The following is a 57,671-nucleotide window of genomic DNA, read 5'->3' as shown; positions in this document are numbered from 1 at the left end:
ACGGCCCGCACCAGCCCGGCGGTGAAGAGCTCTTCGACCGTGTGCCGGAACGCCGGCAACATGCCGGCGTGGTGTGCGGCCAGACCCCGCAGCAGTCCCTCCCGCCACTCGTAGTAGCCGAGCACGGCCAGGTCGGCGTCGGCGAGATCGCCGCAGCGGTGCTCGATCACCTCGGCGATCTGCGCGCGCTCCTCCTGAGTGGTCAGCTGCAAGGGCGAACGCAGGCATTGCTGGACGGCGGCGTCACAGCCCGCCCGCGAGAACACGAACGTGATCGCCGGCAGCAGCCCCTCGGAATCCAGGGTCGCGATCACGTCCGGGCGCCCCGGTGTGCGGTAGAAGCGGGGCCGCGACGGCCGTCCCGCGCCTCCCCTTCCCGCCTGCCGGCGGGGACCACGCCAGTCGGTCATGCGGTCCGCCTCGCGGCGGTGCGCAATGTGGCGCAGCAGTTCGGGATTGACCCGCGGTTGACGCTCCGCGGCCGGTTTCTCGTTGTCGTAATCGAACAGATCCAGCAGCCGCTTGCCCACCAGCACGTGTTGCCAGAGCGGCACCGGCCGGTGCTCGTCGACCACGACCGTCGTATCGCCGCGCACGGTCTGGATCCAGCCACCGAACTCCTCGGCGTTGCTCACCGTCGCCGACAGGCTGACCACGCGGACCTCGTCGGGCAGGTGCAGGATCACCTCTTCCCACACCGGGCCCCGCATCCGGTCGGCCAGGAAATGCACTTCGTCCATCACCACGTGTGAAAGTCCCTGCAGCGCAGGCGAATCCGCGTAGAGCATGTTGCGCAGCACTTCGGTCGTCATGACGACGACGGGCGCGTCGGCGTTGACCGACATGTCCCCGGTGAGCAGGCCGATGCGGTCGCGGCCGTAGCGCGCGGTCAGGTCGGTGTGCTTCTGGTTGCTCAGCGCTTTGAGCGGCGTGGTGTAGAAGCACTTGCCGCCGGCCGCCAGCGCCAGGTGCACCGCGAATTCGCCGACCACCGTCTTGCCGGCCCCGGTCGGCGCGCAGACCAGCACGCCGTGGCCGCGTTCGAGCGCCGCACACGCCCGATGCTGAAAGCCGTCGAGCGCGAAGGGCAGTTCCGCGGCGAAGCGGGTGAGCTCGACCAGCTCCGCGACCTCACGGGGCGCCGACGGTTCAGGTGACATCGTCGTGTTGCCCGGCGGTGACCGACGGCTCCGGTATCGCGGTGGGCCGATCGATGACCGACGCTTCGTCGTCCGGGATCTCCGCCTGGGCTTCGCGTTTGGCCTTGCGCTTGTCGTGGATGCGGGCGATCTGGATGGCGAACTCGAGGAGCACGGACAGCGCCAGTCCGAGCGCGGTCATCGAAAACGGGTCGGAGCCGGGCGTGAATATTGCCGCGAACACGAACATCGCGAAGATCAGACCGCGCCGCCACGACTTGAGCCGTTGGTAGGTCAGCAGTCCGACCGTGTTGAGCATGACGATCAGCAGCGGGAATTCGAAGCTGACGCCGAACACCACCAGCAGATTGATCAGGAACCCGAAGTAGCGGTCGCCGGACAGGGCGGTCACCTGCACGTCGCTGCCGACCGTCAGCAGGAACCCCAGCGCCTTGGACAGCACGAAGTAGGCCAGCGCCCCACCCGCGGCGAACAGCACCACCGCCGGGACCACGAACGCGACGGCGAAACGGCGCTCCTTCTGGTAGAGCCCGGGGGTGATGAACGCCCACAGCTGGTAAAACCACACCGGGCAGGCCAGCACCACCCCGGCCGTCAGCCCCACCTTGAGCCGCAGCATGAACTGGTCGAACGGCGCGGTGGCCAGCAGCCGGCATTGCCCGTCGGCGCTGATGTCCGCGCGCGCCGACTGCGGCAGCGAACAGTAGGGATGACGCAACCATTCGCCGAGGCTTTCCAGCCCGAAGATCGGATGCGAGTACCAGATGAACCCGAAAATTGTGGTCAGCACGATCGCGGCCAGGGAGATGAGCAGCCGTGTGCGCAGTTCGGTGAGGTGGTCGACCAGCGACATGGTCGCGTCCGGGTTGGTGCGACTGCGTCTGTTGCGCGGGTTGAGGCGCTTCAGCAGGCCGGATGTGCGCGCTGAAACCTTGAATGCTTTCACGATGCTCGTCTAGGGCTCGGTGAGGGGCGCTCGGGCACCGCGACGATGACGGCGGCTACGCCGGGCGTGCTTCGCTGTGCCCCTGCTCGCTGGGCTTCGGGGCGTCGACCCGCTGCGATTGCACGGGGGTGGGATTCGCCGCAGCGGCGTCGCCTTGGGTCCCCAGAGCCGACGTCTCCGGCTTGTTCTCGCTCTGCATTTCCCGGATCTCGGACTTGAAGATCCGCATCGACTTACCCAACGAACGCGCCGCATCGGGGAGCTTCTTGGCACCGAACAGCAAGATCACCACGACCGCAAGGATCGCCCAGTGCCACGGACTGAGACTGCCCACTTTGATTACCTCCAGACGTTGACCCGATGCTACCGCAGTAGCGCTACGTGGCGGTGGGCCCGCGCCGCGCCGCCCGGGCCACATTGCCTGGACTTTTATGAGCTCAGGGCGTCGTAGGCCGTCACGGCGGCCGCCGCGGCATCCCGGACTCGCTGCGCCAGCGACTCCGGTTCCAGCACCTGCACGGCGGGCCCCAGGCCCAGCACCAGCCGCGTCATCCAATCCTCGGAGGCGTAGGTCATCACGGCCTCGCAGGATCCGTCGGGCAACTCGCGCACGTCGCGCATCGGGTAGTACTCGAACATCCAGGACGCCGCGGGGGCCACCCGTAGCTTGGCGAACGGAAGCGAGGGATCGCCGTCGAACAGCGAGGTGTCGGGTGGCGCGTGCAGCACCGGCTCGGGCGGCGCGGCGGGCTCGTCGAGTTCGCTGGCCTCCACGATCCGGTCGAAGCGGAACAGCCGGACCCCTTCGGCGTCCCGCGACCAGGCCTCCAGGTAGCTGTGGCCGCCGATCAGCAGCACCCGGATGGGGTCGACGACCCGGCTGGTGAGGGTGTCGTGCGAGGCGGAGTAGTAATCGATGGCCAGCGCGTGTTTGGACTGCACGGCCGCGCGCACCGCGGCGGCGGCCCGGCTTTCGACGGGTGCGGGCTCGTCGACGGCGGTCGCCGCGTGGGTGGCCTCGTGGCCGAGCGCCCCGGCGGCATCCTCGATCTTGGCGATCGCGCTGCGCGCGGCTTCGGGGTCGACGACGCCGGGTATGTCGGCCAGCGCCCGCAGCGCCACCAGCAGGCCGGTGGCCTCCGGCGAGGTGAGCTTGAGCGGCCGATCGATGCCCGCGGAGAACGTCACCTCGATGGTGTCCCCGGAGAACTGGAAATCGATGAGGTCACCCGGGAAGTAGCCGGGAAGGCCGCACATCCAGAGCTGGTTGAGGTCCTCCTCCAGCTGCTTGGCCGATACCCCGAGGTCGGCGGCGGCCTTGGCCCGGGTGACCCGCGGGTTGGCCTGAAAGTACGGGACCATGTTCAGCAGCCGGACCAGGCGGGCGGAGATGGGGGTCATGCGGACACGCCCGCATGCGCCCGCAACCGGGCCAGCACCTCGTCGCGCAGCGATTGCGGCTCGAGCACCAGGGCGTCGGCGCCGTAGCCGGCGATGTCACGGGCCAGCTGGTCGGTGGATCGGATGTCGAGTTCGATCACCTCGCCGTCGCGCTCACCGAGTCGCCGTTCGCCGACGGGCCTGCCGGCCCGGCGCAGCGCGGTGGCCCGCCCGCCGGCCACCCATACCCGGGCCAGCCCGCCGGCCGGCGCCGCGGAAATGTCCGTGACCGTCTGGGCCACGATCCTGCGCAGGTCGATGCCCTCCGGCACGGTGACCGCGCCCGTCGGGCCGACCAGCGTGACGTCGGGGCCGATCCGGGAGAGCCGGAAGGTGCGGGTGGCGTCGCGGTCGCGGTCGTGGCCAACCAGATACCACCGGCCCTTCTCGGTGACGACGCCCCAGGGCTCGACGGTGCGGGTGGCGTAGGGCTCGGCCCGCGACGACCGGTGCGGAAACTGGACGACCTGCCGGGAGCCGATGGCGGACAACAGGATTCCGAGAACGTCCTCCGAGCCACGCAGGCCCGGCACCCCGGCCGGCGACGCGATGGCGACCGGCGCGTCCGGATCGACGTCGACGCCGGCCGCGCGCAGCTTGAGGAGCGCGCCCTGGGTGGCGGTGATGAGTTCGGGCGACTCCCACAGCTGGGTCGCGACGGCCACCGCGGCCGCCTCGTCCGGGGTGAGGTCGACCGGCGCGAGCGAATAGGCGTCGCGGTTGATTCGGTAGCCCTCGGTGGGGTCCCAGGCCGACACCCTGCCGACCTCGAGCGGGATGCCGAGGTCGCGCAGCTCGTTCTTGTCGCGCTCGAACATGCGGGAGAACGCCTCGGCGCTGGCGTTGTCCGAATAACCCGCCACGCTCGACCTGATCTTTTCCGCCGTGATGTACCCGCGGGTGGACAGCAGGGCGATGACCAGGTTCACCAGCCGTTCGACTTTTGACGTCGCCATTGGCACCAGATTATTCGATGGTCGCCGCCCGGCGCTTCCAGCCGCGCACCGCGTCGCGCAATTTCGCAGGAGCCGCGTCAGTCCGTGGCAGACGGTGCGCCGACGGCGGCTACATGCTGGCGATCAGCCGCTTGACCCGCTCGTCGACCGCACGGAAGGGGTCTTTGCACAGCACGGTCCGCTGCGCCTGATCGTTGAGCTTGAGATGCACCCAGTCGACGGTGAAGTCGCGGCCGGCCGCCTGGGCGGCGCTGATGAACTCGCCGCGCAGCCGCGCCCGGGTGGTCTGCGGCGGATTGTCGACCGCCTCGGCGATGTCCTCGTCGGTGGTGACGCGGGCCGCGAGTCCCTTGCGCTGCAGCAGATCGAACACGCCGCGCCCGCGCTTGATGTCGTGGTAGGCCAGGTCCAGCTGGGCGATCTTCGGGTCGGACAGCTCCATGCTGTAGCGGTCCTGGTAGCGCTGGAACAGCTTGCGCTTGATCACCCAGTCGATCTCGGTGTCCACCTTGGCGAAGTCCTGGCTCTCGACAGCGTCGAGCTGGCGGCCCCACAGGTCGACGATCTGCTCGATCTGGGCGTTGGGTTCGCGGGTCTGCAGGTGTTCGACCGCGCGGCTGTAGTACTCGCGCTGGATGTCCAGCGCGCTGGCCTGACGCCCGCCCGCCAGCCGCACCGGCCGCCGGCCGGTGACGTCGTGGCTGACCTCGCGGATGGCGCGGATGGGGTTGTCCAGCGAGAAGTCCCGGAACGGCACGCCGGCTTCGATCATCTCCAGCACCAGCGCGGCAGTGCCCACCTTGAGCATGGTGGTGGTCTCGCACATGTTGGAGTCGCCGACGATCACGTGCAGCCGCCGATACTTCTCGGCGTCGGCGTGCGGCTCGTCGCGGGTGTTGATGATCGGCCGGCTGCGGGTGGTGGCCGAGGAGACGCCCTCCCAAATGTGCTCGGCGCGTTGAGAAAGGCAGAACGTGGCGGCCTTCGGGGTCTGCAGCACCTTGCCGGCGCCGCAGATCAGCTGGCGCGTGACCAGGAACGGCAGCAGCACGTCGGAGATCCGGGAAAACTCGCCGGCCCGCACGATCAGGTAGTTCTCGTGGCACCCGTAGGAATTGCCCGCCGAATCGGTGTTGTTCTTGAACAGGTAGATGTCGCCGCCGATGCCCTCGTCCGCGAGCCGCTGCTCGGCGTCGACGAGCAGGTCTTCGAGCACCCATTCCCCGGCGCGGTCGTGGGTGACCAGCTGCACCAGGCTGTCGCATTCGGCGGTGGCGTACTCGGGGTGGCTGCCCACGTCGAGGTAGAGCCGGGCGCCGTTGCGCAGGAAGACGTTGGAGCTGCGACCCCACGACACGACCCGCCGGAACAAGTACCGGGCCACCTCGTCCGGGCTGAGCCGACGGTGGCCGTGGAATGTGCAGGTGACCCCGAACTCGGTCTCGATGCCCATGATTCGCCGCTGCACGTAATCGAGCGTACTGGTTGTCCGAGCGCGACGGTGGGCAAGCCGCGCCTATCGATCCACGAAGTTTGTCGCACGCCCGTTTCCTGGCCACGCCGGGGCGCCTGGGCGATCGACGCCGCGGTGCTGACCAGAGGACTCATCAGCACCTTGAGCACCAGCAGCCACACCAGTACCGGCGGGTGGGAAGCCGCCGGTCGCGCGGTCTACTCCGACGATTCGCCGTTCGAGTCCGGCTCGTCGCCGTCGCCTTCGGCGGACCCGTTCGAATCCATCTCGCGCAGCAAATTTTCCAGGGTGGCGCGGTTGATCCGCCGAAACGCCCGTCGCGGCCGGTTGACATCCAAGATCGCGACCTCCAGGCTCGCCACGTCCAGGGTGGACTGGTCGCCGTTGGAGGATTCACTGCCGGCCCGCAACGCTTTCACGGCGATGCGCGTGGCCTCGCGCAGGTTGGCGTTCTCGGCGTACGAGTCCTTGAGCGCGGTGGTGATCGGCTCGGTGGTGCCACCCATCACGACGAAATGGGGCTCGTCGGCGATCGATCCGTCATAGGTAATGCGGTACAACTCAGGCGGTTTCGTCTCGCCGTAGTGCGCCACCTCAGCGACGCACAATTCCACCTCGTAGGGCTTGGCCTGTTCGGTGAAGATGGTGCCCAGCGTCTGCGCGTAGACGTTGGCCAGCTGTCGGCCGGTGACGTCGCGACGGTCGTAGGCGTAGCCACGGGTATCGGCGAATTGGATTCCGCCCCGGCGCAAATTGTCGAATTCGTTGAACTTGCCCGCGGCGGCGAAGCCCACGCGATCGTAGAGTTCGCTGATCTTCTGCAGCGACCGCGACGGGTTCTCCGCGACGAAGAGCACACCGCCGGCGTAGACCAGGGCGACCACGCTCTTGCCCCGGGCGATGCCCTTGCGCGCGAGCTCGCTGCGCTCGCGCATCGCCTGTTCGGGCGAGATGAAATACGGGAAGCTCACTTTTCACCGCCATCGGGGCCGAAAGTGTCAGCGCGCGAACGGCTTTGGATCACCTCGCGAGCCAGTTCGGCGATGCGACCCTCGGCCACTTCCAGCGCCCCCTCGGCGCCGATCGTGACCGCCGTGGGATAGATGCCGCGGACCAGATCCGGACCGCCGGTCGCGGAGTCGTCGTCGGCCGCGTCGTAGAGCGCCTCGATCGCGACCCGCACCGCCGAATCGGCGTCGGTGACCTGCGAGTACAGCTTCTTCATGGACGACTTGGCGAAAATCGAGCCTGAGCCCACCGACTGGTAGCCCTCCTCCTCCAGGTTCCAACCGCCGGCCGCGTCGAACGACACGATGCGGCCGGCGCCTTCCGGATCGGCCGCGTCGATGTCGTAGCCCACCAGCAGCGGCAACGCCACCAGCCCCTGCATGGCGGCAGCCAGGTTGCCGCGCACCATGATCGCCAGCCGGTTCACCTTGCCGGCAAACGTCAGCGGCACGCCTTCGAGTTTCTCGTAGTGCTCCAGCTCCACCGCGTACAGGCGGGCGAATTCCACGGCGATGGCGGCGGTGCCGGCGATGCCGGTCGCGGTGTAGTCGTCGGTGATGTACACCTTCTTGACGTCGCGCCCGGCGATCATGTTGCCCTGCGTCGAGCGCCGGTCGCCGGCGAGCACCACGCCGCCGGGGTACTTCAGCGCGACGATGGTGGTCCCGTGGGGCAGCTGCGACGCGGCGCCTTCCGACTGGGATGCCCCGAGGCTGGCCGGCAGCAACTCCGGCGCCTGACGGCGCAGGAAGTCGGCGAACGACGAGAGGTCTATGGCGGGGTTTCCCGGAAGTGCGGAGTTGATGGGTAGGCGATCAGAGAACTGCCAGGTCACTGGCCGCCCTTTTGGACGTACGCCCGCACGAAGTCCTCGGCGTTCTCCTCGAGAACGTCATCGATCTCGTCGAGCAAGTCGTCGGTCTCCTCGGCCAGCTTCTCCCGGCGTTCTTGGCCCGCGGCCGTGCTGCCGGCGAAGTCGTCCTCGTCGCCGCCACCGCCGCCACGCTTGGTCTGCTCCTGAGCCATCGCCGCCTCCTGCGTTGTCTGGGCTTGTTGAATGGCTTTTCAATTGTCCAGCCACGCTGCCCGTTGGTCTTTCCTACCCTACCGGTCAACCCCGACGTTCCCCGGCTGAACCGGCGTCTAGCTGGTGAGTTGTTCGACCAGTTCCGCGGCGCTGTTCACCGAGTCCAGCAGCGCCCCCACGTGCGCTTTGCTGCCCCGCAGCGGCTCCAACGTCGGGATGCGAACCAGGGAATCGCCCCCCAGGTCGAAGATCACGGAGTCCCAACTGGCCGCGGCGATGTCGGCGCCGAACCGGCGCAGGCATTCGCCGCGGAAGTACGCGCGGGTGTCCGTCGGCGGACTGTCCACCGCTTCGAGCACCTGGTGCTCGGACACCAGGCGCTTCATCGAGCCCCGCGCGACCAACCGGTTGTACAGGCCCTTGTCCAGCCGGACGTCGGAATATTGCAGGTCGACCAGGTGCAGCCGCGGCGCCGACCAGCTCAGGTTTTCTCGCTGCCGGAACCCTTCGAGCAGGCGCAGTTTCGCGGGCCAGTCCAGCAGCTCCGCGCATTCCATCGGATCGCGCTCCAGTTGATCGAGCACGTGCGCCCACGTTTCGACGATGTCGGCCGCGCGCGGGTCGGGGTCGCGGCTGTCGACCAGCTTCGCCACCCGATCGAGGTAAACCCGTTGCAGCGCAAGCCCGGTCAGCTCTCGACCGTCGGCCAGGGCCACCGCGGTGCGCAGCGACGGGTCGCGGCTGATCGCGTGGACCGCGTGCACCGGCCGCGCCAAAACCAAATCGCTCAGGTCGATTCCGTGGGCGGGGCCCTCTTCGATCAAGTCCAGCACCAGCGACGTGGTGCCCAGCTTGAGATAGGTCGACGTCTCCGCGAGGTTGGCGTCGCCGATGATGACGTGCAGCCGCCGGTACCGGTCGGCGTCGGCGTGCGGCTCGTCGCGCGTGTTGATGATGCCGCGTTTGAGGGTGGTCTCCAGGCCGACCTCGACCTCGATGTAGTCCGAGCGCTGCGACAGCTGAAAGCCGGGCTCGTCACCGGAGGGTCCGATGCCGACGCGTCCGGAGCCGGTGACCACCTGCCGCGAGACCAGGAACGGGGTCAGCCCGGCGATGATCGACGAGAACGGCGTCTGCCGCGACATCAAATAGTTTTCGTGCGACCCGTAGGAGGCGCCCTTGCCGTCGACGTTGTTCTTGTAGAGCTGCAATTTCGCGGCCCCGGGCACGCTGGCGACGTGCCGGGCGGCGGCCTCCATCACCCGCTCGCCGGCCTTGTCCCAGATCACGGCATCCAGCGGGTCGGTGCATTCGGGGGCGGAGTATTCGGGGTGCGCGTGGTCGACGTAGAGCCGCGCCCCGTTGGTCAGGATCATGTTGGCCGCGCCGACCTCGTCGGCGTCGACCACCGGGGGCGGGCCGGCCGAGCGGCTCAGGTCGAAGCCGCGGGCGTCCCGCAGCGGCGATTCCACCTCGTAGTCCCAACGGGTGCGCTTGGCGCGCTGAATGCCGGCCGCGGCCGCATAGGCCAAAACCGCTTGCGTCGACGTGAGGATCGGGTTGGCCGTCGGGTCCGATGGCGAGGATATGCCGTATTCGACCTCCGTCCCGATAATCCTTTGCATGCTTCAAAGACTAGGCGAGGTGCGGAATTGACCTCCTCCCGGGCGTCGGCGCACTACAGCCTGCGCCGACAACGGGTTCGTCGATGGCCGCGGCCGCTGTTGACGTCGCTGACGGCGGTGATTAGCTTCACGGGATGACCGACCTATCCGGGAAGCGTTACGGCGAAGTGCTTCTCGTGACCCCCGGGGAGGCCGGACCGCAGGCCACGGTTTACAACAGCTTCCCGCTCAACGACTGTCCGGCCGAGCTGTGGTCGAAGCTCGACGCCCAGGCCATCGCAAAAGAACACGGGGCGGCCACGGCGTTGCTCAACGGTCCGCGCTACTGGCTGATGAACGCCATCGAGAAGCAGCAGCAGGGGCCGCAGATCACCAAGACCTTCGGCGGAATCGAGATGATTCAGCAGGCCACGGTCCTGCTGTCGTCGATGAACCCCGCGCCCTATACCGCCAATCAGGTCAACCGCCACACGGTCTTCGTCTTCAACCCGGGTGAAGAGGTCTACGAACTCCTCGATCCCGGCGGGCAGCGCTGGGTGATGCAGACCTGGAGCCAGGTCGCCGATCCCACACTGTCGCGCGCCGACCTGCCCGGCTTGGCCGCCCGGCTCAACCTGCCGCACGGGTGGGCCTACCAGCCGCGCCGGTTGACCGAGGAGTTGCGGGTGGACACCCGGACCCGTACCGCTCACGTCACGCAGGACGACTTGACGAACAGCTACTCGCTCCAGTTGGACTGACGCCGCGTCACAGGCGGTTTGCCATCCAACTCTGGTGCCGCACCGCCGCTTTGCGCGCGGTCTTGGCCAGCGCTCGGTCCGGCAGGTGACGGCCGAGCGCGTCGAGGACCAGCGCGGTCTCCGGCGCCGGATGACGCCAGATGTCGTCCAGCAACTGGGACGGGTCGGATAAACCAGCGAAGAGGCTGCACAACTCCTCGGGCGACTCCAACGACTCCGCGAGGACGTCGACGAGCACGGCAACGTCGACGAAGCTCGCGAGCGTCTCGGCGTCGGCGCGGTCCCGCTGGATCAGCCAGAGCGCGGCGTGGCCGGCGACCGGGCTGTCCAGCAGCTGACGAACGAAGGGTTCGGCGACGTCGAGGTCGAACTCGTTCAGGGCGACGAAGCCCATCGTCCGGCCGGCCGCGGTCTCCATGGTCGCGGCCGCCTCGGTGACCATCTGCACCCGCTCGGCGGCCGGCCGGTCGGACCGCCAGTTTGCTATCAACGGCACTTGAGTGTCCTTGCCCACCAACAACATTGCGCCGATCAGGTCCGTCGCATCCCAGTCGTTGATTCGGTCGAGACGGCGCAGCGCGAACCCGGCGTCCTCCAGGTATTCCGGCACGACGTGACGCCCCAGCGCGGTCAGTGCCACAGTCCCACCGGTCCAATTGCTAGGCCCAAGCGGCTGCCGCCGTTCGAGGGCGTCGGTCCAGTGCACCACACCGGCCTGCCGCAGAACGTCGAAGAGTCGGCCCATGTCGTCCTCGACGTATGCCTCCAGCGTGTCCTCCTCGTCGGCATACCAGCGCGGCGACGGCCGTTGCGCGGCAACCAGCGCGTGCACCCACTCCAGCAAGGATTCGAAGGGAAGTTTCGCGCCGTCTTGCAGCAGCGGCGCCAGCCAACACGCGATCCCGTCGTCGAGCAGGTCGTGCATGACGTTCTGCTCGGGATAGAGCTGCGCCCAATGCAACGACCGCAACGGACGTGACAAGAGGATCGCCGCGAACAGCGACTCCGCCCGCTCCACGGGCGAGCGCGTCCCCCACTCCTGCCCCGGCAGCACCCGGTGGCGATGCACGTCCACCGCGCCCGCCTCGATAGCCACTTGGATGAGGAAATTCAGGCGCCGCAGCGCCGCCGTCGACCGGGCCGGATATTTCAGCTCGCCCAACTCGAAATCCAACACGTCGCCGGTGTCGAGGCGCTCCACCAGCGCGCGACCATCAGCAAGTTCGAGTTCGCCCTTGTCGGTGAGCGGCTTGCCGTCCGGCCCGAGATAGTCGCGCAAGGCATCGAGTTTGGCGAGCAGCGGGACCGCCGTCGCGGCGGCCGCCAGGTCGGTCGCGGACGGCGGAACGTAGAGGAACGGCAGTTCGAAGGGCTCCGGCGCGTCGCCCGGGTCCGGAAGATCCTCGACAACGGTAGGGTCGCGTGCTTCGGCCAGCAGGGTCGGTGCAAGGTCGTCGGCCAGCCTGCGCAACCTCGCGGCGCGGTCGGCACCGCCGACCAGACGCCCCGTTGCCTCCATGAAGTCGACGTATACGCCGACCGCGAAGCACAGGCTGACGGCGTCCTCCGGCCGGCCTTCGAACCGTCGCGGACACCACTCCAGCAAAAATTCCGCGATATCGCCGGGCGCGAAATCGTCGAGAACACCGGTGGAGTCGAAGTAACGCCAGTCCAGAAGGACGGCGACGTCGGAGACGACCGCCTCCCGGTCCGAGTCGAGTCCGGCCCACCAACCGTCGAGCTCGTCCAATAGCACGCCACGAACCTGGTCGTAGGCGTCGTCGTCACCCGGAGCCTCAAAGCGGAGCCGCACGGGTGCGACGCTAGCCGGTTGCGCCGACAAATGTTTACAAGTACTGACCCAGGTTCGACTCGGTGTCGATGGCCCGCGACGCGCTCGAGCTCTTGCCGGTGACCAGCGTGCGGATGTAGACGATCCGCTCGCCCTTCTTGCCCGAAATCCGCGCCCAGTCATCGGGGTTGGTGGTGTTGGGCAGGTCCTCGTTCTCGGCGAACTCGTCGACGATCGAGTCGAGCAGATGCTGGATGCGCAGGCCCGGTTGACCGGTTTCCAGCACCGACTTGATCGCGTTCTTCTTCGCCCGGTCGACGACGTTCTGGATCATCGCCCCGGAGTTGAAGTCCTTGAAGTACATGACTTCCTTGTCACCGTTGGCGTAGGTGACCTCCAGGAACCGGTTGTCGTCGATCTCGGCGTACATCCGCTCGACGACCTTTTCGATCATCGCCTTGATGCAGGTGGTGCGGTCACCACCGAACTCGGCGAGGTCGTCGGCGTGCAGCGGCAGCGCCTCGGTCAGGTACTTCGAGAAGATGTCTTGCGCCGCTTCGGCATCCGGCCGCTCGATCTTGATCTTCACGTCGAGGCGCCCGGGCCGCAGGATGGCGGGGTCGATCATATCCTCGCGGTTGGAGGCGCCGATCACGATGACGTTCTCCAGTCCCTCCACACCGTCGATCTCGCTGAGCAGCTGCGGGACCACCGTCGTCTCGACGTCCGAGGACACCCCGGTGCCACGGGTGCGGAATATCGAGTCCATCTCGTCGAAGAACACGATCACCGGTGTGCCTTCCGACGCCTTCTCGCGGGCGCGCTGGAAAATCAGCCGGATGTGGCGCTCGGTCTCGCCGACGAACTTGTTCAGCAGCTCGGGGCCCTTGATGTTCAAGAAGTACGACTTGGCCTCGCGGGCGTCGTCGCCGCGCACCTCGGCCATCTTTTTGGCCAACGAGTTCGCGACCGCCTTGGCGATCAGCGTCTTACCGCAACCGGGCGGACCGTAGAGCAGCACACCCTTGGGCGGACGCAGCGCGTACTCCCGGTACAGCTCCTTGTGCAGGAAGGGCAGCTCCACGGCGTCGCGGATCTGCTCGATCTGGCGGGTCAGGCCGCCGATGTCCAGGTAGCTGACATCGGGCACCTCTTCGAGCACCAGGTCCTCGACCTCGGCCTTGGGGATGCGCTCGAAGGCGTAGCCGGCCTTGGTGTCGACCAGCAGCGAGTCGCCCGGGCGCAGCTTGCGGGGCCGGGTGTCGTCGTTGAGAGCGTCGGGATGACCGTCGGGCAGGTTCTCGGCGACCAGCGGCTCGGCGAGCCAGACGATGCGTTCCTCGTCGGCGTGGCCGACGACCAGTGCCCGGTGCCCGTCGGCCAAGAGCTCACGCAGCGTGGAGATCTCGCCGACCGACTCGAACGTGCCCGCTTCCACGACGGTGAGAGCCTCGTTGAGGCGAACGGTCTGGCCCTTGCGCAGCAGCCCGACTTCGATGTTCGGCGAGCACGTCAGGCGCATCTTGCGGCCGGACGTGAACACGTCGACCGTGTCGTCCTCGTGCGCCCCGAGCAGCACACCGTAGCCGCTGGGCGGCTGCCCCAGCCGGTCGACTTCCTCACGCAACGCCAGCAGTTGCTGGCGGGCCTCTTTGAGGGTCTCCATCAACTTCGAGTTGCGGGAGGCGAGGGAGTCGATGCGCGCTTCAAGCTGATGCACATCGCGGGCGGAGCGGGCGCCGCCTTGCGTGCCGACCGCATGATCGAGTTGCTCGCGCAACATCGCGGCCTCACGGCGTAATTGCTCCAACTCGGCCTCGTCGGCGCTGGACATGTCTGATTCGTGGGGGGTTCCGAATGCTTCAGAACGCTCTGAGCTACCCATCTTGCGCTCCTTTCCCACCCCGAATTGGCGCGGCGGATACTTCAACGCTACCGGCGATTGACGATTGATGTGCGTAGTCAAATACCCACGAAAAGTTAAGATTTTCGTCACGCTGGTAATCTCGGCCACTAATCGTGATGATCGAAAGGGCCTTGGGAGGTGGCAGAGTGACCGCAAAGAGCCTCGCCACAGGCTCGCCTCGCGTCGCAGTCACCGTCGGCGCCGCCGGTGTGACTTCAGTTGCACCCATCGGCCCGACCTTAGCGACATCGCTCCCACCCGAAGCGGCCAGCGCCGCCTAGCCGGCCGACCGACTGGATGCACCGACCACTGTCCGTAGCGCTCAGCACCGCCACCGTCCTGGCGGCGGTCGGGCTCGCCGCGTGTTCGTCGAAGCACCCTGCGAGCGAGTCGTCGACCGTCTCTTCGCTGCCACCGGCCACGTCCAGTCCAGTTGCCGCGCCCGTCACGGCTCCCCTACCACCCCCCGAAGCACTCACCGACGTCCTCGCCCGGCTGGCCGATCCGAACGTCCCCGGCGACGCCAAGGTGAGCCTGGTGGAGGGCGCCACGCCGGAGAGCGCGGCCACGCTGGACAAATTCACCAACGCCTTGCGGGACAACGGCTACCTGCCCATGACATTCGCCGCGAACGACATCGCGTGGTCGGACAAGAACCCGTCGAATGTGAAGGCCAGCATCGCCGTCCACACCGCCCAGGCCAACAACGCCAACTTCACCTTCCCGATGGAGTTCGCACCCTTCCAAGGCGGCTGGCAGCTCTCCCGGCGCACCGCCGAAATGCTGCTGGCCCTGGGCAAGTCGTCGGCGGCCCCGACGTCCGGAGCTCCCGCGGGCCCGCCCGAACCCGCACCGCCGCCCCCGGAATCCCCCGCGCCACCGGCCCCGCCGCCGCCCCCGCCCGAACCCGCTCCCTCCCAGAACCCGCCAGGTTGACCCGCGGAATGTGGATCGGCTGGCTCGAGTTCGACGTCTTGCTGGGCGACGTTCGCTCACTCAAACAGAAGCGATCGGTGATCCGTCCCGTCGTCGCCGAATTGCAGCGCAGGTTCAGCATGTCGGCGGCCGAGACCGGTTCGCATGATCTGTATCGACGGGCCGGCATCGGCGTCGCCCTGGTCTCCGGTGATCGCGGCCACGCGGTCGACGTCCTGGATGCGGCCGAGCGGCTGGTGGCCGCGCATCCCGAGTTCGAACTGCTGTCGGTGCGACGCTCCCTGCTGCGCAGCGACGATATGGACTAACCGTCGCGGCCCACGCGCTTGCGCCCCAGCGGCGCGGGCGCAACCACCCCGGGCGCAAGCCGTCGCGTGAAGATCAGGAAAGCCGTGTGCCCCCGCATCGAATGCTGCGGCCGCACCGCCAGCCCGACGACGTTCCAACCGCGTTGCAACGTCTCCCAGGACCGCGGCTCGGTCCAGCACTGCTGCGCCCGCAGCGCCTCGACGGCGCGTGACAGTTGGGTGACGGTGGCCACATAGATCATCAGCACCCCACCGGGTGTCAGCAGCCGCGCGACCGACTCCAGCACATCCCACGGCGCGAGCATGTCGAGCACGGCGCGATCGAAGGATCCGTCCGGCAGCTCGGAGGCGGCCACATCGCTGACGATCAATTCCCAGTTGTCCGGCACGGCGCCGCCGGAGAACACCGACACGTTGCGTTCGGCGTGTTCGGCGTGGTCGGCGCGCTGCTCGTAGGAGACCACCCGCCCGCCGGGCCCGACCGCGCGCAGCAGCGGACAAGTCAGCGCGCCCGAACCGGCGCCGGCCTCCAACACCCGGGCTCCGGGGAAGATGTCGCCCTCGTGGACGATCTGAGCCGCGTCCTTCGGGTAGATCACCTGCGGCCCGCGGGGCATCGACATCACGTAGTCGATCAGCAGGGGCCGTAGCACCAAGTACGCGGCGCCGTTGCTGGACTTGATCACGCTGCCCTGCTCGAGCCCGATGACCGCGTCGTGCGGGATCGACCCGCGATGGGTGTGGAACTCGGCGCCCTCGGCGAGCACCATCGTGTAGTGCCGACCCTTGGCGTCGGTGAGCTGAATACGCTCGCCCACGGTGAACGGGCCGGTTGCGGACACGCGGTATAGCGTGCCAGCCGACTCGCCCCCTCGGGTGCTTGGGGGTTGTCCGCGCCCGGTCATAGGCTTCCGACATGATCGTCCAGCCGGAGGCCCTGCAGTCGGTGACGGGCCGGGCGCGGCAGGTGTCCCGCCCCGCGCTGTCACCGTCGCGCGCCGCGGACTTCAAGCAATGCCCCCTGCTGTACCGGTTCCGGGCCATCGACCGCCTGCCCGAGGCCCCGTCGCCGGCGCAGCTGCGCGGATCGCTCGTTCACGCCGCCCTCCAGCAGCTCTACGGCCTGCCCGCCGCGCAGCGCGGTCCCGACACCGCCCTGTCGCTGGTGCAGCCCGCGTGGGAGCAGGTGATGGCCGCGACGCCGGAGCTCACCGCCGACCTGGACCCGGCCCAGCGCACCCAGCTGCTGGCCGAGGCCCAGGCGCTGCTCGCCGGCTACTACCGCCTCGAAGACCCGACCCGTTTCGACCCGCAATGCTGCGAAGAACGCGTGGAGGTCGAACTCGCCGACGGCACGCTGCTGCGGGGCTTCATCGACCGCATCGACGTCGCGGCCACCGGAGAACTCCGGGTGGTCGACTACAAGACCGGCAAGGCGCCACCGGAGGCGCGGGCCCTGGCCGAGTTCAAGGCCATGTTTCAGATGAAGTTCTACGCGGTGGCGCTGTTGCGGTCGCGCGGTGTGCCGCCCACCCGGCTGCGGCTGATTTACCTGGCCGACGGCCAGGTGCTGGACTATTCGCCGGATCACGACGAGTTGCTGCGCTTCGAGAAGACCCTGATCGCGATCTGGCGCGCCATCCAATCCGCCGGCCAGACCGGCGATTTCCGTCCCACCCAGTCGCGATTGTGCGACTGGTGTCCCCACCAGCAGCTCTGCCCGCTTTTCGGTGGAACACCGCCGCCCTACCCGGGTTGGCCGGAATCATTTGACGCGCACAGTGATTCACGCTCGAGCGAGCCGGCGGCGTAGCAGTCTAGTCGAGCGCCGACATCTCCTGCAGCACGGTCGGAATGAGCTCGCTGACCGTGGGATGGATGTGCATGGTGCGTGAGAGCGTGGTGTAGGGCGCGTTGGCCGACATGACGTCCAGGATGCAGTGAATGGCCTCGTCGCCGCCGACCCCAAAGATGGCGGCCCCCAGGATCTCCTCGGTTTCGGCGTCGACCACGACTTTCATGAAGCCTTGTGTCTCACCCTTTTCGACCGCCCGGCCGACCCTGGTCATCGGCCGCTTGCCGACGAGCGCCTTGCGTCCCGACGCGCGAACCTGATCGACGGTCAGGCCGGCGCGGCCCAGCGGCGGGTCGATGTAGAGCGCATAGGTGGTGATGCGGTCGCTCACCCGCCGCGGGTCGTCATCGAGCAGATTGGCGGCGACGATCTCGAAGTCGTTGTATGACGTGTGGGTGAACGCGCCCCTGCCGTTGCAGTCGCCCATCGCCCAGATGTGCTCGACGCTGGTCTTGAGCTGGTCGTCGACCACGATGTAGCCGTGGGCGTCGGTCCGCACACCGGCGGCTTCCAGGCCCAGGTCGTCGGTGTTGGGGCGCCGGCCGACCGCCAGCAGCAGGTGACTCCCCCGGACGGGAGCGGCGCCGTCGCGGGGGGTGATCTCAAACCCGTTGTCGGTCTTGGTGATTCGCATGTCATCAGCACCGACGATGATGTCGATGCCCTCGGCTCGCAAGATGTCTTCGATGGTGGCCGAGACGTCCTCGTCTTCGCGGGACGCCAACCGCGGGCCACGCTCCACCACCGTCACCCGCGCCCCGAAGCGCCGGTACATCTGCGCGAACTCCAGCGCGATGTAGCTACCCCCCACGATGACGAGATGCGTTGGCAGCGTGTCGAGTTCGAGGATGGACACGTTGGTGAGGAACTCGACCTCGTCCAGGCCCGGAATGTCGGGCACCACGGCGCGGCCGCCGACGTTGAGGAAGATGCGCTCGGCGCGCAGCACGTCGTCACCGACCCGCACGGTGTGCGGATCCTCGAACACGGCGTGCCCACGAACGACGGTGCAGTCGTCCATGCCCTCGAGCCAATCTTCGACGCCCTTGCGATCGCCCAGCATGATCTCGTCCTTGCGGGCCTTGACTTTCGCCATGTCCACGCTGATCTCGCCGGTGCCGACGCCGTAGTCCGCGCCGCGCCGCGCCAGGTGGGCGGCGTGGGCGGAGGCCACCAGCGTCTTGGTCGGGATGCATCCGGTGTTGACGCAGGTGCCGCCAATCAGTTTGCGTTCGACGACCGCGACGCGCTGCCCGGCTGCCGTCAGCCGCCCCGCCAACGGCGGGCCCGCCTGGCCCGCGCCGACGATGATCGCGTCGAAATGTTCTGTCACTTAACCGCCGTCAGCAGGTACTCCGTCAGCACGTGGCCCGTCACCGCCACGATGACGAATCCCCCGACGATCGCGACCGCGTCCTCGAGCAGCGCGATGGGCAGGTCCTTGCCCGCCACCGCGGCCAGCCGCTTGCGCGCCTGGTAGCCGCCGAGGGTGCCGAGCACCGCGCCGATGACGCCGGCGCCGAGCGCGGTAAACGTCCAGTGCGGCCAGGCGCCCAGCGCCGCCCCCGCGAGACCGCCCGTGACGATGCGGGCCGCGAAGATCGGCGTCGCCGTGCGGGCCGGGGTCTTGGGCAGCTTGTCGTTGATCAGTTCGCCGACGGCGAGGACGGTGAAGACCACCACCGCGACGATGCTTCCCATCCAGGACGCCCAGGTGCCGTGCAGGTCGATCCAACCAAGAAGAGCGGGGGCGGCGGCCCAGGCGACCACGGCGGGCGCCGTCAGCGAACGCAGCCCGGCAACGACGCCAATCAACAAAGCCAGCAACACAACAAGCGCGTGAGTCACGAAGACCTCCTGGAGGACGAAACAGCCGGCGACCTTTTCAGGGACGGCCCACACGCCAACCCGGGCAATCCCCCGAGGCGGACGCTAACACAGCCGCGGCGGTCGCACCGCGTGTGCAATCAGAACCGGCAAAACCTGATATCGGACGCCAGAATCGCCTTGGCGCCGATGGCGGCCAGCTCATCCATGATTTCGTTCACGCCCCGGCGCGGGACCAGCGCCCGGATGGCAACCCAATCCGGATCGGCCAGGGGCGCAATGGTCGGCGACTCCAGGCCCGGCGTGATCGCGGTGGCCTTGTCCAGCACCGAGCGCGGGCAGTCGTAGTCGAGCATCAGATACTGCTGACCGAAGACCACACCCTGGATGCGCGCCACCAGCTGATCGCGCGCGGCCTGCGTCCCGGACCGGCTGCTGTGGTCGCTCTCGATCAGCACGGCTTCCGAATCGCACAGCGGATCACCGAACGCCACCAGGTTGTGCAGGCTCAGGGTGCGCCCGGACCCGACCACGTCGGCGATGGCGTCGGCGACACCGAGTTGCACCGAGATCTCCACCGCGCCGTCCAGTCGGATGACGGTCGCCTCAATACCGCGCCCCGCCAAGTCTTTTCGCACCAAGTTGGGGTACGCCGTGGCCACCCGCTTGCCGGCCAGATCGGCGATCTTCCAGTCCCGCCCGGCCGGGGCGGCGTAGCGAAAACTCGACGACCCGAATCCCAGCGCCAGACGTTCCCGCACCGGGGCGTCGGAATCGCCCACCAGGTCGCGCCCGGTGATGCCGAAATCCAGCTCGCCCGAACCCACATAGATGGCAATGTCTTTGGGCCGCAGGAAGAAGAACTCGACCTGATTGGCCGGGTCGATGACGGTCAGGTCCTTGGAGTCGGTGCGGCGCCGGTAGCCGGCCTCCGCCAAGATCTCGGTGGCCGGCTCGCTCAGCGTGCCCTTGTTGGGAACCGCAACCCGCAGCATGGTCACAGCTTCCGATACACGTCGTCGAGGGACAGCCCGCGCGCGACCATCAGCACTTGCGTCCAGTAGAGCAACTGGCTGATCTCCCCGGCCAGCGCGTCGTCGGGTTCGTGTTCGGCGGCCAGCCACACCTCGCCGGCTTCCTCGAGGATCTTTTTACCCAGCCCGTGGATGCCGCCGTCCAGCGCGGCGACCGTCGCGCTGCCGGCCGGCCGGGTGCGGGCACGCTCGCCGAGTTCGGCGAACAGATCCTCGAAGGTCTTCACGGCCAGCGATTGTTTCACGCGGCGGTCGGCAAAGTCACGGCGGTTTCGGTCGGGGCCGCCCGGTTCAGTCGAATCCGGCGAGAGTGAGCCGCAGCGCTTGTTCCAATTGTTCGTGAAAAGCCGGGCTTTCGCCGATATCCGAGGACAGCCACCCGTCGAGGACGAATTGGACTGTGGCCAAACTGGTGTGGACCAACAACGCGGGTCGAATGTCGCCCCGCGCATCGACACCCATCCGGTGAGCGACTTGCTCGATCAGCGTGCCGTGATCGGTTTCGCTGACCAAGACGGATTTGCTCAACAGGTGGGGCGCGGTGGCGACGGCGTGACGCCAGGTATCGAGGTTGGCGACGTTGCTGACATCCCTGGCGTGCGTGACGAACAGCTGGATCAATGCTTCGACCGGTGACTCGTGGGGCGGCCGGGCGCTGTACGAACCCACGATCTCGGCGGCCGCCTCCCGAACGGGATCGACGAGCAGGCCCTCCTTGGTGGGCGCATACCGGAAATACGTGCTGATGGAGACCCCGGCGGCCGACGCGATGTCCTCGGTCGTCACCGCCTCGAAGCCCCGCTCGGCGAAGAGCTGGTGCGCGGTCTGCTGGATCTGGGAAAGCAGCTCAGCACGGCGTCGGTCCCGCAACGAACCGGTGTTTGCTGAGGGCATGCCATCACCTTCGTCAATCCGACATTAGAACCCCGCGATGCCGTCCAGCGACGATCTCAGATGAGGGACTCTACACTATTGAAAGTCCCTATCAAATAGGCTAGTGTGATGCAGCACACACCGATGAACTGCAGAGCCTTGGCGCTTGTTGACACTATTTTAATAAAAATAGGGTCCCAACGGCTACCCAACGGCCTCTGCTCGGCGCTCAGGACTTAGGGGTGGGAAGAGGGCCGATGAGCGGTAGCCGGTACGCGATGACCTGTGCCACGGGTTTGCTAGACCGACCGCGGGTCGCGCCGCTATGACGACGGCACAGCTTGACGGCGTTGTCGCCATCCGGAACTGGTCGGTCGGGTACGTCAGACGTCATCCGGTCGCCTCACTGACGACGGTGGGCGAACAGTTCGTCCTGGGCGTGCGCACGGTTCAATATTTCTTCGTCGACCTGATCACCGGACGATTCCAATGGCACGAATTCGTCCGGCAGGGCGCGTTCATGGCCGGCACCGCGGTGCTACCGACGATCCTGGTCTCGCTGCCGATCAGCGTCACCCTGTCCATCCAATTCGCGCTGCTGGCCGGCCAGGTCGGCGCCACCTCGCTGGCCGGCGCGGCGAGCGGGCTCGCGGTCATTCGGCAGGGCGCGTCGTTGGTGGCGGCGGTGCTCATGGCGTCGGCCGTCGGGTCGGCCATCACCGCCGATCTCGGTTCGCGCACCATGCGCGAGGAAACCGACGCGATGGAGGTGATGGGGGTCTCGGTGATCCGGCGCCTGGTCGTCCCCCGCTTCGCCGCGGCGGTGATGATCGGTGTGGCCCTCACCGGCGTCGTGTGCTTCGCCGGATTCTTCGCGAGCTACATGTTCAACGTGTACTTCCAGAACGGCGCGCCGGGCAGCTTCGTGTCGACGTTCGCGTCGTTCGCGACGACCGGCGACATGATTCTCGCGCTGCTGAAGGCGATCGTGTTCGGCGCGATCGTGGCCGTCGTGTCCAGCCAAAAAGGCTTGTCCACCAAGGGCGGACCGACGGGCGTCGCGAACTCGGTGAACGCCGCCGTCGTCGAGGCGATCCTGCTGCTGATGATCGTCAACGTCGCCATCAGCCAGCTCTACATCCTGTTGTCGCCCAGGACGGGGCTCTGACGTGACGGCCTCGGCGTATGAGCCTTTCGCACCGATTTCGACGCCGCTCGTCCGGCTCTACCGCAGGGGCAAGGTGCCGATCATCCGGCTCGGCCATCTGCTGGTCTTCTTCGTCCGGGCCGCGGTCGCCGTGCCGCTCGCCGTGCGCCAGTACAGCGGCGAATTTCTGCGGCTCCTGTCGAACATCACCTGGGGCAACGGCTCGATCGTGGTCGGTGGCGGCACCGCCGGCGTGGCGGTGGTGCTAGGCATGACGGTCGGCGCACTCGTCGGCATCGAGGGCTATAACTTCCTCGACCTGCTCGGCCTCGGCCCCGCCACCGGGTTCGTCTCCTCGTTGGTCAATACCCGCGAGCTGGCGCCGTTGATGGCATCGCTGGCCTTCGCCATGCAGGGCGGTTGCCGCTTCACCGCCCAGCTGGGATCCATGCGCATCGCCGAGGAGATCGACGCGTTGGAGTCGATCGCGATCCGCCCGATCCCCTACCTGGTGACCACCCGGCTGATCGCCTCGGTGGTGGCGATCATCCCGCTGTACGCCGCGTGCCTGGCGATCGGCTACCTGAGCACGCAAGTGGTGGTGGGGATCGGCAGCGGTGGCTCGACCGGGTCCTACCTGCACTACTTCACGCTGATGCTGGCCGGCCAGGACATCGTCTACTCGTTGATCAAGGCCGTCATCTTCGTGTGGATCGCGTCGACGATCCAGTGCTACTACGGGTATTACGCGAGCGGCGGACCCGAAGGCGTCGGCGTCGCCGCGGGGCACGGCATGCGGGCCAGCATCACGGTCGTGATCATCGTGAACATGCTGCTCACCATGGCGCTGTGGGGCGTCGACTCCGGCGCAAGGTTTGGCGGTTAGACCCGTGGCAAGGTCGGTGGAAGATGCCCAATTCCCTTGAGCTCGACGGACGTGGCCCCTCCGACCGCCAGCTGTTCGGCGTCGGCATCGCCGTCGTGGTGGTCAGCGCCCTGGTCACCGCCGCGATGTTGGTCAAATCCACTGGCAGACTGGACGATTACGTGCGGGTGGTTGCCGATCTGGTCAACGTGGGCGACGGCCTCCCGCAGAAATCGGACGTCAAATATCACGGCGTGCTCGTCGGAATGGTCGACGACGTCGTCCCGGCCGCGCACGGCAAACCCAACTATGTCCACATCGACCTCAAACCCGAATACGCCAAGTCGATTCCGGCCGCCGTGACCGCGCGCGTGGTGCCGAGCAATGTGTTCGCCGTGTCGTCGGTGCAGTTGGTGGGCTCCCCAAACCAAAAGGGCCCGGGGGCGAAAATCCGCCAGGGCACGCATATTCCAGAGGACAAGCGGTTGCCGACCGTGTTGTTCCAGACGACGGTCAGCAAGTTGCGCGACCTGCTGGCCGCCGCGGGGCGCGGCCGTGACGACAGGTCGGTGGGGATCCTGGCCGCCCTGGGTGCGGCGACCGACCACCGCCGCGTCAGCCTGCTCAACGCCGGCGCGCAGTTGAATCACCTTCTCGACCAGCTCAATTCGATCGTCAGCACCGACACCGGCCCGTCGACGGTGTCCGCGCTGCTCGATGCGACGACGGGGCTCGCGCAGACGGCCCCCGACCTTCTCGACGCATTGCATCAGGCCGTCGAGCCGATGCGGACATTCGCCGAGACGCGCGGACAGCTGAGCTCGCTGCTGTCGGGTGCGGACGACACGGTCGGCACGACGCGCCAGTCGTTCGACAACCACATCGACCAACTCATCCGGATCACCACCGATTTCACGCCGGTGTTCGGTGTGTTGGCGCAGAAGTCGAACAATTTCGTGCCCGCAGTGACGAAATTGGACAACCTTGCCAACCAGTTCATGGAGCAGGTCTGGAACCCGGACACAAATCTGGGCAACATGCGCGCGATGCTGACGTTCACGCCCAGTTCCACCTACACCCGCGCCGACTGTCCACACTACGGCGAGCTGAAGGGGCCGAGCTGCTTTACCGCGCCGCTGATCCCGGTGCGCCCCGATCTGCCCGAGGTGCTGCTGCCGCAGAACTATCATCCACCCAAGGATCTGGCTCCGCCGCCGGGCACCGTGATCGGTCCGGACGGAAACCTGGTTGCCGTGGGCCCGCCGCTGATCAACCCGACTCCCAATTTGACCGATCCGAATCCCCCGCTGGCCCCGGGGATTACGCCGTCACCGCCCGTTCCCGGCAGCGCGAATCCCGACAACCCGTCGCCGGGGGCGCCGGCGACACCACAACCGCACCAGCCGTGGGTCGCACCGGTGGCGCCCAAGGCGCCCTGGATTCCGCAGGCCTCGTTTGGTCCCTCACATTTCGGGGGGAACGTGGGACCCGTTGGGAGCCAGTATGAACGAAACATGTTGGGTGTGATCACCGGTGGCCCCGCCACACCGGCCACGGAGCTGCTGCTCGGTCCGGTCGCCCGCGGCACCACGGTGTCGGTAGCCCATCCGTCCGGTGAGGCCAAATGAAATTTCGCGGCCCGCTCATCGCGCTGACCCTGTTCATGATCGTCTCGCTGACGGTGACCTGGCTGGTGTATGTGAGCTTGCGGCGTGACGTCGCCGGTGACACGGCCAGATATTCGGCGGTGTTCAGCGACGTGTACGGGCTTCGCGAGGGCGACGACGTCCGCATGGCGGGAGTGCGCGTGGGCCGGGTCGAAAAGGTGGAACTGGACGGGAAACTGGCGAAAGTCTCGTTCGTGGTGCAGCAGGAACAACGGCTGTTCGGCAACACCCTCGCCTCGGTGACTTATCAGAACATCGTCGGGCAGCGCTACCTGGGACTGTCGTTGGGCAAGGAAGGCAGCCCCGAACTGCTTCCGCCGGGCAGCACCATCCCGCTGGAACGCACCGAACCCTCTTTCGACGTCACCACGCTGCTCAACGGCTACGAACCGTTGTTCAGCCTGCTGAACCCCCACGACGCCGACAACCTCACCAAAGGCATCATCGCCTCGCTGCAAGGTGACACGTCATCGCTGGCCACACTGGTCGGCCAGACCTCCACGCTCACAGAGACATTCGCGGGGAGGGATCAGGCCCTGGGCAGCGTGATCACCAACCTCAACAAGGTGGTGGGCAACCTCGCGGCCCAAAACGACGACCTCGACGGGGTCATCACACAGACCCGCAGCGTCGTCGGTGAGCTCGACCAGCGGCGCCCCGACCTGGTCGCCTCGGTGGGTTCGCTGGCGCGGGTGACGGGCCGACTGTCGACCTCGGCGACCGACGTGTACCCGGCATTGCGCGAATTCATCGATCGCAAGCCCGGTGTCGCCAGACACATCATGGACGTCGAACCGCAGGTGGCGTTCTTCGGCGACAACATCCCGCTGCTGCTGAAAGGCCTCACCCGGGTCGGCAATCAAGGCGCCTACGGCAACGCCTACGTGTGCGACGTGAACTTCATGGGGTTCTTCCCCGGGCTCAACGATGTCGTGCCGATCATCATCAACGCGGCCACCCCGGGAAACAGGGCGTGGCACACCCCGAGGTGCAGGAGCACCGTCGATGGCTGACAAGACTGTGCGGCAACGGCTTTCGGGGATGAAGAAGCGGCCGCTGGAAAGCTACAACAAGACCTGGCTGGGGTTCATCGCGGTCGCGGTGGTGGCGGTGGTCATCGGGGTCATGCTGCTGGTGCATGCCATCGGCGCCGGCTATCGGCACTACACCGCCGAGTTCCTGCAAGCGGCTTCGCTGCGGGCGGGCAACCCCATCGTGGTCGCGGGCATTCCGGTGGGCAACGTCACGAGCATGAAACTCGTCGGCGACCACGTCGAGGCGGGGCTGAAGGTCCGGGACGACATCAAGCTGGGCAAGGACTCCCGGGCGCAGATCAGGGTCACCACAATCCTGGGGTCGCGCTACCTCGCGCTGGAACCCAACGGGCCGGCGCACCTGCCCAACAACACATTCGACCTGGCGCACACCGAGGTGCCCTACGACCTGCAGGCCGCGTTGCAGGACGCCACCACCACTTTCGAACAGGTCGACTCCGACAGGTTCGCACAGTCGCTGGCGGTGCTCGGCAAGCAACTCGAGGGACTGCCCTCCGTGGTGCCGCAGGCAATCACGAACATCAACACCCTTTCGTCGATCATCGCGGTGCGCCGCGACCAGCTTGGACAGCTGCTGCGCAGCACCGAGCAGGTTACGAACACGCTGCGGCGCCAGCAGGCCGGTATCGGCGCGCTGGTCGACCAGGGGCAGGACCTGCTCGGCCAATTCGTCGCGCGGCGCGCCGTTTTCCACGCGATGATGCAATCCCTCTCGAGCCTTGTCGACACCATGAGCCAGGTCGTGGTCAACGACCGCTCGGGTCTGGACGCGCTGATCAAAGACATGCGCGACTTCACCAACCTGATGTCCGCGCACGACGACCTGCTGCACAGCATGCTGCAAACCAGCCCGATCTTCTTTCGCGAGGCGGCCAACCTCACCGGTGACGGCAACGCGATCAACTTCAACGCGCCCAACGTGCCCCTGATCGACTCCTGGATGTGCGCGATCAGCGGCCGCGCCAAGCAGTTCGGCATGATCCAGTACTTCAAGGACTGCAAATGAGGGGGTTCGGCGCCAGGGCGCTGGCCATCGTCGCCGCGGTCGCGGTCATCGGCGCGGTGGTCGGCGTCGGTTGGTGGTACCTGCGTTCCGACGAGGACACGATCACGGTGACCGCCCAATTCGACAGCGCCTCAGGACTTTACGAGGGCAACGTGGTGGCGGTGCTCGGCATGCCGGTGGGCAAGGTCACCAAGATCAACGCCAAGGGCGGCTACGTCGAAGTTGACTTCACCGTCGACCGCCACGTCAAGGTTCCCGCCACCGCGCAAGCGGTCACGGTGTCGACCTCCATCCTCACCGACCGCCAGATCGAACTCACACCGCCCTACCACGACGGGCCGACCCTGCAGAACCACGACACCATCGGATTGCCCCGGACCAAGACACCGGTCGAATTCAGCAGCGTCCTCAACGTCCTGGACAAGGTGACCAAGTCGCTCGAGGGCGACGGCCGCGGCGGCGGCCCGATCGCCGACGTGCTCAATGGCGGGACCGAGGTGATCAACGGCAACGGCGAAAAGATCAAAGCGGCGCTGGGCGAACTGTCCAAGGCGCTGCGCCTGTCCAGCGACGGCGGCGCGACGACCCGTGAGCAGATCACCACGATCGTCAAAAACATCAGTACGCTGTTCGACGCCGTGGCCGCCAATGACACGAAATTGCGCGAATTCGCCTCCACCATCCACCAAGTCAGCCAGATCATGGCGGACGAAAATCTCGGCAGTGGCAGCACCGGACGCAAACTCGACCAACTCATCCAGCGGGCCGGCGACCTGCTTGACGCCAACCGCGACAACATCAAGCAGACGGTCGTCAACGGCAATGCCGCGCTCAAGACCGTGACCGAGCAGAGGCGCGACCTGGCCGAGCTCCTGGATCTCGCTCCACTGGTGGCCGACAACGCCTACAACATGATCGACCGGGCCAACGGTGCCGTGCGCGCCCGCTTTTTGACGGACCGATTGCTCTTCGACAGCCAGTACACCAAAGAGATCTGCAACCTGATGGGCCTTCGTCAACTGGGCTGCAGCACCGGGACCATCCAGGACTTCGGCCCCGATTTCGGGCTGACCTACGTCCTCGACGGCATGGCCGCCATGGGGCAGAAATGATGACGGCGCGCACCCGGGGAATGCCGGCGGTGCTGGCCGCGGCCATGGTCACCGCAGGATGCGCCACGAACGGCCTTGCCAGCCTGCCCCTTCCGGCGCCGGGGCTGGGTTCGGGAGGGTATTCACTGAACGCCGTGTTCTCCAACGCGCTCAACCTGCCGATGAACGCCAAGGTCAAGCTCGCCGGGGCCGACGTCGGGCAACTCGAGTCGATGGTTGCGCGCAACTACACCGCCCTCACCAGGCTGCGGATCAGGGAGGGCGTGCAACTGCCCCGCGGCAGCACCGCCGAATTGCGCACCGCGACGCCACTGGGCGACGTGTTCGTCGCGCTGAAGCCGCCCGGCGCGGATGAGGGGGACGGGCCGCTATTGAAGAACGGCGACACCATCGGCCTGGACTCCACCGCGGCCGCCGCGACCGTCGAGTCGGTGCTGAGCTCGGCGGCGATTCTCGTAAACGGTGGCGCGGTACGCAATTTCACCAACATCATCAACGGTTTCGGCAAGGCGACCGGTGACCAGGGACAGGCGTTCGGAGACATGATCCGCAAGTCCAACGAGTTGCTCGGGACGCTGGATTCGCGATCCGATCAGATCAAGAACGCGTTGAGCCAATTGTCGCGGCTGGCCGACCAACTCGACGCCAAGAATCAAACGATCAGCGACCTGATGGCGGCGGCCAGGCCCGCGACGTCGGCCCTGGCCGCCAACACCACCCAGCTTTCCAATTTGGCCGTCCAGGTGGGCGACACCACGCGGTTGCTGGCCAGGTTCCCGTCGATCGGCGGGACCGACACCAGCGGCCGCAGCGTGATCCGCGACCTGAACACCATCGCCGGGGCCGCCAACGACGTCGTGGTGAGCCCGGACACCAGCTGGCTGTCGGTGAACAGGCTGATCCCCCCGTTGGTCAAATCGACGGCGGGGAACTCGATTTCGGTGCACGTGGGCGTGGACAAGATCATGCTCGGTTCGCTGCCCGATATCGGATACCCGGGTGACATCGGGCTGCACGGACCCCACCACTACAACGTGAACCTGCTCGTGGGCACCCTCAAGTACACCCTGTGGCGGCTACAGGAGCGGGTGGTCGGCCGGGGACCGGATTCGCCGCAGGTTCCCGTCATCCCGGACCCGACCATCCCGGGCCAAATCGATGTCGCCCCCGGACCCCCGCCGGGACCGGTCCCGCCACCGGGGCCGGCCGAACCGCCGCCGCCGGGGCCGGGGCCGGGGCCGGGGCCGCACTCATGATCCGCGCCATCGCCGACTTCGCCAATCTCGTTGTCCGGGCGGTGCGTACGGGCCACCGGCAACAGGTGTGGCTGTCGGTGGCCGGGTTGGCGCTCATCCTGGTCGTGGCCACCGCCTACCTGTTGATCGGCGCCTTGCGGGTGAAGCCCTTCGCCGCGTCCTACCGGGTCACCATACAGTTGGCCGATTCGGGCGGGCTCCTCCCCAACCAGGACGTCGCGCTGCGGGGGGTGCGCATCGGCCGGGTCGAGTCGCTGGAGATCACCGACCACGGGGTGAACGCCGTCGCCACCATCACGTCGAAGGTGCGGATCCCGGCGAACAGCGTCGTGCACGTGTCGGCGCTCTCGCCGGCCGGTGAGCAGTACGTCAACTTCGAAGCCGCGTCCGACGCCGGCCCGTACTTGCACGACGGCAGCCGCATCGCCCTGGACCACACCACGGTTCCGGTCAGCTTGGCGCAGTTGCTGGGCGACGCCGACGGGCTGCTGGCCCAGGTGGACCCGCACAAGATCGAGTTGATCAAGAAGGAACTGAGCCTGAGCAAGGAAGGTCCGGCGAAGCTGACCGCCATCGTCGACGGCGGCACTTTCCTGCTTTCGACGCTGGATTCGGTGCTGCCGCAAACCACCAGCATCATCAAGACCAGCCGGGTCGTGCTCACCCTGGCGAGCGACAAGAACTCCGGCTTGGGCTCTGCCGCAACAGAACTCAACCAAACGCTGACCGGCGTGGCCCGGATGCAGGCCGGCTATCGCCGTTTGACCCAGCAGACGCCGCGCACGCTTTCGGCCGTCGACAATCTGTTCGCCGACAATTCCGACACGATGGTGCAGTTGCTGGGCAGCATGGCCACCATGTCGCAGCTTTTGTATCTGCGGGTCCCGGCGCTCAACGCGCTGTTCCCGGACTATCGTGGGTCGGTATTGGACGCGGTGACGAGCGCGTTTCACGACAATGGAGTCTGGGCGATTGCCGATCTCTACCCCCGCTACGTGTGCGACTACGGAACTCCCTCGCACCCACCGTCGGCCGCCGACTACTACGAGCCGTTCATGTACACCTACTGCCGCGACGACGACCCCGCGGTCTCGATCCGCGGCGCCAAGAACGCGCCGCGCCCGGGCGGCGACGACACCGCCGGCCCGCCGATGGGCGCGAACCTGGGCCAGCGAACCGATCCGACCCCCAAGGGCCGCTACACCATTCCCACCCCCTACGGCGGCCCGCAGCTGCCGATCGAACCGCCGCACTAGGCCTGAACCGCCCGAGCCGATCCCTAGGAGATGACCGTGATCGTGACCTCCCAAAAGAATCCGAAGTCCGAGGCCGTCAAAACGGAGCCGGACGTCGGATCGACGGAAGCCGCCCCCGACGATGTCGACGACGTGACCGCCTGCGAGGCCGACGAGCAAGCCGACGAGGGTGGTCTGCTCACACGCAAGCGTCGCGACTCCGAACGCGGCAAACGGCCCTGGAAGCAATACCTGCGCCGCAGCATACTGCCGCTGTTACTCGTTGCCTCGCTTGCGGTTTCGGGGTTCCTGGGATGGCGGCAGTGGCAAGACCATCAGGTCAAGGTGGCCGGCGAACAGGCCCAGCAGGCGGCCATCGCTTACGCGCAGGTACTGACGAGCATTGACTCGAACAAGGTCGACGAGAACTTCAGGCAGGTGCTCGACGGCGCGACCGGCGAGTTCAAGGACATGTACACCCAGTCCAGTGTGAAACTTCGGCAGCTACTGATCGACAACAAAGCCACCGCGCATGGGGAGGTGGTGGACTCGGCCATCCAGTCCGCATCCACCAACAAGGTCGTCGTGCTGGTGTTCATCGACCAGACCGTCACCAACACGGCCGCTCCCGACCCGCGCATCGACCGCAGCAGGATCAAGATGACCATGGAAAAGGTCGACGGCCGCTGGCGGGCAAGCAAAGTGCAGCTGCTGTGATGCGCCGGCTCATAGCGGCATCCGTATTGGCCGCCGCCGCAACGCTTCCCACCTTCCCCGCTGCGCACGCATCGGCCCCGTCATTCTGTGGCGAGCTCGGCGGGAACTGGGACGGCCAATATTGCCACACCTCGGTGACCTCGGAACGCAACGCCGTGCGCGACATCAAGGTCGCGGTGCCCGAGGATCTGGTCGACAATCCGACCACGGGTCCGGTGATCCGCGACTACCTGCACACCCTGGTCAACAATTGGCGAAACGCCAACTCCAGCATGGCCGCCGACAGCTACGGCGAGGAGAACTTCGAAGTCTTCCGGCACGCCAACCTGCTCAGCGCGGTGTTTCATGAGGACTATCACGCCGACGGCCCCCAGCCCAACAACGCCTATCGGACCTTCACATTCGACATGGCAAGCGGAAGACGGGTGCAGCTGGCGGACCTGACGACGTCAGACCCGCTGACCGCCATTCCCCCACTGGCCCAGCCGTTTGTCCAAACCGCGCTCGATCAGGCGCCGCCGCCGCACGACCCGGGAACCTACCCGTTCGTCGTGGACCGCTGGACGCCGGACAAGGTCTATTCGGGGGCGTACAAGGCGTGGGCGGTGACGCCCGACGAGCTGATCCTGTACATGCCGGACTACCCGGTGGGCCACGACAGCCCGATCAACTTCTCACCCGGCCTGCCGCAGTGGTACATGGACGGGGGCACCGTGCAAGCGCATATTCCGCTGTCCGCCTTGGCTTCCGTGCTCCGCGTCTAAGCGCGCGTCGGCTCGCTCGTGTCGATGCGTGGGAACCACGGCGCCCCCCGCAGCGGGCGGTAGTCGGCGACCGCGAATGCGGTTGCGGCCGCAGAAATCAGCGCGCCGAAGACACCCGGCTGACGCGCGGCGTGTTCGGGGAAATCACAGGGAATCAGCCAGGCGAGCAACAACATTGACGTGGTGTTGAGTAGGTCGGTTGCGGCGATGAGCGAAAGGTCAGGGCGGCCCGCGCCAAATTGCCCGCCGGTGATCGCGGTGGCGATGCCGAACAACCCGGCGACCAGGAAAAGGACGGCGGCCACCGTGTTGAACTCCCAACCGCTGCGGTTGGTGCCCTCAACCCCGGCCCAAGGCAAAAAGAGTGTCGATATCAAGCAGGCGCCGCCGACGCCGGCTATCAGCCGTCGGTACGTGGGTGTTGTGGTAGCCATCTCGGTCCTCCGTTGTTGCGGACGGGTGGCACCGCCCGCGTTGCCATAACAATCGTTATTCCTAGTCAGAGTCCACATAACGCTTGTTATGGCAGGATGTCAATGATGTCTTCGACCACAACTTCGTTGAGCGTCCGAGATCGCCTCGTGGCCGCCGCGCTGTCGGTTCTCGAGAGGGACGGACCGGCGGCGATCCAAGCGCGCACGGTTGCGGGCGAGATCGGCGCGTCCACGATGGCGGTGTACACACACTTCGGTGGCATGCCCACGCTCATCGAGGCGATGATGCGTGAAGGCCTTGCGCGCTTCGCCGAGCACACTCGCGCGGTGGCCCACACGGACGACCCGATGGCCGATCTCATCGCCGGCGGACTGGCCTACGGTGAGTTCGCGATGCAAAACCCGCAGCTGTACCGGTTGCTGTTCGGTCTCAGCGACATTGGCAGAGTCGACAAACTTTTAGCGGGTGGGGCCACGCCTTGGGATCTCGCCGAAGGTGTCGACGCGCTGTCCGTTCTGGTGGCCGCGGTCGAGCGGGTCATCGAAGCCGGGCGGATCCGATCGCAGGATCCGGCCGCCGCGGCCACCCAAATCCTCAGTGCTACACACGGATTCGTCCTGCTGACTATGGGCGGATTCATCGACACCCAAGGGCTGCAAGACGTGATGGCCCCGATGGCGGTCAACCTGATGGTGGGTCTCGGCGACACCCGCCGGCGCGCCGAACGCTCCCTGGCCGCCGCGATGAAAGCGCGCGTTTCTCCGGCGCACGACAACTGATGACTCGGCCCCGAACGCCACCGCCCGTCAGCGCGATAGGTGAGCTCGCCTCACGCCGGGCTCGTGGACCGCGGCGGGCTCAGTCCTCCGGGTTGTAGGCGAGGTTGGAGCTGAGCCAGCGCTCACCTTCCTTCAGGGTCCAGCCCTTGCGCCTCGCGTAGTCGGCGACCTGATCCTGGGCCATCCGGCCGACCACGAAGTACTGCGACTGCGGGTGTGAGAAATACCAGCCGCTGACGGCGGCCCCGGGCCACATCGCCATCGACTCGGTCAACTCGATGCCGGTCCGCTCCGTAACGTCCATCAACTTCCAGAGCGTCGCCTTCTCGGTGTGCTCCGGGCAGGCCGGGTAACCCGGGGCGGGCCGGATTCCCTGGTACTTCTCGGCGATGAGTGCCTCGTTGTCCAAGTGCTCGTCGGGCTGGAATCCCCAGAACTCCTTGCGGACCCGCTGGTGCATCCGTTCGGCGAACGCCTCCGCCAGCCGGTCGGCGAGCGACTCCAGCAGGATCGCGCTGTAGTCGTCCAGGGCTGCCTTGAACTCCGCGATCTTTTCTCCGCTGCCGAGCCCGGCGGTGACGGCGAAGGCGCCGATGTAGTCGGCCAGGCCGGTGTCCTTGGGCGCGATGTAGTCGCCCAGCGACCGGTTGGGGATGCCCTCCCGGTGCTCACCCTGCTGACGCAGGTGGTGCAGCGTGGTCAGCACCTCGGTGCGGGTGTCGTCGGTGTAGACCTCGACGTCTTCCACACCCGAGCCGACCGCGTTGGCCGGGAAGAACCCGATCACCGCGTTGGCGGTCAGCCACTTCTCCTTGATCAGGGTGTCGAGCATCTCTTGGGCGTCGTCGTACAGCTTGCGGGCAGCCTCGCCCGAGGCCGGGTTGTTGAGGATGTCGGGGAAGCGGCCCTTCATCTCCCAGGCGTTGAAAAACGGCTGCCAGTCGATGTACTCGCGCAACTCCGCGAGGTCGTAGTCCTTGAACTCCCGCACCCCGAGACCCTGGGCGGGCACCGGCGGCGTGTAGCCGTCCCACTCGATCGGGGTCCGGTTGGCGCGGGCCTTCTCCAGCGTGAGCATCGGGCGCTCGTTCTTCTGCGCGTGCCGCTCGCGCAGCGATGCGTAATCCTTCTCGGTGGCCTCCAGCAGGCCCGGCCGCTGTTTGTCGTCGAGGAGGGCCGCGGCGACCGGAACCGAGCGGGACGCGTCCTTGACCCACACCACCGGACCGGTCCGGCGCGGCGATATCTTCACCGCCGTGTGAGCGCGGGAGGTGGTCGCGCCACCGATCAGCAGCGGGATCTCGAGGCCTTCACGTTCCATCTCGACGGCGAAGTTGGACATCTCGTCCAGTGACGGGGTGATCAGTCCGGACAACCCGATGATGTCGGCGTCGTGCTCCCTCGCCGCGGCCAGGATCTTCTCGGCGGGCACCATCACACCGAGGTCGATCACTTCGAAGTTGTTGCACTGCAAGACAACCCCGACGATGTTCTTGCCGATGTCGTGGACGTCGCCCTTGACGGTCGCCATCACGATCGTGCCGTTGGTGTCCTTGCCTGCCCCGGCGCCGGACTCTTCCTTCTCCGCCTCGATGAACGGCAACAGGTACGCCACGGCCTTCTTCATCACCCGGGCCGACTTCACCACCTGGGGCAAAAACATCTTGCCCGAGCCGAAGAGGTCACCGACGACGTTCATGCCGTCCATCAGCGGGCCCTCGATCACCTCGATCGGGCGACCGCCCGCGTCGGCGATCTCGGCGCGCAATTCCTCGGTGTCGGCATCGACGTGTGCGTCGATGCCCTTGACCAACGCGTGCGTGATCCGCTCGCGAACCGGGAGGCTGCGCCACTCGGCTTCCGCCGCGGCGTCTTTCCCGGACTGGTCCGTGCTGTTGAAACGTTCGGCGATCTCCAGCAGCCGTTCGGCCGCGTCCTCGCGACGGTTCAGGACGACGTCCTCGATGCGGTCCCGCAACTCGGGGTCGATCGAGTCGTAGGGCACCAGCGCGCCGGCGTTGACGATGCCCATGTCCAGGCCGGCCTTGATGGCGTGGAACAAAAACACCGCGTGGATCGCCTCGCGGACGGGGTTGTTGCCCCGGAACGAGAACGACACGTTCGAGATGCCGCCGGAGATGTGCACCCCCGGAAGGTTCTCCTTGATCCAGGCGCAGGCCTCGATGAAGTCGATCCCGTACGTCGCGTGCTCCTCGATACCGGTTGCCAGCGCGAAGCAGTTCGGGTCGAAGATGATGTCCTCGGGCGGAAAGCCGACCTCTTCGGTCAGAATCCGGTAGGCGCGCCCGCAGATCTCCTTGCGGCGCTCCAGGTTGTCGGCCTGACCCTGCTCGTCGAAGGCCATCACGACGACGGCGGCGCCGTACTTGCGGCACAGCCGTGCCTCGCGGATGAACTTCTCCTCGCCCTCCTTCATGGAGATCGAGTTGACGATCGGCTTGCCCTGCACGTTCTTCAGGCCCGCCTCGATGACCTCCCACTTGGAGGAGTCGATCATCACCGGGACGCGGCTGATGTCCGGCTCGGCCGCGATCAGCTTGGTGAACCGGTCCATCGCGGCGACGCCGTCGATCATGCCCTCGTCCATGTTGATGTCGATGACCTGCGCGCCGACCTCGACCTGCTGCAGGGCCACCGACAGCGCGGTGTCGTAGTCCTCGGCCTTGATCAGGTTGCGGAACCGCGCGGAGCCGGTGATGTTGGTGCGTTCACCGATGTTCACGAACAGGGAGTCGTCGGTGATGTTGAGCGGCTCCAGGCCCGAGAGCCGGGTGGCCACCTCGATCTGCGGCACCTCGCGCGGCGGTTTGCCCTCGACGACCTTGGCGATCTCCGCGATGTGCGGCGGCGCCGTCCCGCAGCACCCGCCGACCAGGTTGACCAGGCCGGCCTCGGCGAAGTCGGCGATGTAGCCGGCCTGACGCTCCGGGGTCTCGTCGTACTCGCCGAAGGCGTTGGGCAGGCCGGCGTTCGGGTAGCAGGAGACGAAGGTGTCCGCGATGCGGGACATCTCGGCGATGTAGGGCCTCATCTCCGGCGCGCCCAGGGCGCAGTTGAGGCCCACCGCGATCGGCTTCGCGTGCCTGATCGCGTTCCAGAATGCTTCGGTGACCTGACCGGACAACGTCCGCCCGGACGCGTCGGTGATGGTGCCCGAGACGATCACCGGCCAGCGGCGTCCGCGGTCCTCGAACAGTGTCTCGACGGCGAACACCGCCGCCTTGGCGTTCAGCGAGTCGAAGATCGTCTCGATGATGAGGAGGTCGGCGCCGCCGTCGACCAGGCCGTTGGCGGCTTCGAGGTAGGCGGCGACCAGCTGGTCGTAGGAGACGTTGCGGGCGCCGGGGTCGTTGACGTCCGGCGAGATCGACGCGGTCCGCGTCGTCGGCCCGATGGCGCCGGCGACGTAGCGGGGCTTCTCGGGGGTGCTGTACTCGTCGGCGGCCTTGCGGGCCAGGGCGGCGCCGGCGTAGTTGAGCTCGTAGCTCAGGTCAGCCATGTCGTAGTCGGAGAGCGAGATCGCGTTCGCGTTGAACGTGTTGGTTTCCAGAATGTCGGCGCCCGCCTCGAGGTACTCGCGGTGGATCCCCTCGATGATCTGCGGCTGCGTGAGGTTGAGCAGGTCGTTGTTGCCCTGAAGAGCGGTCGGCCACTCCGTGAACCGATCGCCGCGGTAGCCGGCCTCGTCCGGCCGGTCCCGTTGGATCGCCGTCCCCATCGCGCCGTCGATCACCATGATCCGCTGGCGCAGAGCAGCCGTCAGTGCGGCGGTGCAGTCGGGGCGGACGTTCGGCGCGAAGGTGCTCGATGCGGAGGTGTCCAAGGCGGTCACGTGTAATCCTTCCGTAGCGGAAGGCGTCCTTGACTCTGCCGAGCGTGGCGGAAACCGGCAGTACCCGGATCCGTTGCAACGCCTCTCGACGGTGGAAAGTCTACGTCGTCACCCGACGTCTGGACGCCCCCAGCTCGACCCGATCCACGTGGGGGCCACGAGCCCCTCGATCCCCAGCTCGCGGATCGTGTCGGCAATGTCGTAGTTACCAAGGTTAACGAGATTGCAGCCGCACGTATTTCGCCTCGACCGCCGCGACGCCGTTGTGGATGCCCGTCGCAGCGTCGGTGTCGGAGCGGTGTTCGTCAGCGGCAGTCACGCCATAAGAATAGTCGTCCTATGTAAAGCTCCCGGTAAAACGCCCGGCGGGGCTCAATTCGCGGCCACCGCGCCCCGAAGATCGGGGCGGAAGGCCGTACGCTAATTCTGTGACCCCGCCCGACGGCCCCCCCTTTGGCCTCCCTAGTGGCAAGGCCGCATTACCCGAACTGCACCAGACCGTCGTCGTGGCCGCGTTCGAGGGCTGGAACGACGCCGGTGATGCGGCCAGCGACGCGCTCGAACACCTCGAGGCCATCTGGGAAGCGGACCCGATCTTGGAGATCGACGACGAGGCGTACTACGACTACCAGGTGAATCGGCCGGTGATCCGGCAGGTGGATGGGGTGACCCGCGAGCTGGTGTGGCCGGCGATGCGGATCTCGCACTGCCGGCCCCCGGGCAGTGACCGCGACGTCGTGCTGATGCACGGGGTCGAACCCAACATGCGCTGGCGCACCTTCTGCGCCGAGTTGGTGGCCATCGCCGACAAGCTCAACGTGGACACCGTGGTGATCCTGGGCGCCCTGCTGGCCGACACCCCGCACACCCGGCCGGTTCCGGTATCGGGCGCGGCCTACTCCCCCGAATCCGCGAAGCGCTTCGGGCTCGAGGAAAGCCGCTACGAGGGCCCCACCGGCATCGCCGGGGTGTTTCAGGATGCCTGCGTGGCCGCCGGGATCCCGGCGGTGACGTTCTGGGCCGCCGTGCCGCATTACGTGTCCCAGCCGCCGAACCCGAAGGCGACGGTGGCCCTGCTGCGCCGGGTCGAAGACGTGCTCGACATCGAGGTTCCGCTGGCGGACTTGCCGTCGGACGCCGAGGAATGGGAGCAGGCCGTCACCGAGATGGCCGCCGAGGACGAGGACCTCGCCGAATACGTGCAATCGCTGGAACAGCGCGGCGACGCCGAGGTGGACATGAACGACGCGTTGGGCAAGATCGACGGCGACGCCCTGGCCGCCGAGTTCGAGCGCTATCTGCGCCGCCGCCGCCCCGGCTACGGGCGCTAGTGGCGATCGCGAGCGCGGCGCAGCCGGGCGAAGCGGGTCGTCACCATCGACACTGACGGTGCGCCGGCGAACTTGCCGGCGACCGATCAACTACGGAAGCATCGCTTCGCGACCTACCGATTGGACGTTTCATGGCCGCGTCGCCTGGTGACGGCAACCCCCACGAAGTAGTCGGGGACTTCGGCGAAGACGCCGGTTACCGCAAGGGGCTCAAGCCCCGGCAAGTGCAGATGATCGGCATCGGCGGCGCGATCGGCTCCGGGCTGTTCCTGGGCGCGGGCGGCCGGCTGGCCAAGGCGGGACCCGGGATGTTCCTGGTGTACGCCGTCTGCGGGATATTCGTGTTTTTCATCCTGCGAGCACTGGGCGAGCTGGTCCTACATCGCCCGTCGTCGGGCTCGTTCGTGTCGTATGCGCGCGAATTCTTCGGCGAGAAGGCCGCCTACGCCATCGGCTGGATGTATTTCCTCGGCTGGTCGATGACCGCCATCGTCGACACCACCGCGATCGCCACCTATCTGCGGCGGTGGACGACATTCGAATCGATCCCGCAATGGGTGTTGGCGCTGCTGGCCCTCGTCGTCGTGCTGTCGATGAACCTGATCTCGGTGGAATGGTTCGGTGAGCTGGAATTCTGGGCGGCGCTGATCAAGGTTTTCGCGCTCATCGCCTTCCTGGTCGTGGGCATCGTCTTCGTGGCGGGGCGCTATCGGGTCGACGGCCACAGCACCGGGCTGAGCGTGTGGGCCGACCACAGCGGCCTCTTTCCCTCAGGCGTACTCGCGACGCTGCTGACCACCTCGGGTGTGGTATTCGCCTATGCCGCCGTCGAATTGGTGGGCACGGCCGCCGGGGAGACCGCCGAACCGGAAAAGGTCATGCCGCGCGCGATCAATTCGGTGATCGTTCGCATAGCGATCTTTTACGTCGGGTCGGTTGCGCTGCTGGCGTTGCTGCTGCCGTACACCTCCTACAAGGCCACCGAAAGCCCTTTTGTCACTTTCTTTTCCACGATCGGCTTCCACGGCGCCGGGGACCTGATGAACGTGGTGGTGCTCACCGCGGCCCTGTCGAGCCTGAATGCGGGGCTGTATTCCACCGGCCGCATCATGCACTCGATGGCCTCGAGTGGCAGCGCCCCCAGGTTCGCGACCCGGATGTCCAAGAACGGTGTGCCGTACGTCGGCATCACGATGGCGGCCGCCATCTGCCTGTTCGGCATTGCCCTGAATGCGGTCAATCCCGGCGAAGCCTTCGAGATCGTGCTCAACATCGTGGCGCCGGGCATCATCGCGTGCTGGGCGACCATCGTGTTGTGTCAACTGCGCGCCTACCGGCTGGCCAAGGCCGGGCTGTTGCAACGACCACGGTTTCGCATGCCGTGGGCGCCGTATTCGGGCTACCTCACACTGGCGTTCCTGGCCGCCGTCCTGGTCATGATGGCCTTCGACAAACAGACCGGCACCTGGACCATCGGCACGGTGGTGGTGGTCATCCCGGCGCTGAGCGCCGGATGGTTCCTGGTGCGCAACCGGGTGGCGGCCGTCGCGTCGCAGCGCGCGGCACAGACCGGCTAGTTACCGAGGCCTTGGTTATAGGCGCTCGTGGAGCGGCCGAGCGCGGCGACCTGGGCGTCCAGTTGGGGCAACAGCTCGGCGGTGGATTTGTGCAGGGGCAGTTCGCCGACCGAACTGGACAGCACCGGCTTGACCCAGCGGAACAGGGCCACCCAGCGCGGGCAGTACACGCGGGTGCGCCGGTGCTGGATGCCCTTGACGAACGCGGCCGCGCATTTGTCGACGGTCGTCGTCTTGTTCAGCGGCCACGGGAAGCTGGCCAGCAGTTGGTTGAACGCGGACAGGTCGGTCTGGGTGTCACGGACCAGCGCGGTGTCGATCCAGGACATATGCGCCGAGCCGACGCTCACGCCGTGGCGGGCCACCTCCAGCCGCAGCGCATTGGCGAACATCTCGACGCCGGCCTTGGAGGCGTTGTAGGGCGCCAGCCCGGGAGCCGCCGTGTACGCGGCCAGCGAGGAGACGATCAGCACATAGCCGCGACGCTCGATCACCGCGGGCAAGGTGGCGCGGACCGTGTGAAAGACACCGAGCACGTTGATGTCGAGCACCCGCTTGAACGCGTCGGGGTCGACCTGGGCCACCGACCCGTAACTCATGATGCCGGCGTTGGCCACCACGACGTCGATGCCGCCGAACCGCTCGACGGCGCGAGCGGCGGCGGCCTGCATCGCTGACAGGTCGCGCACGTCGGCGACCGCGGTCAGCACCCGGTCTTCGCCGAGGTCGGCGGCGAGCGCCTTCAGGTCGGCTTCGTTGAGATCGGTCAGGACGAGCTTGGCGCCCTTGGCGCACAGCCGGCGCGCGACCTCGGCCCCGATCCCCCGGGCACCGCCGGTGATGAAAACGACTTTGTCCCGCAGCGACGTCATGACCGCCAACGTACCGCGCGGTGGTCCGTGTGAAGGCCCCCGCGGGGTTCTCGACCAACTGCGAGGCATCCTCGGTCCGGCTCTACCGGGGTGGGCCAAGGTCGGCGCCGACAGATTTGCGCCCACGGCCACCGCCCGCCATGGATCAGCAGACGGATAAATTACGCACGAATGGAATTAGCGCCCAATTAAATTGACTCCACCGAAAGCACGTTCTATTTAGCGCGCGTCTTACAAATGCCGCGCAGTGTTGCAATGGACGATGCCGATCTCCGGCCAGTGGTGGGGCCAGTCTTTCGCAGCGGCGGTTTTCCGGGTTAACCACTACGCTAACTCGGCGCTTCCACTACTCTATTTCGCTCTCACCTTGCCCGACGACACCAGAGCCGACCGTAGGCTCCCGGCATGACACGCAATTGCGCATGTCGGCGGGGGCCGCTGGATCACGATCGACGTCGTGGCCCCACCGCCAGCGACCTCGGTAGACCGTTCAGGCGGCAACGCCGAACGTTACCGAAACTAAGTCGAATTCGGCCATATCCCCTAAGCCACCGGCGCGCGGTGGCCCCGCCAACCCAGTCACCGCGCGCCGGATTAAACAACGCATCCGCCTGGTCGGCTTGAGTTCGTAAAGGGAGGGATGATGCCCAGAAAATCGACTCCATCTAATCTTCCCGTGTGGAAATTTGTGTCCCATACGAACTTGGGTGATCTTGACACCTATCTCTGGCATCGTCAGGGCAGCAACCTATTCTGCTGGCGCCCGGTGGGAAAGACGTGGAATGCAGCGACAAAGAAGAACGTTGCGGGATGACGGACGTAACTGAATTCGCCGGCTAAAAGACGAAGAAAACAACGCAATCGTAGCTACATCGGCAGCGCGGGCGGAGCACACCAAATTTCTACGCGCCCCGACCAGACGGTCTGCGGAGCCACTGAGCATCCATCCCCTCGATAAAGAGACGTCCGCCTACGCGTTCAGGCGGGCGAACTGACCTTGCCGGTACTGCTCCACGCACGCCGCCCGCCGAACCTTGCCACTCGTGGTGATCGGTATCGAACCGGGCGTCACCAGAACCAGATCCGCGACGCCGATGCCGTGCGAGTTGGAGACCGCCGAGGTGACTTCGCGCTCGACGACGGTGAGCTTGTCCGCCCCCTTGTCGTGGGACGCGCCCTGGTTCTTGACTTCGATGATGACGACAAGCTTTTCCATGCCCCCCTGCGGAACCGCTATCGCCGCGCACCGGCCCCGGGTGATCTCCTGGACCGTCGCCTCGATGTCGTCGGGTGAGTGGTTACGCCCGTAGACGATCAACAGATCCTTGATGCGGCCGATGATGAACAGCTCGCCGTCGAAAAAGAATCCCGAGTCGCCGGTTCGCAGCCACGGCGCTTCGGGTATGCGGGCCGACGGTGCGGCCAGCCGATCGCCGAACGTGCGTTCAGTCGCGCGGGCCTTCTGCCAGTAGCCCATGGCAACGTTGTCACCGTGAATCCAGATTTCGCCGACGGTTCCCTCCGGGCACTCCATCCTGGTGTCGGGGTCGACGATGCGAATCATCGGTGACCGCGGCGCCCCGTAACTGATCAGCGTTGTCCCGGTTGCGCTTTCGCAGCGCGCCGCGGTGCCGGTGGCCAGCTTCTCGGAATCGAAGTGCACCATTTTCGGCGGCTGCGCCGGCGTGCGGGTCAACGCGTACACCGTCGCCTCTGCGAGTCCGTAAGCCGGCCGTACCGCCTTGTCGGGCAAATTGAAGCGCGCGAACCGCTCGGTGAACCGCCGCAACGTCGCAGGATGCACACGTTCGCTGCCGCTGAGGATGACCAGCACATCCCCCAGATCCAGTCCCGCCATATCCTCGCCCGATGTTTTGCGTGCCGCCAATTCGAAAGCGAAGTTCGGCGCCGCCGAAAATGCGTGACGTTCCGTCGCAAGCGATTGCATCCACCGGGCCGGTCGCTGCAGGAACGACACCGGACTCGTCAGCACAGCGCGAATTCCGCCCAGAACCGGTGCGCACACTCCCAGTATCAAACCCATGTCGTGATAAAACGGCAGCCACGAGACAATGGTCGTGTCTGGTGGAGCGACGCCTCCGTACTCCGCGCAGAAGTCGGACATGACCTGCCCGAAATTTGCCAGCAAGTTCCTATGCGAGACCATCACCCCGGTCGGTTGACGGGTCGATCCGGACGTGTACTGCAAATACGCCAGCCCTAGGTGATCAGAGCCCCCGGCGCCGGACCCTGTCCGGGCGTCCAGTCCCAGCCGGTCGACCTGAACGACGGATGGAACGGGTCCGCCAGATTGCGACTTGACGTATCCGGCAACGGTTTCCGCGACTGAGGACGTTGTGAGAATGACAGTCGGCGACGCGTCGCGCAGCACCGAACCGACGCGCTCATCGCTGACGCCACCCAGCGGAAGCGCAAGCGGAACCGCGACCTGTCCCGCGTGCAATGCGCCGAGGAAAGCCACGATGTAATCCAGCCCCTGCGGGGACATGATCACAGCGCGGTCGCCCCTCGACCCGTAATGCTGAAGTCCCCGTGCAACATTCACCGTTCGCCGATGCAGCTGAGACCACGTCAGGCTTTCGGCAATCCCGTTCCAGTCCTGCTCGTAATCAATGAAGGTGAACGCCGTGTCGTTGGGCTGCAAGCTGGCGCGTTCACACAGCAGGTTCGAAATTGACGTTTCAACCATGATCACTCCATCCCGGCTCGGCCGGGGGTCCAAAAGGGTTTGGTGCGTATTTGGCCTCGGTCACAACCACGTTCGGTGGTCAGGATTTTGCGCAAGGTCTGGACGGTGCGCGCCTCGCCGGCGAGGTAGGCGACACCGGGATAGGCGGGCAGCGGGAGGCTACGTAGGGCGTCGGCGAGCACGGCAGAGTTCGCGGCTGGGGCGTCACCGCGCTCGACCCGGGTCAGGGGGGCGGCCAGGGGAAGGTGGTCGGTGTCGGTCGCGGCCTCGATCACGCCGTAAACCTCGGCGGTTGGGTGCAGAGATCGAAGCATCGCGGCGAACGCGACCGACGCGGTTTCTTCGCCGGCGAACACGTGGTAGGGCGCGTCGCGGCGGATGACGAATTTGCCCTGGGGCCGGGTGAACTCGGCATGGTCTCCGACGGAGGTGGCCGTCGCCCAGCGTCTGGCGGGTGTCGCGCCCTTCGGGTGACCGTCGTGGTCGACCATCACGATGTCGAGCGCGCCGAGGTCGGGGTCGACGTTGTAGATGGAATACGCGCGTAGCACCGGGTACGGGCGCAGCCGCAGAACGCAATCACGCAGACTCGCGACCTGCAGCCGGACATGCTGACCCGGCGTCCAGGTCAGTCCCTGCAGCCGCGGGCCGCTGAACCTGATGCGGCGCATTATTGGTGTCAGCCTTTCGATCTCGCTGACCGTTGCCGAGAGGAAAACAGCGTCTCGCAGCGTGCTGATGAGCGGGAAACGTTCGATGAGTGTGGCCACGAAGCACTCCAAAAGGTTTTCGGTGGTCGACGGTTGGGCGCCGGTCCGCTCAGTAGTTGTTGCAGGTGCTGAAGACGCGCTGGACGAGGTCAAACTGCTGGTCAGCGCCCGGCTGGCCGGCCAGCATCTGGGCCATCTGCTGGCGTTGACTCGGCGGCGAGGCGAGGAACTGACGCAAGAAGGAGACGCTCTCCGGCGAAGAGTTGAATTGCGCGGCGGCTTGCGGATCCGCCGCCTGCAGCGCCGAGATCACCTGCCCGTAATTGCAAGTGGTGTTGACGAAAGGAGTCAGGTCCCGGTCGGCGGTCGCGAGGCCGGCCCCGGCGGTCAACGACAATGCCAGGCCGCAAACCCCAATAGCGAATCGGGTCAACGATGGCGTGGCCAATTGGACACCTCCTGAACCGGAGTGAACTCGAGGTGCAATTCCTTGAGGCGCCTGAACAACAGGGTGCGGTCCCAATTGAGCCGACGAGCGCCGGGGGGACCGTGCTCGGCCTCTGAAAGCCGAATGTCGCGCATCCGGGCCAGGATTCGTTCCAGGCTCACGCGCACTTCGGCGCGCGCAATGGGGGCACCCGGGCACGTGTGAACACCACGGCCGAACGCCATGTGATGCAATATGTTGGGGCGGTCGAGGCGGAATTCGTCCGGATCGTCGAACCGCCGTGGATCGCGGTTTGCCGCACCGTTCATCACCAGTACGCTGGTACCGGCTTGCACATCGAGGTCGCCGATCCTGGTGGTGCGCCGCGCCAGGCGGAAATTCGATTTGATCGGACTTTCGAAGCGCAGCATCTCCTCGATAAAGGCGGGAATCTTTGAATTGTCGTCGCGCAGCTGCTCTTGCAAGTCCGGTCGCTCCGCCAGCGTGAGCATCGACAGACTCAGCAGGTCGATCGTCGTGCCGTGGCCGGCGGCGTACATGAAGGTGGCAACGCGGGCGACGTCTATCGCGTCGGGTGTCGTGCCATCGGGAAACTTTGCCAGCGCAAGCTCGGTGAGGATGTCGTCGCGCGGATTGCGTCGCCGTTCCTCGACGTACTCGACGAACCACTCCTCTTTCACGCCAACAAAACCGCTGCGATCGCCTTCGAGTCTGCTGGCTCGCGCAGCGCTGCGGAATCGCTCGCGGTCGGCCTCGGGTACGTCCAGCAGGTCGGTGATCGCGTCGAGCGTGAACGGGAAGTTGTAGTCGAAGACGATCTCGCACTTGCCCTTCGCGACGAAGCGGTTGAGTTGTTCGTCGGCAAGACGCCACAGGAAGTCCTCGTTGTTCTTGAGCTGCTTCGGCGTGAACAACCGGCTCAACAGCGACCGGTGCGCGGTGTGCTTCGGTGGATCGAACGTGATGAAGTAGTCGCCGAACGTAACCCTCTTGCGGTGCCGCTCGATCACATCCGAGATGTCGTCGCTGTCGGTTTTGGTCGGAATCCCCGACCATGGTCCGCTGACGATATTGCATACCGAGAAGGTCTTCTCGGCGTCGCGCTGCACCGCGAGGGCCTCGTCGTATCCCGACACCATCACCACGCCGTGCGCCGGCTCACGCCACACCGGGCAACGACGGATCGCGTCGTAGTAGTCGTACGGGTCGTCGACGACCGACTTGTCGGTGAAGAAGTCGACGTTCGCGAGTCCGCTCCGAGCGGACTTTCCTGTGATCGTGTGATCAGAAGCCATGATTCAAACCCTTTCAGCCTCACGCCGCGTCCGCGGGCGCCAGCTTTTCGCACAACAGTTCCGCCAGACCGCGAATGGTGCCGATGGCGGCGATGTCGGCGGGCGTCACGCGTATGCCCGTTTCGGTCTGGATGCGGGTAAGTAGTTCGAGGCCGCCCAGCGAGTCGAGGCCGTACTCGGACAGCGGACGGTCGGGGTCGATGTTGCGACGCAGGATCAGGCTGACCTGGTCGGAAATCAGGCGCCGCAGCCGGGTAGGCCACTCGTCCAAGGCCAGCTCCTCGAGCTCGGCACGCAGTTTGCTTGTGCCCGTTGCGCTTTGCCCGCTGGAGCGGAAGGCTTCGGCGAAGGGGCTGCGTTGGGCGAAAGCGGTCAACCACGGTGTGCCCGTTATCGGCGCATAGCCCGTGCACGCGCGGTCGTGGCGCAGCAGCGCTTCCAACGCATAAGCGCCTTCGTCGGGAGCTATGGCGGCGGCGCCTTCGGCCAAGGCGGTGCCGCGCCCTATCTGCGACCAGGCACCCCACGCGATCGCGGTGGCCGGCAGACCCCGAGCCCGGCGCCAGCGGGTGAAGGCGTCCAGCCAGCTGTTGGCCGCGGCGTAGGCACCCTGCCCGGGCGACCCCACCAGCGCGGCGGCCGAGGAGAACGAGCAGAACCAGTCCAATGGCTGCGAAGCGGTCGCGGTGTGCAAATTCCATGCACCGTAAACCTTTGGCGCCCAGTCACGCTCGATGAGCTCGTCGGTGATGTTGGTCAGCGTGGCATCCTCGATCACCGCCGCCAGATGCAGTACGCCGCGCACCGGAAGCCCGGTGGCGGTCGCCGTGGCCACCAAACGCTCAGCCGTGCCGGCCTCGACTATGTCGCCGCACTCCACCGCGACGTCGGCACCGATCGCGCGGATGCGCTCGATCGTCTCCCACGCCTGGGGAGTTGGTTGCGAGCGCGAGGACAGCACGATACGCCCGCAGCCGGCCCCCGAACCAGGCGAAGCCATCTTCTCGGCCAAGAACAGCCCCAGGCCGCCAAGCCCGCCGGTGATGATGTAGGCGCCATCGCGGCGGAAGACCCCGACCCGCTCCGGCGGCACCACGACGCGGCTGCGGCCGGTGTGCGGGACATCGAGCACGAGCTTGCCGGTGTGCTGGGCGCCGCTCATCGCCCGAATCGCGGTGGCGGCGTCGGCAAGCGGGTAGTGCGTGCTTTGCGGCATCGGCAACGAGCCGTCCGCGGTGAGCCGGCACACCGTGTTCAGCAAGTCTCGCAGCCGGTCCGGGTGGCTGAATGACATCAACGCCAGGTCAAGGGCGTAGAACGTCAGGTTGCGCCGGAACGGGAAGAGCCCCAATCGGGTGTCGCCGTAGATGTCGCGTTTGCCGATCTCGACGAATCGTCCACCGAATGCCAGCAATTCGATGCCCGCGCGCTGGGCGGCGCCGATGAGCGGGTTGAGCACGATGTCCACGCCATAGCCGTCGGTGTCACGGCGTATCAGGTCGGCGAACTCTACGCTTCGCGAGTCGTAGACGTGCTCAATGCCCATGTCGCGCAGTAATTGTCGACGTTGCTCAGTGCCGGCGGTGGCGAAGATCTCGGCACCCGCGGCCCGGGCGATGGCGATTGCCGCCTGTCCGACCCCGCCGGTCGCGGAGTGGATCAGCACCCGGTCACCGGACCCGATTCGGGCCAACTCGTGCAGCCCGTAATAGGCGGTGGCGTGCGCGGTCGTCACCGCCGCCGCCTGGTCATCGGCCAGGCCGGCCGGCAGCGTGACAGCCAGGCGCGCGTCGCAGGTGAGGAAGGTACCCCAGCAACCGTCGGCGCTCAGGCCCCCGACGTGATCACCCACCTTGTGGCCGGTCACGTCCGGTCCGACCGCGGTCACCACGCCGGCGAAGTCGGTGCCCAGCTGCGGTAGCCGACCCTCGAAAGCGGGGTAACGGCCGAACGCGACGAGAACGTCGGCGAAGTTGATGCTGGACGCGCTGACCGCGACCTCGATCTGTCCCGGTCCCGGTGGAACGCGGTCGCAGGCAACGAGTTCGAGTGACTCCAGATCGCCGGGAGTGCGGATCTGCAGCCGCATCCGGTCGCACTCGTGGTTGGCGACGGCGGTTTGTCGCTCCTCGGGGAGCAGTGGAGCAGGGCACAATCGCGCGTGGTACCACGCGCCGTTGCGCCAGGCGGTCTCGTCCTCCTCCGACCCGCAGAGCAGTTGCTGGGCCAGTTGCTCGGCATCGGTGGATTCGTCCACATCGATCTGGCTGGCGCCCAGATGCGGGTGTTCCATGCCGATCACGCGAACCAGGCCGCGCAGCCCGGCCTGCCCGAGGTTGGGCTCGTCGTTGGACACCACGGTTTGGGCGTTGCGGGTCACGACATACAAGCGCGGCGGTTCGCCAGGAAGGTCCGCCAACTCACGGGCGATGCGCACCAGATGTTGCACGTAGTCCCGGCCCAGAAGCGCACCCTGGTCGTCAGCGTCGCCGTTTTTCGGCCCGGTGAGAATCACCACACCGGTGAATCCATCGGCGCGCAAATGATTTCCGAGCTGCTCCGCATTTGAGATGTGGTCGATCTGCTGCGGCCACGACATCGTGGTGCAGTGCACCCCATGGTTTTTCAGGGCGTCGGCTAACGTGCTGGCCCCCACATCCGCGGTGGTGGTAGTGCTGATCAGCAGCCAGCTTCCGGCGTCGGTGTGGTCCGGCTCGGGCAATTCTCGTTGCCGCCATTCGATGGTCAGCAGCCGCTCGGCCATAACGCGATCCTTATTGCCGCTCTCGGACGCGCTGGCGCCCACTCGCAGCCCCCGCACGGTTACCAGGACTGCCCCGTGCTCGTCGAGCACGTCGATGTCGGCCTCGACGCCGGAGGTATCGGCTTTGGTCACGCGGGTGTAGCAGTAGTGAGCGTTGCGGGCAGCGCTGTAGGAGCGGAGTCGACGGATACCCAACACCAACCCCAGCGCACCTTCGCCCAGGGCCTGGACGTCCGGATGAGCTTCAACGGACTGGAAACAGGCGTCCAGCAGTGCGGGGTGCACGCCGTAAGCCGCTTGTTGCGAGCGGATTTGGCGGGGTAGCGCCACCTCGGCCAGGACGGTGCCGGTCGCCTCCTCGCCGGTGTGGACGTCTCCCAGACCGGCGAACGCGGGACCGTACTGAACTCCGCGTTGGTCCATGCGCCTGCGTACCTCGGCGCCGTCATCGCAACTTCCATGCTCGGCGAGCAGCGCGGGCACGTCATACGCGGGCGGCTGCTCATCCGCTGCGGCCCGGAGGACTGCGGCAGCATGCCGCGTGTGTTCGCCGCCCTGATTCGACTCGACGGTGAATTCGACGACGCCCGGGGAGGACAACGACGCCGAGGCGCCGATCGTGGTCTGCTCATCGAGCAGGAGCGCCTGCTCGAAGCGGATGTCACGAACCTCGACCGTCTCGCCCAGCACGGTACGCGCGGCGGCTAACGCCATCTCGCAGTAGGCGGCCCCCGGAAGCACGACCACATTGCGGATCTGGTGGTCGGCGAGCCAGGGCTGGGCGGCGGTGCCGACCTCGGCCTGCCACAAGTGGCGCTCGGGCTCCTCCTGCAGGTGCACGTGCGAGCCCAGCAGTGGATGTACCGAAACGGTGCAACCACCATGTGGTGGGGAGTCCTGACCGTCGCCGCTCAACCACAGCCGGCGGTGCGTCCAGGTCGGCAGCGGCGCGTCGACGAGCCGCCCGGTCGAATAGAGCACGGAGAAATCGACCGCGGCGCCCGCCCCGTGCAGATCCGCCACAAAGCCCAGCAGCCCGTGCGGAAGCGCTTGTTCGCGACGCATACCGGCCAGTGCGGCGATCGGCATCTCGCGACTGCGGGCGGTCTGCTCGAGGGCGCGGACCAGCAGGGGGTGTGGCGCCAGCTCGGCGAAGACCCGGTAGCCGTCCTCCAAAGCCGCCTGCACGGCCGTGGCGAATCGCACCATCCGGCGCATATTGTTCGCCCAGTAGCGGGCGTCGCAGATTGGCTGCTCGCGCGGGTCGAACAATGTCGCCGAGTAGTAGGGAACTTCCGGCGTCATCGGGCTGGTCTCTGCGAGTACGTCGGTCAGCTCGCCCATGATCGGATCGACCTGGGGCGAATGGAAGGCGACATCGGTGGGGACCTCGCGCGCCATCACATCACGCTGCTCCCAGGCCGCGACCAGGTCGCGAACCGTTGGCGCGGCGCCGGCAATCACCGTGGACTGCGGCGAGGCCACCACCGCCACCACCACGTCGTTGATACCGCGTGCCGTCAGTTCCGAAAGCACTTGCTGCGCGGGCAATTCCACCGATGCCGTGGCTCCGGAACCGGCAACGCGGGACATCAGCCGCGAGCGGCGGCAGATCACCCGCACCCCGTCTTCCAGCGATATCGCACCCGCGACGACAGCTGCCGCGGCCTCGCCGAGGGAGTGCCCGATCACCGCGCCCGGGCGCACTCCGTATGCCTTCATCGTCGCGGCCAGCGCGACCTGCATGGTGAACAGCGTCGGCTGGACCCGGTCTTGACCCGTCACGACCCGCGGCGCCGAAATCGCCTCGGTCACCGAGAATCCCGACTCCCGGGCGATCAGTGGCTCGGCTTGCGCGACGGTGGCGGCAAACACCGGTTCGGTCGCCAGCAGGTCTGCACCCATCGCCGCCCATTGCGAACCCTGCCCGGAGAACACCCAAACCGGCCCGCGGTCGTCCTGTCCGACCGCGGCCGGATACGGAGCATCGCCGTCGGCAACCTCGCGCAGAGCCACGACGAGCCCGGCGCGGCTATCCGCGATGACCGCGGTGCGTACCGGGCGGTGCGCGCGGCGGCGCGCCAGGGTGTAGGCCAGGTCGGGCAACGCCAGATCGTCATGTGCTCGCACCCAGTCGGCGAGCCGGCCGGCGGTGTGGCGCAGTTCATCGGCCGAGGTGGACGACAGCGGGAATATCAGCGGTTCCGTCGTCGACGATTCGGCCTGGGATACACCGGTTTTCACAGCCTGTTCGGGTGCTCGTTCGACGATGGCGTGCACGTTGGTTCCCGACAGGCCATACGACGACACCGCCGCCCTTCGTGGGTGGTGCCCGTTGGTGACCCAGGGTGTAGTCTCCTGCGGCACAAAGAGTTTCGTATCGATTTTGGCTAGGTCATCGGGTAACCGGGTGAAGTGCAGATTCCGGGGAACCACACCATGCTGCAGCGCGAGGATCGCCTTCATCATCCCGAGCGCTCCGGAGGCCGCCTGCGCATGGCCGAAGTTGGTCTTCACCGACGCCAGCGCGCAGGGGCCCTCGACGCCGTAAACGGTGGCCAGGCTGGCGTATTCGATCGGGTCACCCACCGGGGTGCCGGGCCCGTGCGCCTCGACCATGCCAACCGTGCCGGCGTCCACACCGGCGGCGGCCAAAGCCGCCTGATACACCGCGGTCTGCGCGGTCTTCGACGGGGTGGCGATGTTCACCGTATGACCGTCCTGATTTGCGGCCGTCCCGCGCACCACGGCAAGGATCCGATCACCGTCTCGTAGCGCGTCGGACAACCGCTTGAGTAGCAGCATCACGCTGCCCTCGCCGCCCACGAACCCGTCGGCCGCGACGTCAAACGCGTGGCAGCGTCCGGTCGGCGACAGCATGCCCTCGGCTGACCCCGCGGCGAACTTCCGCGGGTCCAACGCCAGCGTGGCGCCACCCGCCAGGGCGAGGTCGCTTTCGCCCTCGTGCAGGCTGCGGCAGGCCAGGTGTATCGCCGTCAGGCCGGACGAACACGCGGTGTCCACAGTCAATGCGGGGCCGTGGACCCCCAGCGCGTAGGCGATGCGCCCGGACGCCAGGCTGAAGTTGCTGCCGGAAAAGCCGTACGCGCCCTCCACGGAGTGGGCGTCGGCGGCCAGCAATTGGTAGTCGCCATGCGTCAATCCCATGAACACACCGGTCAGCGAGTCGGCGATTCGCTCCCGCGTAAGACCGGCGTGTTCCATGGCCTCCCATGAGGTCTCCAAAAGCAGCCGGTGTTGCGGATCCATCGCGGTCGCCTCCCGCTCGTTGATCCCGAAGAACTCGGGATCGAAGCCGGCGACGTCGTCGATGAATGCGCCCCACCGCGATACCGACCGGCCCGGCACACCCGGCTCGGGATCGTAGTACTCATCGGCATCCCAACGGTCGGGCGGGATTTCGGTAACCAGGTCGTCGCCGCGCAACAACGCCGCCCACAACTGCTCCGGCGAGTCGATAGCTCCGGGTAGGCGGCACGCCATGCCGATCACGGCAACAGGAGTGACAGGAACGGTGCCGATCGCGGGCGGAGATTCGGCCGCGGGCGAGCGCTGCATGACGTCGTCGATCGGGTATGTAGTCATTTCGCCTCCTCACAGCTACGGCCGAGCGGCTTGTCCGTTGCGCGCACACCGTCAGGTGCAAATGGAACTCGGAGACGGCGGCCATGCAGGATGAGCGATCGGCTGCCAGAGTCGTCGAACGTATTGATACTCACCAGTCCTCCAAAGTTCGCTTTTGCATGAGCCGAACAGATCGGTGCACTCGCTATTGCTGGCCGGGCGCTCTAAGGCATGGCCCGGAAGGACTCGACGATTTGCATGATCAGAGCGTCGTGGGTTTCAATCCTGTTGTCAGGCTTATTAAGTCGGTAGCGTAGTCAGGGCCGACACATAGAGTGGCGGGCGTAAGGCGACCGAGTGGTGGCCGTGTCTGCCGTAGACGTTTACGCAACCGAAAATAAGGTGCTAGCGAGGATTGCGTTCTGCAACAGTGGTTTTCGTCGAACGCGCCGGCTAGGCGGCTCTGCCGTGCAGCAGCCGCTCAGCGTTCAGCAGATGTAGCCGGCGTAGAGCTACCTCTCCCCTGCGTCGATGGACTCCTTGACTTCCTGCGCGCGGGCCACCTGCGCGGCGGTGTACCCGATCAGCAGCGCCACCCCACCGAGCAGCAAGACCACCCCGGCCAACCACAACAGGCCGTAGGTGTAGCCGCGGTCCAGCGCATGCAACTGCGCGGCGTTCATGGACTTCACCGGACCTACGGCGCCGCCCAGCCGCAGTGTGCGCGACGTGATGGCGGCCTGGATGATGACCAGCACCAGCGGTCCGCCCAAGGTCTGCAGCATTACTGCAATCGCCGAGGTCGGCCCGATCCGGTCGACGCCGACGCTGGCGATCACCGACAGCGTGAGCGGGACGAAGATCGCGCCGACACCAATAGCGCAAACGATGAGCGGCAAAACAAGATTCGGAAAGTACGGCATGCCGCGGTTGAAGGTCGAACCGTACAGCGTCGCGATCAGGATCAGGCTGCCGCTGGCGAGTACCACCACACGCGGCGGGAACCACATCACCAGCTTCGACGCCACACCCACCCCGATGGCCACCCCGATACCGAACGGGATGAAGGCCACACCGGCGCGCAGCGGACTGTAGCCCATGATGGTCTGCACATACATGCCGACCAGCACGGTCAGGCTGAAAAGGACGCCACCGCTGAGGAACATGGCCGCGAACGCGGCCAGCCGGTTGCGGTCGAAGAACAGGCCGAACGGCACGATGGGGCTCTCGGCGGTGCGCTCCGCCACGACGAACGCCACAAGAGCGGCCACAGCCACCAAGCCTGAACCGATCGTGATGGTCGACAGCCACCCCTCCTCCGGGCCCATCGACAGACCGAACACCGCGGCGGTACAGGTCAACGTGGCCAGGACGGCCCCGGTGGCGTCGAGCTTCATCCGCTCCTTCTGGGTTTCCTCCAGCATGATGGCGGCCAGGCAGATCACCGCCAGCCCGATCGGCACGTTCACCAAAAACGCCAGCCGCCACGACACGTCGGTCAGCGCCCCGCCCACCACCAGGCCCAGCACCCCGCCGAGACCCGACATCGCGCCGAACACCCCCGTTGCGACGTTACGTGCCGATCCCCTCGGGAACGTGGTCGCGATCAGCGCCAAATTGGTCGGTGCCATGATCGCCGAAGCCGCGCCGTGCAGCAGCCGTGCCGATATCAGGGTGCCCCCGTCCCAGGCGATGCCGCACAAGGTCGAGGCGAAAGTGAACAGCGCAACCCCGAGGATGAAAGCGCGCTTGCGGCCGATGGTGTCACCCAGGCGGCCACCCAACAGCATCAGGCCACCGAAGGTCAGCATGTAGGCGGTGATCACCCAGCTCCGCCCGGCGTCCGACAAGCCCAGCTCGTTCTGGATCCTGGGCAGCGCGAAGATCGCGACGGGGCCGTCCATCGCCACCATCAGCTGCATGCCGCCGATCGCGACAACCAGGGCGACGAACCGGCGAGACCGCAGCAAAGCCGGCAAATGCCTTTTCGTGGGGCGCAGCGTGGTCGGTTCGACGGACATCTCGAACCGCTACTTCGCTGCGGCGCTTTGACTGAGGATGGCGCCGAAACGCTCTTTGTCGCGGTACGTCGAGGCCCGGCCGAAAAAGTTTTCGAGCCGGAAGAGCAGGTTTCGTACGGTTTGAAAGAGCCAAATGCACGCTCCCACAACGGATCCCCGCCGCTGCGCATCGCTCATTGCCACGTTGCCGAGCAAATCATAATCGATTCTTTGCATGGAACCTGGCCCTCTTTGTGATGCCGACTTGTCCGAATCCTGGAAAGCGCTTTCGGTGCAATCATTCTGCGCGCGCACCTTCAGGTTCTAAGAGAATCTTGAGTTGTTGGCCATACAGGACGAGCGATGCGGGGTCCATCATTTCTTGGTGCCTACAGTCGACCGGGTATCTGTTTATGTCGCCCGTGACATAAGGACGCCAACTTTGCAGAAGAGGAGGCGAACTCTGATCGCCCTCGTCCCCCACAGCGGAAAATATGGTTATATCGCCATCGAAGACACCGGGTTCGTGGCCTTCAGACAACGCCCGATTATTCTCAATGTTCTGAACGCCCAAATCCAGAAGCGGTTTGTACCGAGCAAATTCGACTATTCCTTGTTCGCGAAGTAGTTCTTCAACCCGGTCATAAGTAAGCGGCTCATCCTGATCGGGAAGGTCTATACGACAGAACCGCAAAACCTCTGCTAGCACGTCCTGCTCGTTCAGGATTGGCAGAGTGGCACCGCTATCGATGAAGAGTAAAGCGTCGAGAAGGATAAGGTTTGCGATCGAGCATCCACGTCGCTGGAGCTCGGTGGCAATCTCATGGGCGACAACGCCTCCAAACGACCAGCCGAGAAGGTTGTAGGGCCCGGTAGGATCAACCGCTTGGATCCGATCGGCATAGTTTTTCGCCATATCGCAGATTGACGCAGCTCTAGCCTCGCCATTTTGCGGGTTTTGTTGAATTCCAATGATCGGGCAGTCCAAATAATTACCGAGCGCATAGTACGGCCAGACCAGGCCACTACCGGGATGAATGCAGAACAGCGGATCACCGGTACCCTCCTTGAGGAACTCAACCGGGACTACTTCCACCTCGGTGGCACCTTGACCTAACTGCTGGCTCAAGCTCCTAACGGACGGCGCGTGGAACAATGTGCGCACTGCGAGGTTCGCATCCAGGCTGGCGTTGATCGCGGCAATCAGGCGCATTGCCGATAGTGAGTCTCCGCCCAAATCGAAGAACGAGTCATCGACACCGACCCGCTCGAGCCCGAGGACTTGGGCATAGATGGCGGCCAGGATCTCCTCGGTGAGGGTGGCCGGGGCACGATACCGATCAACATCGGTGTATTCCGGTGCCGGCAGGGCGCGCCAGTCCAGTTTGCCGTTGACCGTCAACGGCAGCGCGTCGATCACCACCACCGCCGCTGGCACCATGTAGGCGGGGAGCCGCTGACCCAACCGGGCACGAACATCGGCCGGGTCGGCGGTCCCGGTGATATAGCCGATCAGGCGCTTGTCACCGGGGCGGTCCTCGCGGGCGATCACGGCCGCCTGCTCCACCCCGTCGAGTGCGGCCAGCGCCGCGCGCACTTCACCGAGTTCGATGCGGAACCCGCGGACCTTGACCTGCTCATCGGCGCGTCCCAGATACTGCAGCTGCCCGTCGGCGCCCCAACGCACGAGGTCCCCGGTGCGATACATCCGTGTCCCTGGCGGCCCGAACGGGCAGGCCACAAACCGCGACGACGTCAACCCGGCCCGGCCCACATAGCCAATACCGACCCCGGCGCCGGCCACATACAACTCCCCGACCACCCCGACCGGCACCGGACGCAACCACTGGTCCAGCACGAACAACGCCGCGCCCGGTAACGGCGAGCCGATCGGCGGCACCCCCGAACCCGCGGCCAACGGCGCACTCCTGGACACACACACCGTGGTTTCGGTTGGGCCGTACTCATTGACCATCACCCGCCCCGGCGCCCACCGCGCCACCACCTCGGCCGGGCACGCTTCACCGGCCACCAGCAACGCCATCGACTCCAACCCCTCATGGGGGAGCATCGCCACCGCAGACGGCGACTGGCTTAATACACCGACCTGTTCAGCAACCAGCAAGGCGTGCAAGTCTTCCGGCGAGCGTGTAGCCGACTCGGGCACGATCACCAGCCGCCCGCCGTGCAACAACGAACACCAGATCTCTTCCACCGAGGCGTCGAAGGCCAAGGAATGCGACTGCGCCCACGAGTGTGCCTGCAGGTGGATATCCGGCGACCCGAACAGCTGGGTGACGTTGTGGTGGGTGATGGCCACGCCTTTGGGCACACCGGTGGTGCCAGACGTGTAGATGAGGTAGGCGATGTGGTCGGGAGCCGGCGCCGGCAGTGCCGTGCTGGGCTGGGCGTCGACAGCGGCGTCGTTGATGTCGATGACCCGCAGGTCGTACCCGTCAAGCCGGTCTGCCAGCTCGGTGGTGGTGATCGCAGCGATCGGCGCGGCGTCGGCCACGACGAATTCGATGCGCGCGTCGGGATGCGCGGGATCGATGGGCAGGTAGGCCGCCCCGGCCTTGAGCACCGCCAGTATCGCCACGACCGCCTCGGCGCAACGGTTGAACATGAGCGCCACACACTGCCCCGGGCCCACCCCATGACGGGCCAACAAGTGCGCCAATCGGTTCGACGCCTCATCGAGCTCTCGATAGGTCATCGAGTGGCCTTCGAAGGTCACCGCCAGCGCTTCGGGCGCGCGCGCGACCTGAGCGGCGAACACCGCCGGAATCGACAGCCCCGTCGCCGGCTGGGTCAACACCTCCCGGTTACCGGTCTTGTCCAGGTGGGCGTGCTCGGCGGCATCCAACAGGTCAACCGACGACAACCGCTGGCTGGGATCGGCGGTCATGGCCATCAACACCCGCTGCAGCCGTTCGATCAGCGCCTCGATGCTGGCCGCGTCGAACACATCGGTGCGAAACTCCACCGACCCGCCGATTCCGGCGGGCTCACCGCCGGAATTCCAGCGTTCGCCCACCGTGAATGTCAGGTCCATGCGGGCGACCTGGGTGTCCGCCGCCAGCGGTGTGACCTGCAGATCACCCAAGGCCAACCCGGCGGGGACCCCATCCTCCCGCGCGATGTTCTGCCAGGCCAACACCACCTGCACCAACGGGTGATGGGCCAGGCTTCGGGTCGGGTGGAGCCGCTCCACGAGCACCTCGAAGGGCACATCTTGGTGCTCGTAGGCGGCCAGGCTCCGCGCCCGCACCTGATCCAACGTTTCGGTGAAGCTGGGATCGCCGGCCAAGTCGACCCGCAACACCAAAGTGTTGACGAAAAAGCCCACCAACCCATCGAGTGCGGGATCATCACGGCCGGCGATCGCGAATCCGACCGCCACATCACTGCTGGCGCTGAGCTTGGCCAGCAGCACCGCCAGGGCAGCCTGGATCACCATGAAGCTGGTCGCGTTGTGCTCGCGGGCCACACTGCGCACCCGCTGCTGCAGCTCGGCTGGCCAATCCACGACCACACTGGCGCCGCGGTAATCGGCCACCGGCGGATAAGGTCGGTCGGTC

Annotated in this window: 46 protein-coding genes (1 of these 46 running past the window's edge); 17 read left to right on the top strand and 29 right to left on the bottom strand. The window is 66.5% G+C overall.

Translation table 11 applies throughout. The annotated features are described in order from the left end of the window. The 10 genes from JF781_RS15815 to dop all read right to left on the bottom strand — a co-directional run. On the bottom strand, window positions 1-1,160 hold the 5' end (the start) of the coding sequence (locus tag JF781_RS15815; RefSeq protein ID WP_225326849.1) for an RNA helicase. The gene continues 1,639 nt to the left of window position 1, outside the view; only the first 1,160 of its 2,799 coding nucleotides appear in the window; its start codon is at window positions 1,158-1,160; its stop codon lies off the left edge, out of view. Next, a complete protein-coding gene (gene tatC, locus JF781_RS15810; RefSeq protein WP_225326850.1) occupies window positions 1,150-2,106 on the bottom strand; it encodes a twin-arginine translocase subunit TatC in 957 nt (318 codons plus the stop codon). Before tatC ends, JF781_RS15815 begins: the two co-directional genes overlap by 11 nt. Before the next feature lie 55 nt (window positions 2,107-2,161). Beyond that, window positions 2,162-2,440, bottom strand: coding sequence for a Sec-independent protein translocase subunit TatA (gene tatA, locus JF781_RS15805; protein ID WP_225326851.1), 279 nt, complete (start codon window positions 2,438-2,440; stop codon window positions 2,162-2,164). A 95-nt stretch (window positions 2,441-2,535) separates the two neighbouring features. Continuing rightward, entirely contained in the window at window positions 2,536-3,507 is a 972-nt protein-coding gene (locus JF781_RS15800; protein WP_225326852.1) for a YafY family protein, read from the bottom strand. After that, window positions 3,504-4,502 (bottom strand): YafY family protein, encoded by a 999-nt coding sequence (locus JF781_RS15795; RefSeq protein WP_225326853.1) that lies wholly within the window; start codon window positions 4,500-4,502, stop codon window positions 3,504-3,506. Before JF781_RS15795 ends, JF781_RS15800 begins: the two co-directional genes overlap by 4 nt. 109 nt (window positions 4,503-4,611) lie before the next feature. Next, window positions 4,612-5,970 carry a Pup--protein ligase gene (gene pafA / locus JF781_RS15790; RefSeq protein WP_225326854.1) on the bottom strand — a complete coding sequence of 453 codons (1,359 nt, stop codon included), beginning with the start codon at window positions 5,968-5,970 and terminating at the stop codon, window positions 4,612-4,614. 203 nt (window positions 5,971-6,173) lie between these two features. Beyond that, a complete protein-coding gene (gene prcA / locus JF781_RS15785) occupies window positions 6,174-6,947 on the bottom strand; it encodes a proteasome subunit alpha (RefSeq protein ID WP_225326855.1) in 774 nt (257 codons plus the stop codon). Beyond that, window positions 6,944-7,819, bottom strand: a complete 876-nt coding sequence (prcB, locus tag JF781_RS15780) for a proteasome subunit beta (RefSeq protein ID WP_225326856.1) — start codon at window positions 7,817-7,819, stop codon at window positions 6,944-6,946. Before prcB ends, prcA begins: the two co-directional genes overlap by 4 nt. Beyond that, window positions 7,816-8,010 carry a ubiquitin-like protein Pup gene (locus JF781_RS15775; protein WP_009953377.1) on the bottom strand — a complete coding sequence of 65 codons (195 nt, stop codon included), beginning with the start codon at window positions 8,008-8,010 and terminating at the stop codon, window positions 7,816-7,818. Before JF781_RS15775 ends, prcB begins: the two co-directional genes overlap by 4 nt. A 117-nt stretch (window positions 8,011-8,127) precedes the next feature. Then, window positions 8,128-9,636 (bottom strand): pup deamidase/depupylase, encoded by a 1,509-nt coding sequence (gene dop / locus JF781_RS15770; protein ID WP_225326857.1) that lies wholly within the window; start codon window positions 9,634-9,636, stop codon window positions 8,128-8,130. A 134-nt stretch (window positions 9,637-9,770) separates the two neighbouring features. Between dop and JF781_RS15765 the strand changes: the two genes are divergently transcribed. Next, complete coding sequence (locus JF781_RS15765) at window positions 9,771-10,376, top strand: hypothetical protein (protein WP_225326858.1); 606 nt, start codon at window positions 9,771-9,773, stop codon at window positions 10,374-10,376. Between the two features lie 7 nt (window positions 10,377-10,383). Here the strand turns inward: JF781_RS15765 and JF781_RS15760 are convergent, their stop codons facing one another. Both JF781_RS15760 and arc read right to left on the bottom strand, forming a co-directional pair. Continuing rightward, window positions 10,384-12,189 carry a hypothetical protein gene (locus JF781_RS15760; protein WP_225326859.1) on the bottom strand — a complete coding sequence of 602 codons (1,806 nt, stop codon included), beginning with the start codon at window positions 12,187-12,189 and terminating at the stop codon, window positions 10,384-10,386. A 34-nt stretch (window positions 12,190-12,223) separates the two neighbouring features. Continuing rightward, window positions 12,224-14,053 carry a proteasome ATPase gene (gene arc, locus JF781_RS15755; protein WP_225326860.1) on the bottom strand — a complete coding sequence of 610 codons (1,830 nt, stop codon included), beginning with the start codon at window positions 14,051-14,053 and terminating at the stop codon, window positions 12,224-12,226. 318 nt (window positions 14,054-14,371) lie between these two features. Here arc and JF781_RS15750 point away from each other — a divergent pair, with 318 nt between their 5' ends. Next, window positions 14,372-15,010, top strand: a complete 639-nt coding sequence (locus JF781_RS15750; protein ID WP_225326861.1) for a hypothetical protein — start codon at window positions 14,372-14,374, stop codon at window positions 15,008-15,010. Between the two features lie 8 nt (window positions 15,011-15,018). Next, complete coding sequence (locus JF781_RS15745) at window positions 15,019-15,318, top strand: DUF503 domain-containing protein (protein WP_225326862.1); 300 nt, start codon at window positions 15,019-15,021, stop codon at window positions 15,316-15,318. Here the strand turns inward: JF781_RS15745 and trmI are convergent. Continuing rightward, entirely contained in the window at window positions 15,315-16,160 is an 846-nt protein-coding gene (gene trmI, locus JF781_RS15740; RefSeq protein WP_225326863.1) for a tRNA (adenine(58)-N(1))-methyltransferase TrmI, read from the bottom strand. The genes JF781_RS15745 and trmI overlap by 4 nt on opposite strands. Before the next feature lie 74 nt (window positions 16,161-16,234). On the opposite strand from trmI, the gene JF781_RS15735 reads away from it, so the two are divergent. Further along, window positions 16,235-17,131, top strand: a complete 897-nt coding sequence (locus tag JF781_RS15735; protein ID WP_225326864.1) for a RecB family exonuclease — start codon at window positions 16,235-16,237, stop codon at window positions 17,129-17,131. A 4-nt stretch (window positions 17,132-17,135) separates the two neighbouring features. Here JF781_RS15735 and JF781_RS15730 read toward each other — a convergent pair whose 3' ends face one another. The 5 genes from JF781_RS15730 to JF781_RS15710 all read right to left on the bottom strand — a co-directional run bounded on the left by JF781_RS15730 (window position 17,136) and on the right by JF781_RS15710 (window position 20,928). Beyond that, the gene (locus tag JF781_RS15730) at window positions 17,136-18,506 is read right to left on the bottom strand and encodes an FAD-containing oxidoreductase (RefSeq protein WP_225326865.1); all 1,371 of its coding nucleotides are present in this window, start codon (window positions 18,504-18,506) and stop codon (window positions 17,136-17,138) included. Continuing rightward, window positions 18,503-19,021, bottom strand: a complete 519-nt coding sequence (locus tag JF781_RS15725; RefSeq protein WP_225326866.1) for a DUF4126 domain-containing protein — start codon at window positions 19,019-19,021, stop codon at window positions 18,503-18,505. Before JF781_RS15725 ends, JF781_RS15730 begins: the two co-directional genes overlap by 4 nt. A 119-nt stretch (window positions 19,022-19,140) precedes the next feature. Next, on the bottom strand, window positions 19,141-19,995 hold the full coding sequence (hisG, locus tag JF781_RS15720) for an ATP phosphoribosyltransferase (RefSeq protein ID WP_225326867.1): 855 nt from the start codon (window positions 19,993-19,995) through the stop codon (window positions 19,141-19,143). Between the two features lie 2 nt (window positions 19,996-19,997). Beyond that, complete coding sequence (locus JF781_RS15715; RefSeq protein ID WP_225326868.1) at window positions 19,998-20,279, bottom strand: phosphoribosyl-ATP diphosphatase; 282 nt, start codon at window positions 20,277-20,279, stop codon at window positions 19,998-20,000. A 46-nt stretch (window positions 20,280-20,325) separates the two neighbouring features. Then, entirely contained in the window at window positions 20,326-20,928 is a 603-nt protein-coding gene (locus JF781_RS15710; protein WP_225326869.1) for a TetR family transcriptional regulator, read from the bottom strand. Window positions 20,929-21,232: 304 nt separating this feature from the next. Between JF781_RS15710 and JF781_RS15705 the strand changes: the two genes are divergently transcribed. From JF781_RS15705 to JF781_RS15660, 10 genes are read left to right on the top strand one after another with little or no spacing between them, the layout of a single operon-like run. After that, window positions 21,233-22,075 carry an ABC transporter permease gene (locus JF781_RS15705; protein WP_225326870.1) on the top strand — a complete coding sequence of 281 codons (843 nt, stop codon included), beginning with the start codon at window positions 21,233-21,235 and terminating at the stop codon, window positions 22,073-22,075. 1 nt (window position 22,076) lies between these two features. Then, on the top strand, window positions 22,077-22,940 hold the full coding sequence (locus JF781_RS15700) for an ABC transporter permease (RefSeq protein ID WP_014711536.1): 864 nt from the start codon (window positions 22,077-22,079) through the stop codon (window positions 22,938-22,940). Window positions 22,941-22,963: 23 nt separating this feature from the next. After that, on the top strand, window positions 22,964-24,547 hold the full coding sequence (locus JF781_RS15695) for an MlaD family protein (RefSeq protein ID WP_225326871.1): 1,584 nt from the start codon (window positions 22,964-22,966) through the stop codon (window positions 24,545-24,547). Next, window positions 24,544-25,599: an MCE family protein gene (locus JF781_RS15690; RefSeq protein WP_225326872.1), complete on the top strand. Its 1,056-nt coding sequence runs from the start codon at window positions 24,544-24,546 to the stop codon at window positions 25,597-25,599. The genes JF781_RS15695 and JF781_RS15690 overlap by 4 nt, the downstream gene beginning before the upstream one ends. Then, window positions 25,592-26,647 (top strand): MCE family protein, encoded by a 1,056-nt coding sequence (locus JF781_RS15685; protein ID WP_225326873.1) that lies wholly within the window; start codon window positions 25,592-25,594, stop codon window positions 26,645-26,647. Before JF781_RS15690 ends, JF781_RS15685 begins: the two co-directional genes overlap by 8 nt. Then, entirely contained in the window at window positions 26,644-27,759 is a 1,116-nt protein-coding gene (locus tag JF781_RS15680; RefSeq protein ID WP_225326874.1) for an MCE family protein, read from the top strand. Before JF781_RS15685 ends, JF781_RS15680 begins: the two co-directional genes overlap by 4 nt. After that, complete coding sequence (locus JF781_RS15675) at window positions 27,756-29,015, top strand: MlaD family protein (protein WP_225326875.1); 1,260 nt, start codon at window positions 27,756-27,758, stop codon at window positions 29,013-29,015. The genes JF781_RS15680 and JF781_RS15675 overlap by 4 nt, the downstream gene beginning before the upstream one ends. Continuing rightward, window positions 29,012-30,271, top strand: coding sequence for an MlaD family protein (locus JF781_RS15670; protein ID WP_225326876.1), 1,260 nt, complete (start codon window positions 29,012-29,014; stop codon window positions 30,269-30,271). Before JF781_RS15675 ends, JF781_RS15670 begins: the two co-directional genes overlap by 4 nt. Before the next feature lie 30 nt (window positions 30,272-30,301). Next, window positions 30,302-30,967 (top strand): tetratricopeptide repeat protein, encoded by a 666-nt coding sequence (locus JF781_RS15665; protein ID WP_225326877.1) that lies wholly within the window; start codon window positions 30,302-30,304, stop codon window positions 30,965-30,967. Beyond that, a complete protein-coding gene (locus JF781_RS15660; RefSeq protein ID WP_255641924.1) occupies window positions 30,967-31,731 on the top strand; it encodes a mannan-binding family protein in 765 nt (254 codons plus the stop codon). The genes JF781_RS15665 and JF781_RS15660 overlap by 1 nt, the downstream gene beginning before the upstream one ends. Here JF781_RS15660 and JF781_RS15655 read toward each other — a convergent pair. Beyond that, window positions 31,728-32,165 (bottom strand): hypothetical protein, encoded by a 438-nt coding sequence (locus JF781_RS15655; RefSeq protein WP_225326879.1) that lies wholly within the window; start codon window positions 32,163-32,165, stop codon window positions 31,728-31,730. The genes JF781_RS15660 and JF781_RS15655 overlap by 4 nt on opposite strands. A 126-nt stretch (window positions 32,166-32,291) precedes the next feature. On the opposite strand from JF781_RS15655, the gene JF781_RS15650 reads away from it, so the two are divergent. Next, window positions 32,292-32,945 carry a TetR/AcrR family transcriptional regulator gene (locus JF781_RS15650; RefSeq protein ID WP_225326880.1) on the top strand — a complete coding sequence of 218 codons (654 nt, stop codon included), beginning with the start codon at window positions 32,292-32,294 and terminating at the stop codon, window positions 32,943-32,945. Between the two features lie 79 nt (window positions 32,946-33,024). Here the strand turns inward: JF781_RS15650 and metH are convergent, their stop codons facing one another. Further along, a complete protein-coding gene (metH, locus tag JF781_RS15645; protein WP_225326881.1) occupies window positions 33,025-36,798 on the bottom strand; it encodes a methionine synthase in 3,774 nt (1,257 codons plus the stop codon). A 428-nt stretch (window positions 36,799-37,226) separates the two neighbouring features. On the opposite strand from metH, the gene JF781_RS15640 reads away from it, so the two are divergent. After that, window positions 37,227-38,129, top strand: a complete 903-nt coding sequence (locus JF781_RS15640) for a PAC2 family protein (protein ID WP_225326882.1) — start codon at window positions 37,227-37,229, stop codon at window positions 38,127-38,129. A gap of 131 nt (window positions 38,130-38,260) precedes the next feature. Continuing rightward, entirely contained in the window at window positions 38,261-39,706 is a 1,446-nt protein-coding gene (locus tag JF781_RS15635; protein ID WP_225326883.1) for an amino acid permease, read from the top strand. On the opposite strand, the gene JF781_RS15630 is transcribed toward JF781_RS15635, so the two are convergent. The 9 genes from JF781_RS15630 to JF781_RS15590 form a co-directional block, all read right to left on the bottom strand. After that, the gene (locus JF781_RS15630; RefSeq protein WP_225326884.1) at window positions 39,703-40,578 is read right to left on the bottom strand and encodes an SDR family oxidoreductase; all 876 of its coding nucleotides are present in this window, start codon (window positions 40,576-40,578) and stop codon (window positions 39,703-39,705) included. The two genes, JF781_RS15635 and JF781_RS15630, sit on opposite strands and share 4 nt — an antisense overlap. Before the next feature lie 970 nt (window positions 40,579-41,548). Next, on the bottom strand, window positions 41,549-43,288 hold the full coding sequence (locus tag JF781_RS15625; RefSeq protein WP_225326885.1) for an AMP-binding protein: 1,740 nt from the start codon (window positions 43,286-43,288) through the stop codon (window positions 41,549-41,551). Window positions 43,289-43,290: 2 nt separating this feature from the next. Continuing rightward, window positions 43,291-44,058, bottom strand: coding sequence for a siderophore-interacting protein (locus tag JF781_RS15620; protein ID WP_225326886.1), 768 nt, complete (start codon window positions 44,056-44,058; stop codon window positions 43,291-43,293). A gap of 49 nt (window positions 44,059-44,107) precedes the next feature. Then, window positions 44,108-44,446 (bottom strand): hemophore-related protein, encoded by a 339-nt coding sequence (locus JF781_RS15615; protein ID WP_225326887.1) that lies wholly within the window; start codon window positions 44,444-44,446, stop codon window positions 44,108-44,110. Further along, entirely contained in the window at window positions 44,428-45,741 is a 1,314-nt protein-coding gene (locus JF781_RS15610) for a cytochrome P450 (RefSeq protein WP_225326888.1), read from the bottom strand. Before JF781_RS15610 ends, JF781_RS15615 begins: the two co-directional genes overlap by 19 nt. A gap of 19 nt (window positions 45,742-45,760) precedes the next feature. Further along, complete coding sequence (gene pks2 / locus JF781_RS15605; RefSeq protein ID WP_304621385.1) at window positions 45,761-52,111, bottom strand: sulfolipid-1 biosynthesis phthioceranic/hydroxyphthioceranic acid synthase; 6,351 nt, start codon at window positions 52,109-52,111, stop codon at window positions 45,761-45,763. 491 nt (window positions 52,112-52,602) lie between these two features. Continuing rightward, window positions 52,603-54,111 carry an MFS transporter gene (locus JF781_RS15600; RefSeq protein ID WP_225326889.1) on the bottom strand — a complete coding sequence of 503 codons (1,509 nt, stop codon included), beginning with the start codon at window positions 54,109-54,111 and terminating at the stop codon, window positions 52,603-52,605. Window positions 54,112-54,120: 9 nt separating this feature from the next. Continuing rightward, a complete protein-coding gene (locus JF781_RS15595) occupies window positions 54,121-54,405 on the bottom strand; it encodes a hypothetical protein (protein WP_225341279.1) in 285 nt (94 codons plus the stop codon). Then, on the bottom strand, window positions 54,389-57,671 hold a 3,283-nt coding region (locus JF781_RS15590; protein WP_225326891.1), incomplete at its 5' end, for a non-ribosomal peptide synthetase. The genes JF781_RS15595 and JF781_RS15590, both read right to left, overlap by 17 nt.

Source organism: Mycobacterium sp. WUMAC-067, from assembly GCF_020217485.1.
GTDB lineage: Bacteria > Actinomycetota > Actinomycetes > Mycobacteriales > Mycobacteriaceae > Mycobacterium.
This window is presented reverse-complemented; position numbering and strand designations above follow the sequence as displayed.

Coding starts and splice junctions, on each gene's coding strand:
- JF781_RS15600 (WP_225326889.1), bottom strand. CDS start 54,111: ATGTCCGTCGAACCGACCACGCTGCGCCCCACGAAAAGGCATTTGCCG.
- JF781_RS15635 (WP_225326883.1), top strand. CDS start 38,261: ATGGCCGCGTCGCCTGGTGACGGCAACCCCCACGAAGTAGTCGGGGAC.
- JF781_RS15800 (WP_225326852.1), bottom strand. CDS start 3,507: ATGACCCCCATCTCCGCCCGCCTGGTCCGGCTGCTGAACATGGTCCCG.
- JF781_RS15795 (WP_225326853.1), bottom strand. CDS start 4,502: ATGGCGACGTCAAAAGTCGAACGGCTGGTGAACCTGGTCATCGCCCTG.
- JF781_RS15745 (WP_225326862.1), top strand. CDS start 15,019: ATGTGGATCGGCTGGCTCGAGTTCGACGTCTTGCTGGGCGACGTTCGC.
- JF781_RS15675 (WP_225326875.1), top strand. CDS start 27,756: ATGATGACGGCGCGCACCCGGGGAATGCCGGCGGTGCTGGCCGCGGCC.
- JF781_RS15705 (WP_225326870.1), top strand. CDS start 21,233: ATGACGACGGCACAGCTTGACGGCGTTGTCGCCATCCGGAACTGGTCG.
- arc (WP_225326860.1), bottom strand. CDS start 14,053: ATGGGTAGCTCAGAGCGTTCTGAAGCATTCGGAACCCCCCACGAATCA.
- JF781_RS15775 (WP_009953377.1), bottom strand. CDS start 8,010: ATGGCTCAGGAGCAGACCAAGCGTGGCGGCGGTGGCGGCGACGAGGAC.
- JF781_RS15680 (WP_225326874.1), top strand. CDS start 26,644: ATGAGGGGGTTCGGCGCCAGGGCGCTGGCCATCGTCGCCGCGGTCGCG.
- JF781_RS15660 (WP_255641924.1), top strand. CDS start 30,967: ATGCGCCGGCTCATAGCGGCATCCGTATTGGCCGCCGCCGCAACGCTT.
- JF781_RS15625 (WP_225326885.1), bottom strand. CDS start 43,288: ATGGTTGAAACGTCAATTTCGAACCTGCTGTGTGAACGCGCCAGCTTG.
- dop (WP_225326857.1), bottom strand. CDS start 9,636: ATGCAAAGGATTATCGGGACGGAGGTCGAATACGGCATATCCTCGCCA.
- JF781_RS15685 (WP_225326873.1), top strand. CDS start 25,592: ATGGCTGACAAGACTGTGCGGCAACGGCTTTCGGGGATGAAGAAGCGG.
- JF781_RS15610 (WP_225326888.1), bottom strand. CDS start 45,741: ATGGCTTCTGATCACACGATCACAGGAAAGTCCGCTCGGAGCGGACTC.
- JF781_RS15670 (WP_225326876.1), top strand. CDS start 29,012: ATGATCCGCGCCATCGCCGACTTCGCCAATCTCGTTGTCCGGGCGGTG.
- hisG (WP_225326867.1), bottom strand. CDS start 19,995: ATGCTGCGGGTTGCGGTTCCCAACAAGGGCACGCTGAGCGAGCCGGCC.
- JF781_RS15690 (WP_225326872.1), top strand. CDS start 24,544: ATGAAATTTCGCGGCCCGCTCATCGCGCTGACCCTGTTCATGATCGTC.
- JF781_RS15765 (WP_225326858.1), top strand. CDS start 9,771: ATGACCGACCTATCCGGGAAGCGTTACGGCGAAGTGCTTCTCGTGACC.
- JF781_RS15655 (WP_225326879.1), bottom strand. CDS start 32,165: ATGGCTACCACAACACCCACGTACCGACGGCTGATAGCCGGCGTCGGC.
- JF781_RS15750 (WP_225326861.1), top strand. CDS start 14,372: ATGCACCGACCACTGTCCGTAGCGCTCAGCACCGCCACCGTCCTGGCG.
- JF781_RS15665 (WP_225326877.1), top strand. CDS start 30,302: ATGACCGTGATCGTGACCTCCCAAAAGAATCCGAAGTCCGAGGCCGTC.
- JF781_RS15735 (WP_225326864.1), top strand. CDS start 16,235: ATGATCGTCCAGCCGGAGGCCCTGCAGTCGGTGACGGGCCGGGCGCGG.
- JF781_RS15695 (WP_225326871.1), top strand. CDS start 22,964: ATGCCCAATTCCCTTGAGCTCGACGGACGTGGCCCCTCCGACCGCCAG.
- JF781_RS15710 (WP_225326869.1), bottom strand. CDS start 20,928: ATGCCCTCAGCAAACACCGGTTCGTTGCGGGACCGACGCCGTGCTGAG.
- pks2 (WP_304621385.1), bottom strand. CDS start 52,111: ATGACTACATACCCGATCGACGACGTCATGCAGCGCTCGCCCGCGGCC.
- JF781_RS15630 (WP_225326884.1), bottom strand. CDS start 40,578: ATGACGTCGCTGCGGGACAAAGTCGTTTTCATCACCGGCGGTGCCCGG.